The sequence below is a fragment of the Lactobacillus huangpiensis genome, from assembly GCF_019972815.1.
GTDB classification, from domain to species: domain Bacteria; phylum Bacillota; class Bacilli; order Lactobacillales; family Lactobacillaceae; genus Lactobacillus; species Lactobacillus huangpiensis.
This window is the reverse complement of record NZ_BPPA01000014.1, coordinates 1-57,671: the sequence shown is the minus strand read 5'-3', so window position 1 is coordinate 57,671 and position 57,671 is coordinate 1. Positions and strand designations below refer to the sequence as shown.

Genomic DNA, 57,671 nt, shown 5'->3' with positions numbered 1-57,671 from the left:
CCTTAGTAAAGCGCGATGATCAATTTGTCAGTATTCCTGTCACTGAAGTTGTGAAGGGTGACTACATACAAGTAATGCCTGGGCAAAAAGTACCAGTTGATGGCAAAATTGTTTCTGACAATTCAAGCATTGATGAATCTATGGTAACTGGTGAAAGTATGCCGGTTAAAAAAATGGCAGGCGATCAGGTAATAGGAGCAACAATCAATCAAACGGGATCATTTGTGATGCAAGCCCAAAAAGTTGGTAATGAAACGATGCTGGCGCAAATTATTGAGATCGTTAAAAAGGCACAGAACAGTCATGCACCGATTCAAAAATTAACTGATAAGGTTGCAAATATTTTTGTTCCCACAGTTTTGATTATTGCAATTGTGACATTTTTAGTTTGGTATATTTTCCTAGGTAAAAGCATAGCAACTGCATTAGTTTTTGCTGTTGCGGTTATGGTTATTGCCTGTCCATGTGCTTTAGGGCTGGCAACACCAACTGCATTAATGGTTGGAACTGGTCGTGGGGCCAAAATGGGGATCCTAATTAAAAACGGAGAAATTTTAGAGGCTGCAAATAGCATTGATACTATAGTTTTTGATAAAACGGGAACGATTACCAAAGGTCAACCACAAGTAACAGATATTGTGGGAGATAAAGAAAAAGTTCTACAATACGCTGCCAGTTTAGAGAAATTGTCTGAACATCCTCTCGCTCCAGCCATATTAGCTGCAGCTAAAAAGGAAAAGCTGCAGCTAAAAACGGTAGAAAATTTTACTGTAATTGAAGGATGGGGTGTCACTGGTAAAATTTCTGATGCAAATGTTGCAGTCGGCAGCCCCAAAAAGCAAAAAGAAATTAAAATTGCTCCAGATTTAGAAGAGCAAATAGTGGCATTGCAAAATGAGGCAAAAACAGTAGTGTCTGTTGTTCAAGATAATCAAGTGCTGGGTCTAATTGCAATTCAGGATGCTCCTAAAGTGAATGCCAAAAATGCAATAAACGACTTACATCGTTTAGGCTTGAAAACTGTCATGTTAACTGGAGATAATCAACAAGTAGCCCACGCTATTGCAGAACAGGTGGATATCGATCAGGTAATTGCTGAGGTTTTGCCGGTTGATAAAGCAGCAGTTATTAAAAAATTGCAAGAGAAGCACCATGTCGCCTTTGTTGGTGATGGGATCAACGATGCGCCAGCTCTAACCCAAGCAGATGTTGGAATTGCCATGGGTTCGGGTACGGATGTTGCCATCGATGCAGGCGGTATCGTGCTTATCAAAAATGACCTGGAAGATGTTGTTCGCGCTTTGAAACTTAGTCGCAAGACTTTTAATAGGATAAAGCTAAATCTGTTTTGGGCTTTCATTTATAATGTACTGGGTATTCCAGTTGCCGCTGGCGTTTTTGCGGGTGTGGGTCTCACACTTAGTCCGGAAATAGCAGGATTAGCAATGGCCTTTAGTTCATTATCGGTTGTAATCAGTTCAGTTTTATTAGGAAAAACAAAAATATAGATATAAAAAATAGCAGTCGCAAATCTTGCGACTGCTATTTTACTGTGTAAGCTTTAATAATGGTGTTTACCTTTAGCCAGAACTGGCTTGATTTGGCTAATATAAGCTAAAATTCCAATAATGAACCAAATAAATGTAATTAATGCACTGAACATTAAGTTGGCGCTACCAGTTTTGATGTAAGTAACAGGTTCTGCAAAAGGGAATAATAAAGAAATTGCTTTTAACCATTCAGGATAAGCTGAAATTACAACTAGTACTCCTGATACTAATTGGGCTAAACTGCTAAAAATATTTTCCAAAAAGTAGGGATCATTCATTTGCCATGAGATGGCCCAAGATACAAAACCTAAAACGCAGCCATAAATACATAAAAGCGGTAGCATGAGTAAAGTTCGTTCAATAATGACTATGGGAGCACCGACTAAGTACAATAGAAATAGGTTAATTAATGCTAAAATGCAACCTATAATAATGGCAACAATGCATTTAGAAAGCCAATACATGATACTGAAAGGTCTTTTGGCAATTAATTCAAAGTCAATTTTTAAATCTGCATCGTTAATCACAGCAGAACAAAATGTTTCAAGAGCAAGTACCGCAGCATCTATTGCAATTGAACTGATCGCAACATCCCAGTTAAATTGATTAGAATACTGCATATTGATTAATACTAACAGGGCCAGATTTATCATTGGTGTGATAAAGAAATAAGTTAGTTTTGTACGCCAATTATTGAGAAAAGAAAGGCCAGAGAATTGTGTAGCAAACATTAGATAATTTTCAGAGCTCCTTTCTTTCTGACAAGGTCGTTAATTTTTCTCACAATAATCACAATTAACAAAAGCCAAAGAAGTAAACTGCAAAAATAAGCAGTCCAGTTGAGACTTTTATTATGGGACAAAGAAGCAATTGGTCCAGTTATAGGAATAAACCACTGAGAAAACTTGGTTAAGGGATTCAAAATGGTCTCATTGCCAAATAATCCTGCTAATAACAAAATAGGAGTGCCAATTAAGCCCTCATAAACCATTGCATTAGGTGAAAGAGTAAGAAATGAAGAAATTAAAATTCCCATTACTGAGCATCCGATCCACAGTAGAAAAATTAGCAAAATCTGGTACAGAAAAATTTTACCAGTAGCTACTCCTAAAATTTTTGCAAGAATATAAGCAATAGGAAATGAAAATAAACCATAGCTCGAAGCAGGTAAAAGTAAAGTAATTAAAGAAGCTCGCTCGTCATATTGACTGTTTAGCAAATATGGCAGCGTTCCTTTGTAACGTTCAAAACCGATACAACCGGCAACGGTTGTACACGAAGTCCACATGCCAAAAATACCACTTTGTAGCCACAATTGTGGATTATTCAAATCGTGAGAAGCATAGGCCATAATATATTGCATCAAAAAAATGGAAACAGTACTAGTGATTGTTAACCAGACAAAGTACTGATCGGAAAGATAATCTTTTACATGAAAGAGGAAAAGACGAATAAAACGCATATCTAATTCCTCCTTAGTTTAGGAGCTATTGCCAAATAAGCTTCTTCCAAATTTTTAGGGTTTTGGTTGATTTCTTTTTCAGCCAAACCCAAAACAGCAGAAACGGTGCCAGTGAAAAAAACTTTTCCTGCACCTAGAATAACTACATTTTTAGCTAGCTTTTCAACTTCTGACATGGTGTGACTTGTTAATAAAATACTAATGCCGGAATCTGCTAATTTTTTAATAGTCTTCTGAACGCTTTGCGCTATTTCAACATCTAAACCACTAGTAGGTTCATCTAAAAGTAATAAACTTGGACTATTTAACAAGGAACGAGCGATATGCAGTCTCTGCGTCATTCCTTTAGAAAATTTCCCTACCTTTTTATTTGCGACATTATCCAGCTCAACAATAGACAGAACACGCTGTATTTCTTTTTTTTGCTTACGAAAGGGTACTTTGGCCAGATCCGCAAAAAATTGTAAATTTTGCTTTGCTGTGGCGTTACGGTAAAACCCTAGATCTCCACCAAAAGAAACGCCTATATTGGGTCTTTTACGAGCAGTAGTATATCCTGTCCGTTTAAAATTACCTGACCAGAAGTAGGGAGCAAATAGCCACCTATAATTGAGACAGTGGTAGTTTTCCCCGCACCATTAAGTCCTAATAGAGCTAATATTTCTCCTTGATCAATTGTAAAAGAAACATCGTCTAAAGCTTGAAACTTTTGGTTTTTATCTTTATATGTTTCTATTAAATGTTTAACTTGTAAAATATTATTCAATTTTATCTCCAAAATTAATTTGTTGGAACTTCATCAATTAAAAAGGAAGGATGATCAAGTTCTTTATACACGTTAATTTGAAGATCTTGTTGTGAGCATTAAATCTAATGAGTAAAGTATAACATATTTTTATTTAGTTTTTAATTTTTGCAGAAATAAATAGAACTGTTCTTATTAGAGCAGTTCTATTTTATTTAATCAACTGATTTTAAAGCTTCAAGCATATCAAGGTCTTTTAATTTTTTGTTAACAATAAATCCTAGAACTATTGTAATGCTACCGATAACTCCTAACGGCCACAAAAAACTTGAGACAGATAATGCCGGATTAAACATGACATTGTCAGGTGGCACCACATAAAGAATATAGCGGTAAAGCAAATCTCCTGTGAGGTAACCGACTAAAATGCCAATACCTGTTAAAAGAATAGTTTCGCGATAAATATACATCGTTACTTCATTATCGTAGAAACCTAAAACTTTGATGGTTGAGAGTTCGCGAATTCTTTCGGCAATATTGATGTTGGTCAAATTATATTGAATTACAATTGCTAAAAGTCCAGCAACTACAATCAAAACAACCATGATCAAGTTAAGAGATTTTACCACCACGTCCAGCTCTTGGCTAACTGCAGTGTTTTGCACCACTCCTGCCACACCATTAAGAGCCATAAATTCTGCAGCAATTTTTCTCGTGTTTTTGCGAGTGGAATTTTTTAAGTTAACAAGGTATGCATTTGACGTGAAGCGTTTGTTAAAAATTTTCTGATATTGCGTTTTGTTCATGAAAATGAAATGTCCCATGTACATTTCAGTGATGCCAGCTACCTTCATTTTCCTAGATTGATTATTTTTATCCGTTAGAGATATATAGTCACCTTTGTTCACTTTGAGCAATGTGGACAATCTTTCTGAAATAATAACCCCGTTGTTTGATAAGTGCAATGTCTGCTTGGTTTTACGATTATTTAAATGAACATAGTTCTTCAGTACCTTGCTAGAAGAAGGAGCAATTAAGGTAATATCTTGTGTATCACCAGTTTTACCAGCAGTTTTAGACATTGACTCATAATAAATTGGTGTTTCTGACTTAATACTGTCTTCTTTTAATTTGCTATTTAAAGCTTTGTGCTGATGCATTGAAATATCAGGCTTCTGGGCAACGATCATGTTGTAGTGAATAAGATCATTAAATTGCCTGTTATTCATATTAGTAATCGAATTTTTTACAGCAAAACCGGCAAAGAGCATAGTAGCAGCACCACAAACACCAAAAATAGTCATTAGCATGCGCTTTTTATAACGAAAAATATTACGGGCAGTAACTTTATGAGTAAAGCTGAGATGGTTCCAAATAAAAGGAATTCTTTCCAGTAAGATTTTAGAGCCTGCTGCAGGAGGCTTAGGCAATAGTAATGCGGCCGGTTTTTCTCTAAATTCATTTTTAGCAGTTAAGTATGCAGGCAAAACGGAGCTGATCCAAGACAATAATAAAGCGATCAGACTGATTTGCCAATGAAAATGTAATTCAATGGGCGGGATGGTCAGAGACTTGTAATAAGCATGATAAACAATTTGTGGCATCAAAGTGTGTCCCAAATAAACGCCCAAAATAGTGCCGATTGTACCTGAAATAAAGCCATAAGCGATGAATTTATTAATTATGACCTGATCATTATAGCCTAAGGCTTTCATTGTACCAGAATTGATTCTTTCTTCATCAATGAAGCGGTTCATTGTAGTAAAGGTAACTAAAGCGGCAACAAAATAAAGAAAAATAGGAAATACTTTAGCTAAATCTTCGACTACTTGCGCAACTGTTGTGTAAACTAAATTGCCTTCACCGCCTGGTACCTCGCGCCTATTGTATACGTTATAGCTTGGCAGAGCCAATTTCCGCAATTGCTTTTTAGCTTTTCTGATTTCTTCTTTGCCACTTTTAATTTTATTATTGGCTCTCGCAGATTTACGAGCAAAGATCTTTTTTTCTTCTTTTAATTTTTGCTCGCCTGCAGCAATTTCTTGCTGAGCCTGCTCTAATTGCAATCTTGCTGCTTGAGGTAAATTAGCTCCTGCAGCTTCAGTCTGTGATATTTGCGCATTTAATTTACTTTTTTGGAGGGTTAGTTGTTTTTCTGCGGAACTAATTTGCTCGCTTGCAGCCTGTAATTTCTGCTCTGCTTGTTGAATTTTCTTTTCTTGAGGTGCAATTTTTTTGTTAGCGGCAGTTATTATTCTTTTTTGCCTTTGATGCGCGGTGTTTTTTAAGTTATCTTGTAAAACTTTTTTATGCTGCTTAACTTTACTAGTGTAGACTTTGCCATAAGAGTCAAGGCCACGCAAGTCTTTGTATCTTAGGTTAGCCACTGTATAAACCGTATGATTAAAAGCATCAGGGCTGACTACTGCATAACCTTTAAGTTCTCCAGTACCACTGTTGCTTTGCCCTAAGTTTACATTTGATAAAATTTGACTGGAACGAACGAAACCTGTGATTTTGAAGCTTTTTCGTTTTAGCAGAGTGCTTCCTAAAATATTCTTCTTCTCTGTAAAACTGATATTTTGGCCAATTTTATATTTATGTGAATAATGGTCTGCCAAAGCAATTTCATTTGTTTTTACCGGCAAACGACCTTTACGCAATTCATATTTTCCTACTGATTTTGGTTTTGAAAAAATACGAAAACTTTCTTGGCTATTTTTGACAACTGTATCTGTCATGTAGCCAAATTCAACGGTTTGCAAACCTTTAGTTTGTTTGATTTTTTGGCTATCTTTTTGGTCTAGACCATAATTACAGATAACAGTAAGGTCAGCTGTTTTTAGTTTTTGCGCATAGTGATTGCCGGTATCACGCATGTCAGGTCCTGTCACCATTAATCCAACTAAAGCAAATGCACCAATCATCATTAACCCCATGATAGAAACAAATTGTCCCTTAGTATGTTTAATTGATCGCCAAAAATCTTTCAGAATAACTTTATTCATGATTAGCCTTTTCTACCATTTAACACTGGCAATATCTGCTGGATGTTTATTTTCTTCAATTTGCGTAACTTTGCCGTCATGAAAGTGAATCACACGGTTTGCAAGGGGAGCTAAAGCACTGTTATGAGTAACTATGACTACTGTAGTACCATTCTCACGACTCATATTGATAATGGTTTGCAAAACACTTTTACCAGTTTGATAATCAAGTGCGCCAGTTGGTTCGTCACAAAGTAAAATTTTAGGGTTTTTAGCTATTGCTCGAGCAATTGCCACTCTTTGTTGCTCACCCCCTGAAAGTTCTGCAGGAAAGTTATTAATGCGATTTTTAAGACCAACATCTATCAAAGCTTTGACCGGATCAAGTGCATCTGGAACTATTTCAGATGCCAATTCTACATTTTCTCTTGCAGTTAGATTTTGAATTAAATTATAAAATTGGAAAACAAAACCAATGTCAGTGCGGCGATAGTTGGTTAGTTGTCTTTTATTATATTTAGCAATATTTTTGCCATCGATAATAACATCCCCGGAACTATTAGTATCCATTCCGCCCAGAATGTTCAAAATCGTGGATTTACCTGCTCCTGATGCACCTAAAATAATAGCCAATTCACCTTTTTCCACGGTAAAACTGACATCATTATTGGCTAATATTTCAGTATCTCCAGTTTGATAGCGCTTATAGTTGTGTCTTACGTCAATATAACTCATGAAAATCTGTCCTTATTGATTTTAAAATAACTGATATAAACTTATTTTAATCTAGAAAACTTTCTAATACTTGTAAAACGCCCATTTCATTATTTGATGGTGCTTCATATTTTGCAATCTTTTTAAGTTTTTCATGACCGTTTTTCATCGCATAACTGTACCCAGCCAATTCAATCATTTCACGGTCATTCATGCCATCTCCAAACGCTATGAGTTCTTCTGGTTTAACATTGAAATATCTCAAAAAATATTTAATACCTTGCCCTTTATTAACATTGTTGGGCATAACATCAATATTATCGAAGCCACTGGTAGTACAGTGAATATGTTCAGGGTTTGTTTGATTGAACTTTTTTTCTAGTTCGCCAGCGAGCTTGGAGGAACAGTTTAGAGTTAGCTTTGTTAAACTATCGCTTGTAGGTATATCAACTAATTTCGCAATCTCTACTACATTGGGGTAAAAGAAATGCATCATATTTTTAAATTGAGTCGGGGCTTTTTTGTTAATATAAGAATGATCTAACCCACTAGCGGCAATATGTACTTGTGGATAATTATTTTCAATAAAACTGATCAGTTTAATACCCGTTTTATAGGTAAAAACGTGACGAACAATTATTTTATTGTCTTGAGTGAGAATTGAACCATTATCAGCTACAATATCTATCCTGTCCAAGAAATCATAGAAATCTTGACGCAAACGTGATAATGGTCTGCCACTGGAAACAATAAAATGAACGTGGTGTTGTCTCAATTTAGTTAAAACTTTTTCAAAGCGTTGATGATCATATTGTTTGTCATCATTTTCAAAAGTACCGTCCATATCTACTGCTACAGCTTTAAAGGGAATATGTGTCATTTTAATCTCCTTAATATAAGTTCTCAGGTATATTATATAGTAATTATTGTCAGGTTTAACTCCAGATATTCATTAATTTAAAAGCAAAATAAAAGCAAAAGCAGAAATGTTATTAGCAACATTCCTGCTTTTATCTATATTTCTTTAGTTGTAATGGGTTTTCTTTTGCCAACTAGCCAGCAGATTAAAATTGCGAATACTGTTTCGATAAGAATCAAAAAGATATTTATACCAATTTTTACCTGACCAAAATTAATGACCGCATTATTAAATAAAGCATTTTTTTCGCCTAAATAAAGGTCAAAGATAATTGAACCAATGATTAAGATGAACATAGTGATCCATTGTTTACGGTTAAATGCAATGCCATACTCTTCTTCACGACGTCTGATGCTTGGTAATATGACTCCTAAGCCAATTAAGACAATAATTGCAATTATGTTGATAATTAGTTCATACCACCAATAACCGCTGAATTTTTTAATATCTTGTGGTGCAATGCCTAAAATTGTAGCCGCAGCAGTAACTATTAGTAAAAATAGTCCCGCAAGATATCCTAATTTATCGTTTTTAATAAAGACATAGTCTGAAGTAAACTTTTTAGAGTTTTTCCTAATTTGCATAAACGAGAAAAATATCCAGCAAGTTACTCCCGGTGAGATGATGCCATTTAAGTTCAATAGCCAATTAAAAATGTCGTTCATGTCTGGTAAAAAGATACCTAAGAGCATGATAAATGCTGATAAAGAAACGGTTAATACGTAACCATTGATAGGAAGGCCGTTTTTATCTTTTTTCTGTAAAAATTTAGGCATGTACTTGTCGCCAGTATCAGAAATGAGCATTCTGGTCATTGCGTCAAGCAGTACTGCTAATAAAGCAGCGTTATAAAAGACAGAAGTCCAAGCCCATACATAAAGCAAAGTTTTGCCCAAACCATATTGATGCCCTACCATATCGAAGACATAGTAGGCACCATTCATTTTTAAATCGTTTGGAATATGGTAACTGTTAAAATATATTCCCAAAGCAAATGAACCGAACACTGTTAAAAAAATAGTCATTAAAGCAAGTGCAATCATTGCTTTTGGAAAGTCAGACTTAGGCTTTTTCATTTTGGTCACATAAGGAGCAACAAGTTCACAGCCATTTAAAGCATAAATGAGCATTGCGATAGTCGTCCAATAATGCATGTCAAACTTGGGAATTAATGTCCGCCAGGTAAATGGTTGTGTAGCCATATGACCACCTGATTTTGCCAGTCCTAGAAATGCCAGGAAAACAAACATCAAGGTCATAATAAGCATGAGTCCACCACCAATAGTAGATAAGACTTCCATTGAGTGAGAAAAGTAATGTTCAACAATAATGAAAATAATAAACATGGCGAATGTCATTAAAGCAAATTTTGTGTTAGAAATTTGGCTTTGAAACTTTTCAGAACCTGTCAGTGCCCAACCAATGTCAACTATAATTTCATTAGCAGAATCAACAGCATAGGGAATAGATGCAGCCCAGTATGTCCAGGCAGTAAAATATCCCAGAAATTCGCCATTAGTCCCACGAACCCAAGAAGATAAGCCTCCACCTTCATTATTGAAAACAGATCCCAGTTGCCCAACCATTAAAGAATAAGGAATAACATAAAATAAACACATGATAATCCACGAAGTAACAACCGGCATTCCTTGATTCTGGAAGTTGTACATTATATCGTCTAACCCAATAACAGTACAAAAAGCCATCAATGTTAAAACGGGCCAAGAAATATACTTTTTGTTTGAATTTATTTCCTCCACTAAAGTTCTCTCCTTTGAAAAACAACTAATGTTTTTATTTTACTAATTAAATAAAAAGATGACCAGAGGCTAGACAAACTTATTTTAATGAAAGCACATTCAAATTTGATTAAAAAAGCGGGAGAAATAGTTGCTTGTATTGAAATTTATAGTCCTCTGCGGTAAGATAATATCGTTAATGATAAGAAAAGAAAGAAGGATTCTTAAATGTCAGGACACTCAAAATGGCACAATATCCAAGGCCGCAAGAATGCACAAGACGCAAAGAGGGGTAAGATTTTCCAAAAATTATCTCGTGAAATATACATGGCTGCAAAGAATGGTGGTCCTGACCCTTCCGGAAATCCTAACTTGCGTATGGTTATGGACAAGGCACATGCTAACAATATGCCTAAGTCAAATATTGACCGGGCTATTAAAAAGGCAGAGGGCAATTCAGAAGAGCATTATGATGAAATCACTTATGAGGGATACGCACCGGGTGGTGTGGCTATCTTTGTTGAAGCACTGACTGATAATAAGAATCGGACTGCTTCTGCTGTCAGAGTAGCGTTTACTCGTAATGGTGGTTCTTTAGGAGCAACTGGTTCAGTTGCTTATATGTTCAATCGTAAAGGTTATATTGTCATTGATCGCACAACTACTGATGCTGATGAGGATCAGATGTTGCTTGACGTAATGGATGCTGGTGGAGATGACTTGCAAACCAGCGATGATGCTTATGAAATTTATACAGATCCAAAACAATTTGCGCAAGTTCGTGATGCACTTGAAAAAGATGGCTATAAGTTAGCCAACGCAGAATTGACAATGATACCTGAAAACACAACACCTGTTCCAGATGATAAAAAAGAGCAATTTGACCATTTGGTTGATGCTCTAGAAGATGATGATGATGTTCAGAATGTTTATACGGCTGCAGCTGACGAAGAATAAGAAAAATCTTATTTAATTGTTTCTCCAGAATTGACTGGTCAATTCTGGGGAATTTTTTTTCTTAATTTTCGGGAGTTTTAGTTTTTTCTGCGCGATCTTCTTCCATAATAAAGCGGAGCATGTTGACATATTTTTCGGGTACATGTTGACCTTCATATAATAACTGAGCATTTTTATTAGCTATATCTAGGCAGTCTTTTTTATTACTACCTTTTTCTTGACCTAATAAATAATCAGTAGAAACGTGCAATTCTCGAGCTACTTTAGTCAAAGATTGCGTGGAAGGTTTAATAGTTTTCCACCTATAAATACTATTTTCACCAATTTGGGCTTTTCTAGCAAGTTCTTTAATAGACATGCCATGTTTTTTAGCGGTATCAAAAATACGCGAATATACATTCATTCAAATTCTTCCTTAAAAAAGTATCACAAATGATTGTATTTGTGCTTGACCGCTATCATAAATGGTAATATAATAAAAGCATCCACATAGTGGTCGGCATGATTTTTATCATCGTGTTAACTAATTTAGTAGTCTGCGTTCAACATCGACTACTTTTTTATATACTTATATAGTATCACTTGTGGTAGTAGAAAAAGCAATATCAAATGTTGCAATTTTAAAAAAACGGGAGGTTAGTAGTAGCCTAAATAAAATATGTTCAATTAAAATGTTCATATTTAATAATATCTGGGCTAAAGAAAACATTTTTAGTAGTTTTTACTTCTTTGTTAATGATATATACAAAGAGACAAAATAGCAATAAAAAATGTTTTGTTGCAATGTATTGATTAGCAATCACAACTAATGGATTTTTACATATTCATTTTACCTAGCATATAATTTTTGAATTGTAACAATTCTAATAGTTGGCTTAGGCTGTAATCAGGTTTATTTGATTACAACTTAGATTGCTAATCAATATTTTATCAAAAAATATTATATATGTATTTATTATAGCTAAAATTTATCGGTCTCTTTTTTATAACACCTATAACGGTAGATGATAAGGTAAAAATTTGGGAATAAAGAGACATTAAGATGCTATCTTCATTAAAAATGAATGCTATGAAAAAGTGGATTAACTTTTTTTGGCGTAATAACCGGTGATGGGTTTAATTTTTAAGTGAAGTTTATAGATACATATAGGAAAAATGTAAAATTAAGTTAATGATAAAATTGTCTTTTGTTTTTGGTTAAAATTAATAATAAAATAATATATTTTTAAATATTAATAAATAGTTTGCCATAATGAAAAATTGAAAATTGGGGATAACCCTATTTAACTTTTGATAATGCTTAAATAATGGTTTTAATAAAAAACTTATATGCAAGCTGCACTAACTTATATTATTATGAGAAATTGGTAATTGAGACTACAAAAAAGACTTGATTCTGACAGAGTTTTTTCTTTAACTCAGTTAAAAACCAATAGTAATTTTAATTTAAGAACAAAAATTTATTGCTTTTTGACTTAATTATGCTTACCTCTGAAATTATTAAATAGAAAGGGGAGTGATGCCAATAAGTTTCAACCTTAAATATCAACTCATTATCTGTGAAGATCTAATTTTATTATTCCTAGTGTTTATTCATATAATAAAAAATTTTTCTATCTAAATAAGTATGTTTTTAAAATCGCAGTAAGAATAGGTATTTAATGGATTAAAGCAACACGAAAGTGTTGCTTTTTTTGTTTGAAACAAACACTCAAAACCAAATCCAAACATTTTTCTCTGTGTCATTATATAATAATCGCAAAAAAGGGGAGGCAAATATGGCTATAATTGGACTTGATCATTTAGTGCTTACAGTTAAAGATATTAAAACAACTACTGATTTTTACCATAAATATTTTGGTATAGAAACAATTAATTTTCAAAATGGCCGGACTGCTTTAAAACTTGGACATCAAAAAATTAATTTACATGAATTGGGACATGAAATTGATCCTAAAGCTGAATTTCCAACGCCAGGGTCTGGAGATATTTGTCTGATCAGTGATAAGCCAATTGATGATTTACTGAAGACTTTTCAAAAAAATAACTTACATATCGTTTTAGGGCCAGTTTTGCGAACTGGTGCTGAGGGAAAAATAAAATCAATTTACGTTAGAGATCCAGATCAGAATCTAATTGAAATTTCCAATTATATATAAACGTTTTTAAAAAATAAAATAAAGAACATACAGACTATTGTATGTTTTTTTATTTGTGAAATTTTCTGATTTATTGCGACAAAAGCATGATTAAGCATGCTTTTTAAGTATTAGACAATTATTAACCGTGACTTTAAACTTTTATTGTAAAAGGTGGTGAACGGCAATAAAGCCAGGCAAACTATAAATTTTATGTAAATGAGAAATAATAAATATAAAAAACTAACTTATATTTATTAGCTTTTATAATTTGATAAACGAATCAATCATTAATTTTATAAGCAGACTTTGGGAGAATATCAATGAAAAAATTTTCAAAGCAGAAAACTACAGTTATTGTGGTCTTACTTTTAATACTAGTGTTTCTGGGTTTAGGCATGTACTGGTTTATAAATAGAAATCAGGCTCAGGAAAAAGCTGATGACAAAAGAAATGAACAGGTTTCAACTAAAAAAGTAAAAAGTTTAAACAGAAGTCACGTTTTAATCGTTTATTTTTCAAGATCTGGTCAAAATTATCCTGGAGTTAATTTAAAGCGAGGAAATACTGCGCGTATCGCTGATGAAATTAAAAAAGTTACTGGTGCTCAAATTTTTGAGATTAAACCCAGGGTAGCTTATCCAAAGTCTTATGATAAAACAGTAAGTCAAGCAGAAAGGGAGCAAAAAAATAAGGCTAGACCAAAAATAGAAGGGGAGCTGCCTATAGTTTCTAAATATGACACCATCTTTTTGGGTTACCCAATTTGGTGGGATGATATTCCAATGATTGTCAGGACTTTTATGGATCAGGTCGACCTTAATAATAAAACAATAATACCCTTTTCTACAAATGCGAGTTCAGGTTGGGGCAAGTCATTAAATACTATTCATAATGTTTTTCCAAAAGCAAAATTGAAAAAAGGCTTTGAAATTAAAGGAGAAAATGCTGCTTCTGCCAAAGCCAAAGTAGATTCTTGGCTTCATGATTTAGGATATTAAACATAAAAAGAAAGGAAACCATATTGAAAACTTTAGTTTTAATTTTTCATCCTCATATAAATAATTCACGAGTAAATAAAGCTTTGAAACAAGAAGTTCTGAAAAATTCTTCAAAGGAGGTGATAGTAAGGGATGAATACGAAAAGTATCCAAATGAAAAAATAGATGTAGAATTAGAGCAAAGTCTGTTAGAAAAAGCCGGTAGAATAGTTTTACAATTTCCAATGTACTGGTATAGTTCCCCCAGCTTATTAAAAAAATGGGAAGACAAAGTTCTTCTACATGGCTGGGCTTATGGAAGTAGCGGAAATGCTCTTAAAGGCAAAGAGATGATTATTGCTGTTTCTACTGGTGCTCCAGCTAAAAATTATCATATTTACGGTGATTTTTATTATACCATTGATGAAATGCTTATTCCTTTTAAAGCTACAAGTAACTTGATTGGGACAAAATTTCTGAAACCTTTTATCCTCCAAGGAGTAATGCAAAATCTAACAGATGAACAGTTAAAAAAAGAATCTGAGAGATATGTTGACTATATTTTAAGCAACAAATAGCTTTCTTTCTCATTAGTTATTTTAGTTAAGCTCACACAATTGTGTGAGCTTTTTTGTTATATGAGAAAAATTCTTTTTTTTGCGTAATTAATAATGGTAGCAAGATAAGGAGGTTTTTATGAAAATCAAAGAAGCTGTTAATTCTTTAATTGAAGATGCAATAAATAAGCATTCAAGTGACATTTTCTTTTTAATGCGGGGAGTTAATCTAGTTGTGAGATTTCGCACAATTATGGGTATAGAAAATCAGGCTGAATATTCAATAAGAGAAGGCAAAGAAATGATCAATTTTCTAAAATTTGCTGCTCAAATGGATATAGCCGAACATCGTAGACCACAAGTAGGAGCATTCGAATATGATTTTAAGGGACAAATATATTACTTGCGGTTATCAAGTATTGGAGATTTCAATGATCATGAATCTTTGGTAATTAGAATTATTTATCAGATAAGTACAGGTAAATATTTTTTTGATGAACAAATTGAGAATCTGAAAACTTTGGCTCAAAGAAGAGGCTTAATAGTTACAAGTGGTCCTACAGGATCGGGTAAAACTACAACTATGTATAACTTGGCAAAAATGATAGGTCAAAATCAGATGGTTATGACGATTGAAGATCCTGTTGAAATACATGAAATAAATTTTTTACAAACGCAGGTTAACATGACAGCGGAAATCACATATTCCAGGTTGCTTGAAGCAGCTTTACGTCATAGACCAGATATTCTAATAATCGGTGAAATTAGAAATGCAATAACTGCAAGGCTGGCAGTAGATGCTGCTCTAAGTGGCCATCTTGTTTTTGCAACTGTTCATGCCAAAAGTACTTTGCAGACTATTTCGAGATTGGAAAGTCTAAATATTAATGCGGCTGATCTTTATAATTGTTTGACCGCTGTTAGCTATCAACGCTTACTGCCAACTAATACGGGTTTTGCCTGCTTAATGGATATTGATAGTGGACATCAATTACAGGCAGACATAAGCAAGCATAAACGAGGTGATTATGTTAGTTGGCACCAAAATTTGGTCAAGCTAAAGGAAAGGAAAAGAATTAGTGAACAGGTCTTTGAACAATTTCAGGCAGGATAAGCTAACAAATAAAGAACGGATTGAATTTCTAGAATATTTACAAAATAGTTTATCAAATGGCTTTTCGTTAAATACCAGTTTAGAAATGATGCCAATAATATGGCCTAAAAGAAAGAACTTATTTAATAGGTTAAGTAACAGCATTCAGTCAGGAAAAAAACTAAGTTTCGAAATGCTTAATTTGGGCTTTTCTAAGACTATTGCTACTCAGATTGAGCTGTCAATGGTACAGGGAAACCTAATTGAATGTCTTACCCAAATTGCGACTCTAACTCGTTTGAAACATGAACAAATAAAAAAGTTAAAATCTGAAATGACATACCCTTTTATTTTAGTGTTAATGATGATTTTTCTTTTATTGTTTATGCAGACTTTTGTATCCAATCAGTTTGCTGAATCTGGTGAACATACTGGAGACTACCTGTTATTGCTTTTATTAATTTTGAGTTTAAGTTTAGTTTATTTCATGTGTAGAATGATTTTCTTATTGAGAAAACAAGATTATCGCTCTTTGAAGAGACTTAGTAGCTTTCCAATTGTTGGGCCATTAATTCAAATTTATGTGAAATATATCTTGATCTATGACACCGGACTACTACTGGCTAGTGGCTTTTCCTTGCAAAAGATTTGTGACTATTCAGCTATGCAAGTTAAGGGATCTTTACAGCAATATGTAGGAAAAAAGGTTGGAAAACAGCTGGCTAAGGGGATGAATCCTGAAGAAATCATAGAAAAAGAGCAATTTTTGCCTAATGAAATTTTATTGCTATTAAAAGCCGGATCAACAAGAGATGACTTGAGTAAGAAGTTTTTATTATTAGGACGTTCTTTTTTTAACGATCTAACACAAAAAATAGAAAAACTAATAGTAAATGTTCAACCCATTTGTTTTATTTTAATTGGTTTATGCATTATTGGATTATATTTGAAACTTTTATTGCCAATGTATGCAATGATGCAGGAAATATAGGAGGAAAAAGTGAAAAACATCATAACAAAATCTACAACTGATAAACGTAAGGTAAAAGGTTTTACTTTGATTGAAATGGTAGTAGTGGTTGCAATCATAGTGATGCTGCTTATAATCATCGCACCAAATTTAACTAAGCAGAAAAATAATGCTAGTGACAGGACTAATGATGCTTTTAAATCGACTTTGCAAACTCAAGCCACACTTTATGAGGATGATAAAGACCGTAATGGTAAAGAAATTAACTTTCAAAATATGTTTGATGATGGCTACTTAACGAAGAAGCAATTCTCAAAGTCTAAAAACTATACTGTAAATGATGGTGTAGTTGAAAAAAATGCTAAATAAGTTCAAGTTGCAAGGATTTACTCTGGCTGAAATGGTTGTTACCCTCACTATTATGCTTGGATTAGTGGGTCTAGGCACTATAAAAATAAATGAATATAGGGAAAAGCTGATATTGGAAAACACGGTCAAAGAGATTAAAAGCTCTATTGAACATGCAGCAAGAAGATCAGCTATACAAAACCGCACAAGTATAGTCAGATATTATCCTCCGTCAAAAAAATTGATAATTATTGGTGGAAAAAAGCCGCAGACAATAAAAATAAAACCACAAATAAGTATAAGTAACTTAAGTCTATTAAAAATTTCAATTAGTGGTTCGTTACCACCTCACACAATTACTGTTACTAACCATCACTATACACGAAAAGTGAAGTTGCAAATGACTTGGGGACGAGCAATTGATGATAAATAGGAAAAAGAGTGGGTTCCTAATGGCAGAAAGCATGATTGGTTTGATGATCGCAACAATCAGTGTCATAACGTTAGCTTTAACAGTCAGAGAAAGTAGAATAATTGAGCGTAAAGTAGAACAAAAGACTGATCGCACATATGCTTGGAGTGTTTTGAAAAAGCATGGATTAAAAAGAATATTAATCCACGATCATATTTATGAGCTTAATGGTAGTAATAGCATTTATGATATGGCAGAAAAAAAGACATACAAAATTAAAAACTAAAGGCTTCATTTTGGCGGAAGCAGTATTTGCGGTGTTTGTGACATTGGTGGTAGTTCTAATTTTACAGAATTTAGTAAAAAGCCTTACTTTAGTAAATAAAGTTCAACATCGGACTGATGACATTGTATTTTCATATGTGCAACTAAATCGATTTATTAAAGAGAAACAGAATGAAAAAGTATTTACCTTACCAGAGAGATCTAATTCTGAAAAGGCTGTTTTTAAGAAAATTGATGCGCAAGGGAAAGATACAATATATCGTTTGACTCAGTATAAAAATATGTTGCGCGTAACCACTCCTGAAGGCGGACATATGCCCCTATTGTTAGATGTAAAAAGGTCTAGCTTTACAACCAATGATAGAATGGTGAAAATAGAAGTTACAGAAACAGACGGCAGAAAATCAGAATTATATTTTAAATTTAGCTCTAGACCGACAAAAAAAGAGAAAGAGAAGGTATTAAATGATCAAAAACAAAAGACTAAGACTAAAAGCTAATGCTTTTCTTAGCAGTATTTTGGTATTAATCACCTGCTTAATTTTTATTCAATTTTATCTAGATGTTTATCAAGAGAGCATGGAAAATGATTTTTTATTAATTGAGTATTTAATTAATAATTGATTCTCTTGCTCTAATTACCTTTCTTCTATTAAAATATTTAAGAGATAAGGGGAATAAGCAATGGATAATATTGAAAAACTGTTTAATAATTTCTTGGACTGTATTAAATGCTTGCAAGAGGCATTGAATGTCTCATTTGGTGAAGCTCTGACAGAAACTTTTGATAATCTTGAAAATAGTCAAATTAAGGTTGAACTGGGAGCTCCCGACAAAAAAACGGTTCAAGAATTGAGTCAAAAATATGAAAAATTAGATTATAGCAGACTTTCTAATAAGCTAAAGCTGCAAATTTTTACTTATTTAACTTTAAAAGCAATTAATGAAGACGGGTTGGATGTTAATCAGATGCCGACGCCTCCTGCGATTTCAACAGTAATTGCAATGTTTATGTTAAAACTTTTACCAAAGGAAAGGTTGATAATTGCCGATCCTGCTATTGGAACTGGAAATTTATTGTTTTCTGTAGTCAATCAGTTGAAAAGTGCTAATCATTCAAAGTCTGATTTTGAACTTTATGGTATTGATAATGATGAAGAAATGTTGAGCTTTGCTGATATTGAAGCTCATTTGAGTGATATTGATATTGAAATGTTTTGTCAGGATGCTCTAACTCCCTGGATGTTTAAAAGCCCTGATGTTGTTGTAAGTGACTTACCAGTTGGTTATTATCCAATTGATAAAAACGCTAAAAATTTTGCTACCAAATCTGAGAATGGACATTCGCTTGCTCATCTTTTATTTATTGAACAGACCATTAAAAATCTTAAAGCCGGTGGCTATGCTTTCCTGATTGTGCCACAGAATATTTTGTCTGGCAAAGGTGGTGGTGACTTTATGCCATGGCTAACTGATAAGGTTTTTCTGCGTGCAATAATTGAGTTACCAGACAGTGCTTTTCAGAATAAATTTAATCAAAAATCAATTTTGGCCTTTCAAAATCATGGAAAAAATATCAGAAATAGTGAAGTTTTTCTCACAAAGTTAGATTCATTTAAAAGTGAACAAGACCTAATAAAGCTTAATGTTAAACTAAATGAGTGGTATACTAAAAACATTGATTGATTTGTGAAAATTTCAAAGTCAAGTTTATGGAGGAATTACATTTATGAAAAAAGTTTTAGCAATCAACTCAGGCAGTTCTTCATTTAAATATAAGTTGTTTGCTTTACCTGAAGAAAAGGTTTTAGCAAATGGAATTGCTGACAGAGTTGGTATTGACGGTTCTTCTTTTGAAATTGAACTGGAGAATGGTGAAAAACATTCAGAGAATGTTGCCATTCCAGATCAGGAAACTGCAGTTAATTTACTACTTGAAGCATTAAAGAAATACCATGTGATTAACGATTTGAGTGAAATTGTAGGTGTTGGCCATAGAATAGTTGCAGGTGGAGAAGACTTTACTGATTCTGCTCTAATTGACAAGGAAAAACTTCAAAAGATTTATGATTTGAAGGAATATGCTCCACTTCATAATCCGGCAGAAGGGAAGGGCATTGAGGCCTTTATGAAATTGCTACCTGGTGTTCCTGAAGTAGGCGTTTTCGATACCTCATTCCATCAAACTTTAGATCCTGTGCATTATATGTATTCGATTCCCTATCATTATTATGAGAAATATGGCGTTCGTAAGTATGGTGCTCATGGTACTTCTGTTCGTTATATTGTAGGACGCGCTGCTCAGATGTTGGGTAAAGATGTTAAAGATTTAAGGTTAATTGTTTGTCACCTTGGTTCAGGTGCATCCATCACTGCAGTTAAAGGTGGTAAGTCCTTTGATACATCAATGGGCTTTACTCCATTGGCTGGTATAACTATGGGTACACGCTCAGGTGATGTTGACCCATCTGTTTTGCAATATATCATGAATAAAGACCATATTGATATCAATGAAATGATTGAGATTTTGAATGATAAGTCTGGTCTGCTGGGAATTTCTGAAATTTCTTCTGATATGCGTGATCTAGAGAATAATTCTGATAAAAAAGCTGATCTCGCTAGAGCTATTTTTGTAAATCGTGTTATCCAATATATTGGCTCCTATATGGTGGAAATGAAGGGCGCAGATGCAATTATTTTCACAGCAGGCGTAGGTGAGCATGATTCCGGCATTCGTGAAAATGTAATGAAATCTTTTGAATTTATAGGCTTAAAGCCTGACTTGGAAGCAAATAAATCCAATGGCGAGAAGTTTATTACTAAACCAGATTCAAAGATTAAAGCTCTAATTATTCCAACTGATGAGGAATTAATGATTGAGCGTGATGTCGTTCGATTAGCACATTTGAATTAATAAAAACAAAAAATTATGAACCGTTAAGAAAGTTTCTTAACGGTTTTCTTTTATTTTGAAAATGAGCTAATATGAGGTGGATTTGCTGATCTTAGAAGTGACTTAGTTATAGAATTTACATATTTTGAGTTAACAGTTAACATAAATAAATGTTTAAAACCCTATAGATATACAATTTTTTATTTTGAAAATTTCTGTATAATGAAAAGTAAGCTTGGAAGCCAGGCTATACAATAACTAACTATTGGAAAGAACCATAGAAAGAAACATAAATGATTAAATTAGTAGCTGTTGATGTTGATGATACTTTATTAAATAGTCAAGGTAAGATTCTAGAATCCTCTCGAGAAGCAATTACAAAAGCAATTAGCAAAAATGTTAAAGTGGTCTTATGTTCAGGAAGGCCCTATGCTGGAGTTAAAAAATTCATTGATGAATTAGCGTTGAAAAACAATAATCAATATGTAATAACTTTTAATGGTGCCGTAATTGAAACAGGGTTGCACGTAAAATTACTTGAGAAATGTTTGTCTGCAAAAACTTATGAAGCAATTGACAAATTTAGTCAGAAAAACAAAGTTTTTTATAATATTGTGAATGCTGACAGTCAAATTATTACCAGCAATTTGAATGTGGGTAGAATAACAGTAACGCAGGCATGGGAAAATAATGCCGGAATATTGATTAGGAAACCACAAGATTTATCAAGTAAAGAAACTGTTATCAAAGCCGTTTTTGGCGATGAAAAAGAAAAACTAGATGAAATTGAAGCTGAAGTTAAGCATGTTTTTGGTCAAGATAATTATGTTGTCAGAGCAGCCGTTAATTTTTTAGAAGTAATGCATGCCAATGTTAATAAAGGTATTGCATTACAGTACTTAGCACAAAAGTTAAATTACAAAACGGAAGAAATAATGGCAATTGGGGATGAACGAAATGACATACCAATGTTTCAAGTAGCTGGAACTTCAGTAGTCATGAATAATGGTTCTGCAGAAGCAAAAAAACAAGCTGACTTTGAAACTGCATCAAATGATCAAGATGGTATAGCCTTAGCTTTTAGCAAATTTGTTTTTGATAAATAAAAAGTGATTTTATAATATTAGGCAAGATTGCTATATTATGCTATAATTATTTCTACCCAAAGCGGGGGTGTTTTGGGATTCGACAGGCGTAGATTCGCATTGACTGCGGTTCGTAGGTCACGTCTACGTAAAAACGTCACAGTTTTATAACTGCAAATAAAGAAAATTCTTACGCATTAGCTGCCTAATTTAGGCGCATGTGTTGCTTGTTTTCGGATTACTCACGTCTGAATTCAAGTATCAACTTAGTGAGTTACGTTTAACTACCTCATCTGAATAGTTAAAAAGAGTCATTCCAGGTTAGCTAGCCCATACTAGCCCTGTTATATGGCGTTTTGGACTAGTGAAGTTCAAATAATATAACTATGATCGTAGATGTCAGTGACGGAATGCGTTTGGACAGGGGTTCAATTCCCCTCACCTCCATAGATATTTAAATAAAGCCCTATGAATAAAGCAATCATAGGGCTTTATTTTGCTTTCGCACGGCATAAATGAATAAATAATCTAAATATTTTATTTTTTGAATATGGAAACCAAAGTGAAGTGTTTGTTAATAGATAACAATTCATTTTTTGATAAACATTTTCTGTGAAAGATCATTCAGTAAAAATAATATGAAGCAATTAATCGTGTAGCAAAAATGCTTATTAACTATATAGACAATGGAATCAATAGAGTATTATGATAAAGGGGAAGCAATAAAAAATAAGTAAGTGTTATAAAATTAAAAAGTGGAAATAAATGTTACTTGATATTAACTGAGTATTTAAAAATGATGATTTACAAGCTTATCTATTGCCGTATCAAAATTATATAAAAATTGTTTGATGACTATGAAGTTGATGAAATGGATCCACATAAAATGACATTGCAAGAGTTAGGAAAACATTTTTATGGTAGAACTGTTCAATTTAAGTTAAAAAATGGCAAAACGAAAACAATATTTGTCCAAGATATTATGAATGAAGAAGATGATGAACCAGAATTAACTTTTATTGGAGGTTCTGAAGAAAATGAAGTTCGCATCTCAGAAATTGTGAGTGCGTGTGAAATCAAGAAATAAAATTTTAACAAAAAAATAGCCTCCAAATATTTTATGAATTTTGAGGTCACATTTTGAGATAATTGTTTTTTGGAATAGTTTAATTTTAGTTAGTTGTATTAAAGTTTACCATTCTACTTGTAATTATAAATTCGTTTATTTGAAATCCCATCAGATTAGGTAAAGACCTTTTTGTCTTAATACCTGTTCAGAGGTTTATCAGCAGGAGAATAACCATTATTTAGTAGTTCTGATATATACCAAGAATTATATTTGACACAGGTTACAATTCTTATAATTAATCCTATAATTCCAAAAGAAAAAAATTCAAGTAATTGAATAATTCCAAAAAGAATGGCAAACTTCCAGTCTCCTCTGAAGATTGGTACCCACGCACCAAAGAAAAGGGCTGTCCAACTTGCCCTAGCTTTCACCCGTTTAATTACTCCTGTTTTATCACTTTTTAAATTTGCTTTCATTTTTACACTCCTTAATTTTTACCTTAGGTTTTAGGTCGCTGGCAATATGGACAAATCTTAAGAAAATTTGTTATTCTATTTATATATATTTATTATACTAAAAATAAATCAAAAAACGATCTGATTTAAAAACTATCTTACTAACAATAAAACTACTTAAATTAATTTAAACTTAAAAACGGCGAATTATGTGCGTTGTAATAGTTAAGTACATAGTCTGTCGTAAATTTAAAAAGAAGTCACAATGAAAAATTTAACACAAAAAAATAAACTACTTTTAGGCTATGCCATTTCAGGACTGGGTGATCAATTTTACACTTTTGCAATTCCACTGCTGATGCTGTCTAGAACTCATTCATCAGTCATAATGGGACTTTTAACCGCAGTTGAATATCTGCCGACAGCATTGTTTGGACTAACAATTGGACCCATTTTTGATATATATTCTCGTAAGACAATCATGCTCTTTTCTTTGATAATGCAAATGGTGCTAATTATAATTGCACCATTTTTGGTTATTAAAAATATTTCATTATATTGGCTTTTATTAGTAGTCTTTATACTTGGTTCATTTGATTTAATTACTTGGACCGGATATCAAATTTTCATAGCCGAATCGGTTAAAAAAGAAGAACTATCTTCCGTTTCAGGACAAATGGGATTAATTTCATCGATTCAAAAAACTTTTGGTCCAGGTATTGCAGCTGTCATTATTAATTTAATTGATTACGTAGGTGGTTTTTTGCTAGATGCCTTAAGTTTTGGCTACTTAACCTATGTCATTAAAGATTATGAACCGTTGTATAAAGAAATTAAGTCAGTGAAAGAAGAAAAGTCTTTTAATAAAAGCGCAAAAGATGGAATCACTTTTTTATTTGCACATCATGATATTAAATGGCTGATCGCAAGTTTTTTCGTGGCAAACATTGGCTTTCAAGCAGTTGTTCCCATGCTTACTTTTTTGTTAAAACAAGAAATGAAAGTTTCTGTCAATATGGTCAGTATTTTTTACACAGTAGCAGCGATTGCAAGCATTTTAGGCAATTTTATTTATTTGCGCGTTAATAAAAGCATGAGACTTGGTACTCAAATGATTATGATTGCCCTGTTAATAATGGGAGGTTTCCTAATTATGCTTGATGTCCAGTCATTTATTTGGGTCACTTTTGGTTACGCATTGGTTTCGTTTGGTAGCGTCTGGTCGCAAGCCAACTTCTTTACTGTTATTCAAGCAGAAACCCCATCTAAATTTAAAGGAACAATAACTTCTATTTCAACTTCGCTAACAAGAATAATTGGTCCTGTTATGTCTTTAATTAGTGGCTTTCTAATTAAAGCAGAAATCCATTCAATATTCGTCGTTGCTGCCGTTTGCATGTTTCTCTCAGTGCTTATAACTATAGTTACTGGTTTAGGCAAATTGGGAAAACTGGACTAATTATAGAAAGTAACTTAATACTTATTTTTTAGACAGGGAATGTTCTAATATATTATAAATAGCTGGATTTTTATATATCGCAACAACATCGTATTTTAGTTTAGGCAAGTTTGGTAAAAAAGTAACATATTCATCATATATTTTCGGCAGTGGCAACTCTTCCGGATATATAGCCATTCCATAATTTAAAACAACATTTGATAAAGCAGCGTCAAAGCTATCTAAATAATTAATTTGTTCATAACTAATATTCATTTTTTCCAGAATATTTTTAATTTTTGTTTGTACATCATTATTATCAGTAGCAGTCCATTTTTGTAAGAAAAGGGGCTGCTTTTTTATAACTTCCTTTTTGAGTCTTCCTTTTTGATCAATAGCCTTTTGATTCAACAAAATGCCAAAATTGGCTGTTCCGATTTTTCTAACATGGATATTTTTAATTTTACTAACGGCAGTGGAAAACCCAATCAATACGTCATAATCTCCTGCATCGAGTTTAGGTATACTGGCGGCAAAGTTTTCAGTGTCAAGTTGTAATTGTAAACCTGGATTGTTTTTAGCAAGAGACTGTGCCAATTGAACTGCCCAATAATTGAAGGCGTGCAAATAATGAATTCTTATTGTTTGAAAGGAATTGTTTAATTGGCTGATTTTTTCGCTAAACTCATAATATTTGTTTAGTACAGGCACTGCACAATGGTACAAATTAATTCCGGCTAAAGTGACCTTAAAATGAGAAGTTGACCTATCAATAAGTTGAACGCCCAGGTCTTTCTCTAAATTTTTTATTGCATTGCTAATTGCTGTTTGGGAGACAAAATTTCTTTTGGCAGCAGGGGTAAATCCTTGTGTTTCAACGACGTCAATAAAGTACTTATATGTTAATAAACTATATTTCATCACACTTTGTCCTTTTACTTATAACTTTAACTAATAAGTTATTATCATTATATGTTAGCGCTTCCCGAAAAGCGAGGGTAAAATTGAATTGTAACGACAGTTACCTTTACAAAATTAGTTTTAATACTAAAAAGGAGAAAGTATAATGGCTGAAAAATATATTTTAGCGATTGATGAAGGTACTACTAGTACAAGGGCAATTATTTTGGACCATTCTGGTAAAAAAGTAATTGACTCACGGAAAGAGTTTAACCAATATTTTCCTAAGCCTGGCTGGGTAGAACATGATGCCAATGAAATTTGGAATTCAGTTTTATCTACAATTGCCAATTCATTTATTAACTCAGGGATTAAACCCAACCAAATTGCAGCTATTGGTATCACAAATCAGCGTGAAACGACTGTTATTTGGGATAAGAAGACTGGCTTGCCAATTTACCATGCGATTGTATGGCAGTCTCGTCAGACATCAGATATTGCAGATAAAATTATTGCTGATGGCTATTCAAACATGATTCATGAAAAAACTGGCTTAATTCCTGATGCCTACTTTTCAGCAACCAAAATTCGTTGGATTCTTGATCATGTTCCTGGTGCGCAGGAACGCGCAGAAAACGGTGAATTATTATTTGGTACTATTGATTCATGGTTAGTTTGGAAGTTAACTGGCGGCAAGGTTCATGTGACAGATTATACAAATGCAAGTCGAACAATGCTGTTTAACATTACCAAACTTGATTGGGATGATGAGATTCTTAAGTTATTAAACATTCCAAGAAAAATGTTGCCTGAAATTCGTTCTAACTCCGAAATTTATGGCACTACAGCTGAATATCACTTTTATGGCAGTCAAGTACCAATTGCTGGCATGGCAGGTGACCAGCAGTCAGCCTTGTTTGGGCAGTTGGCATTTGAGCCGGGAATGGTTAAAAACACATATGGAACTGGTGCGTTCACCGTTATGAATACGGGTGAAAAGCCTAAGTTTTCAGCTAATAATTTGTTAACTACTGTGGCATATGGCATAAACGGCAAAGTAAATTATGCTTTGGAAGGTAGTATTTACGTTGCTGGTTCAGCTATTCAGTGGTTGCGTGATCAGCTGGGAATTATTGATGATGCTCCTCAATCAGAAGAAGCCGCCAAGCGCTCAAAAGATAACAATGAAGTTTTCGTCGTCCCTGCATTTACCGGTTTAGGAGCGCCATACTGGGATTCTAATGTCCGTGGAGCTGTTTTCGGTCTGACTCGTGGAACAACCAGTGACGACTTTACAAAAGCCACATTACAGTCTCTAGCTTATGAAAGTCTTGACGTTATTGATACGATGCACGAAGATACCAAGATTCAAATTCCAAAATTAAAGGTTGATGGTGGTGCTGCTAATAATGACTATTTAATGCAGTTCCAAGCTGATATTTTAGGCATCGAAATTGAACGTGCGGCTAACCTTGAAACAACAGCATTAGGTGCAGCGTTTCTTGCAGGTTTAGCCATTGGTTTTTGGAAAGACTTTGATGAAATCAAGAAAATTCAAAAAGTAGGTAAAACCTTTAAACCACAAATGAGCAGTGCAGAAAGAGATCACCTTTATGAAGGCTGGAAATCAGCTGTTAAAGCTGCTCAGAGCTTTTCATATAAGCCATATCAAAAGAATAATTAGAAATTTTTATAAAAAAGAAAGAGGCTAAATCATGGCGTTTTCAATTGAAACCAGAAAAGAAGAAATTGAACGTTTAAAAAATGAAAAATTAGATTTGCTGGTTATCGGAGGCGGCATTACTGGAGCAGGTGTTGCTCTTCAGGCCAGTGCAGCTAAAATGAAGACAGGCTTGATTGATATGCAAGACTTTGGTGGAGGTACCTCATCACGGTCTACCAGACTTGTACATGGTGGTATTCGTTATCTGAAGACCTTTGATGTTCAAGTCGTTTCTGATACAGTCAAGGAGCGTGCTGTTATCCAGCATATTGCTCCGCATATGACCCAACCTGATCCTATGATTTTGCCAATTTATGACGAACCAGGGACAACGTTTACTATGTTCTCGGTAAAAGTAGCAATGGATCTTTATGATCATTTGGCTGGTATCGAAGGAGATTCACCTTTAATTAAATATGCCAACTACATGATGAATAAGGAAGAAACATTAAAACGAGAGCCACAATTAAATAGTGAGAACTTGCAGGGTGCAGGTGTTTACTTAGATTATCAAAATAACGATTCCCGCTTGGTAGTAGAAAATGTTAAAAAAGCTCATGAATTAGGATGTCTGGCCGTTAGTCGACTGAAGTGTATAGCAATTTTACATAATGATCAGAAACAAGTTAATGGCGTTCGCGTTCATGACAATTTAACTGGTGAAGAATTTGAAATTCATGCTGATGTTGTTATTAACACTTCTGGACCTTGGTCTGATTTGGTAAGACAAGAAGATAAAGAAGTTTATAAAAAACCGCGTTTGCGTCCTACAAAAGGTGTCCACTTGGTAGTTGACCAGTCCCGCTTGACTGTGCCACAGCCAACATATTTTGGTTCAGGTACTGCTGATGGCCGAATGATTTTCACTATTCCTCGGGAAGGTAAAACCTATTTCGGCACAACGGATACTGACTTTACAGGTGATTATGCTCATCCTACTGTTGAAAAAAGCGATGTAGACTACTTGTTAAATATCATCAATAAAAAGTATCCTGCAGCCCATTTAACAATTAACGATGTTGAAGCCAGTTGGGCCGGTGTTCGTCCTCTAATCGAAGTTGAAGTGGAAGGTAACGAAGCTGCAGATGCAGCAACTGGTGCCAGCGTTTCTGACAGTACTTCAGCACCATCTGCAGTATCACGTGGTAGTTCGTTAACTGAAGCAGAAGATGGATTGATCACTTTAGCCGGAGGTAAGCTGACAGATTACCGCATCATGGCCAATGGTGCAATGAAGAAAATTCAGCAAAAATTTCATGACGAGTTTTCTAAAAACTTTACGTTGCAAGATTCAGCAGAAATTAAAGTTGCTGGTGGTGATTTCGATTCTGACAACGCAGAAGCTGAACTTGCTCGCATTGCTAAAGATGGTGTGGCTGCCGGCCTTGCAGCTGATGATGCAAAAGAGATTGCAAACTTATTTGGCTCTCAGGCGGAGCAAATTTACGACTATGCCCAAACAATCAAACCAGAAGAAGGATTGAGTATTGGTGAAACTGCAGCTCTTGATTACTCGCTTGCAGAGGAAATGACATTAACACCAGTTGACTATCTATTAAGACGTACTTATCATATTTTATTCAAGAGCGATACATTAGACCAGGTAAAGAATGGCGTGATTAAACACATGTCTGATTATTATGGCTGGGATAAAGCCCAAAGAGAACAATGTGAAAACGAGTTGGAACATGAGATTGCGGAATCAAGACTGGAGGGATTAAAAAGCAAAAGACAGTAGAAGAAAACAATAAAAATAGTAGTAAATTATTCCCCATTTAAAAACCTGTCAAAACAATATGACAGGTTTTTTCTTTGGTATTTTTGAAACGTTATATTAAAATAAACTAAATTATTTATTATAAATATTTTATTATGGAATCAGCTTTTAAAATAATAACATTTGTTTTCATATTTGAAAAAATAGTTTTAAATTTATAGTTTAAAAGATTAAACTAATAGTGAGGTGATCATAATGGAGCCATTTTTTCTTACCCCATATTTTAGACCCAAAATTTGGGGTGGACGAAAATTAAAAACTATTTTTAATTACGATATACCTGACGGTAAAGTTGGTGAAGCTTGGGTTATTTCCGGATATAAGGATGACGCTTCAACTATTACAAACGGTGACTTTAAAGGACAGAGTTTACGTAAAGTATATTATGAAAATCCGGAACTATTTGGTAACCCCAAGAGTAAGGAATTTCCGCTCCTCGTTAAGTTTTTGGATGCCAATGATAATTTATCTGTGCAAGTTCATCCAAATGATGAATATGCTCGCAAAGTAGAAAATGACAGTGGAAAAACAGAAAGCTGGTATGTTTTACAAGCAGATCCAGGATCATATCTAATATATGGTCATACTGCTAAAACACATTCAGAACTTGCTGAAATGATTCACAAGGACGAGTGGGACAAATTATTGCGCAAGGTTCCTGTTAAAGCTGGTGACTTTTTCTATGTTCCTTCAGGAACGATTCACGCACTGACTAAAGGAATCCTAGTCATTGAAACGCAGCAGTCAAGTGATGTTACATACCGTTTATATGATTATGATCGTGTAGATCAGAAAACTGGTAAAAAAAGGCAGCTGCATACCCAGAAGTCTATTGACGTAACTCAGGTACCTCATGTTGACCCAAAACTTAAAATAACAACTAGTAAAAAACAAGATGCCACGATTAAGACATTGGTTGAGCCACCATTGTCTCCCCATTTTTATCTATGGCAAATAGATCTAAATGGTCAATGGAATACTGGTTTAAATAAACATCCATTTTTATTAGTAACCATTATCAATGGTTCAGGTACAATTGAGTGCGAAAACAAGACTTTCAATTTATCTATTGGCACGAATATGATAATTCCAAATAATATTAAGGAATTTAAATTTTCAGGTAATATGAAAATGGTTATTTCTGCTCCTGGTAATCAGGATTAATTCTTAAGGTGGAAAGGAAAAAAGAATGATTTATATAGCATGCGGTTCGATTATGATAGTGGTTGGACTGTTATGGCTGATATCGCCTCCTAAAAGACCACGTCCATTTTATAGTTATTATTCGTACTTGGCCCAAGTTAATAAAGCTAGTTTCAAATTTGCTCAGCACAAGGCAAGTTACTATTTTATTATATTTGGTTTAATCCAATTAGTATTAGGGATTGGAATCCATTTGCTTAAATGGGATCGATATTTTTTACTTTGGCTGCTGACATTTTATCTTTTCATTATCTTTCCAATCATGGCTACGGAAAAAAGTTTAAAAAGCTTTTTGCAAAAACGCCATGAATTGCCAGCAGATTACGTAGACCCTGACAAAGTAAAAAAGGAGAGAACAAAAGGATTTAGGGACCGAAAATGAAATTGAAAATTTTAATGGTCGAGGATGATCAGTCGGTTGCAGAAATGATGGAAATGTTCTTTGAAAAAGAAGGATGGACCACTGAAATTGCGACTGATGGAGAACAAGCCGTTAAAATGTTTGCAAAAAATCCAGATCAATATGATTTAATAACATTAGATCTTAACTTGCCGAAAAAAGATGGCATAGAAGTTGCTAAAGAAGTTTGTGCAATTTCACCATCCATACCAATTATCATGCTGACTGCTCGTAGTAGTGAAGAAGAACAGATTCAAGGATTTAATGCTGGTGCTGACGACTATGTATCCAAACCGTTTAGTCCCCTGGCTTTAATAGCTCGCATCAAGGCTTTACAAAGAAGAATTAGAATTGAGGATAAACAAGAACAAACAAAATCAGCAGAGAATACTGAAAAATTTGATGTCGAAACGGATCACATAAAAATTTCTAAAAGTCGGCGTGAAGTGCTTTATGATGGTCAATATGTTGAAAATATTACACCTAAAGAGTTTGATTTGCTTTATACTATGGCACAGAAGCCTAAACAAGTATTTTCTCGTGAACAATTATTAGAGTCCGTCTGGGGCTATGATTATTATGGTGAAGATCGCACCGTGGATGCACATATAAAAAAACTACGCCAAAAATTGGAAAAAGTAGGTGCAAATGTCATCCAAACCGTTTGGGGCGTTGGCTATAAATTTGATGATTCGTAGGTTTTAACATGAAGTTAATTTATCAGCATATGCTTAGCTTTTTACTTATCATTCTTACTACGGTATCAATAATCGGTTTTTCTGAAATAAATAATGCAACTAAACAATCATATGAATATAATTATCGCAGAATGGAAGACTTTGCCTCAGCTTTAGGTACTTTAGCTGAAAGTGATAAAAAAGATGGCTCGGCTATGTTGAATCCCAAATTTTTGCATAAACTGGAATTTGTTCTCCATAGTGACAGGGTATATCTCAGTGTTTTTGATGATCAAGGTGCTCAGATTTATCCTAAGAAAAATGAAGACATCCGACTAACCTCACAGCGGGTTGCGCAATTAAAGAAAGGGAAAAAGCTTCATATAAAAAATAATAATGAGGCACTTTCCAGCTTAGGACATAAAAAAGATGCTTGTACCGGTGTTCTCTTACCATGGAAAAACAAAGGTAAATTCATTGGAGCGATTTGGCTAGGCGTGCGAGTTGCCATAGTTGAAAGGCCAGTGACCATAGCCAAGCAAAATTTGTTTAATGCTCTTATTTCGGCAATAATCGTTGGGCTGGTGCTTAGTTTCATTCTTTCCTTCTATGCAACGGACAGAATAAAAAAACTGTCACTTGCTACAAAGAAAGTTGCAGCTGGTGATTTTGATGTACAAACAAATTACAGTGGACATGACGAAATAACCCAGCTGGCTGACAACTTCAATCAAATGGTTCGCGTTTTAAAGAAATCAAACCAAGAAGTTAAGGAGCAGGAAAAAAGACGTGATCAATTTATGGCTGATGCAGCACATGAAATGCGTACCCCTCTGACTACCATTAATGGTATTTTAGAGGGCTTGCAATATGATGCTATTCCTGATAAAGCAAAGCCTAAATCTATTGACCTGATGAATAGGGAAACTAAGCGACTGATTCGATTAGTTAACGAAAATTTGGATTATGAGAAAATTCGTAATAATCAAATAAACTTAGTTAAGACCACCTTTAATGCTAGAAAAACGCTCGATGATGTGACAATGCAGCTTAAACAAAATGCTGCTAAGGCTAATGACACAATAATTGTCAATGCACCAAGAGATCTGCCAATTTATGCTGATAAAGATCGTTTTACGCAAATAATGGTCAATTTAGTCCAGAATGCAATTCAATTTACTGCTGATGGCAAAATTCAAATAAGCGGCTATAGAGTTGCACATGCAACAACTATTATTGTTGAAGATAACGGTATTGGGATGAATCAGCAACAAATTAAATATGTTTTTGAAAGATACTTTAAAGCTGATCCATCCCGCAGTCGCTCTGGAAGAGGAGAATATGGATTAGGATTGTCGATAGTTTCCTCTTTGGTTAAACAGCATGGTGGCAAAATAAGCGTGCAGTCAGAAATGAATCATGGGGCAGAATTTACTATTATTTTATTCGATCGTGGATATGAACAATATCTCGAAAACTAAAAAAATCATTTCCAAATTTGGAAATGATTTTTTGTTTTTCAGAGTTTATTCTTTATCTTTAGTTGTCTCATGCCAAATCTTTGCAGTTGCTGGGATGCTTCCCAGATTTGTGAGGTCATCTTTATTAACTACAATTAAGTTGTCAGGTCCCTTGGCTAAATTATTGAAACTGTCCAGACTCTGATTTTTAAAGTATCCGTCACTAGCCTTAGCCAGACTCGCTTGCAATTGATCTATACGATATGCTTCAGCATCTGCTCCTGTTTTAACAGCTTCTGCCTTAGCCTTAGCTGTTGCAATTAAAGCATCATTTTTAGCTTTTGTAGTCAATTCAATATTTTTAGCTTCACCTTCAGCCTTTTCAATAGCAGCTATTTTCTCACGATCAGCAGTTAACTGTTTGTCCATGGCTTTTTGAATTTCAGTGCTAGGCAAAAGTTCGTCAATGTTGACTCTGACTACACGAATTCCATAAACGTCCGTTAAATCACCGATAGCTTCCGAAAGCTGACTATTTATACTACTTGTTGAGCCTAAAGCATCGTTTAGATCCATCCGTCCAATAATGTCCCTTAAATGGCCACGGATAAGTTCAACCATTGATTTAACTGAATCTGTATTATTGTAAAAATACTTATATGAATCAGTTACTAAGTAATTTAAGGTTAAGCTGGTAGTAATTTCTGCATTGTCTTTAGTAATAATTGAATATTTCGAAATTTCTGCCGGAAACATCGCCAGGGAAACTTTGCGCAATCTCTGTATTACCGGAATGATTAGTACTAAACCAGCTTTTACGGTTCTGGAATATTTGCCTAATGTTTCTATTAAACCTTCATTGTTTTGCGGGACAACACGGCACATAGAGCATAATAAAAGCAAAATCAGCACGACAATTATGATAAATTTCATTTTAACCTCCCAAATTAAAAAATTATGATTATTTCTTAATTATATGACTTTTTACGATTTTTTCCAGGTTTATTCTGCTTTTCAGTTAAATGATTGCCCGAAACAGATTCTGGAATTGTTGTGATTTCATCTTCACGACCCTCAAGCTCAGTAGCGTCCGTTTTGTATAATCTGGTAGTAGATTTGCGTTGTTTGTTTATAAGAGCTGTGGATTTATTTTTCAATTTCTGCCGGAGCTCTTCCATCTGTCTATAATTGGTTAAATAGTCGAACTGTGTAGGGTCAACAGGTTTAAAGCCGCTGGGAGTATAGAAACGCAACAAATTATGATTATTTAGTAAGTCAGAGTATTTCAGTGACATTTTGCCTTCTTTTGCTAATTTTGTAATTTCATATTTTTCTTGTTCAGTAAAATTAATGATCTGCTTGCCACTTTTACGGTCGTAAACAATGCCCTTTAACCCCTTACCTCCAATAATAACGTATTTCTGACTAACAATAGTGCCGTTCCTAAAAGTAAGCCACGGGCGATATTTTGGAGCTAGCAGATCACTGCCAAACTGTATATAATTGCGATTTGAAATTCCCAGAAGATGGAGCAAAGTCGGCAATACATCTATTTCACCTGCAACTTCCTGTTTGATTTTTCCCTTTAAATTCGTAGCATGTATCATAAAAGGTACACGTTGCATTTGAACATTATTATAGGTATTCCAAGTGTCAGAACTTTCACCTACGATTGGTGCCAAAGTTTCATTTTCAGAATTAGTTAGTCCATAATGATCTCCATAAATTACAACCATAGTATTTTTAATCAAACCTGATTTCTTCAGGTAATTGAAAAATTCTCGGATAGATTGATCCAAATAATGAGCTGTTTCAAAGTAGTTATTAATTGAATTGTCTGAAGTATCACTGGTTTTAAAGCTCGGATCCAGATCCTCTTCGTCCATGTCAAAGGGAGTATGATTTGTAACGGTAATAAATTTAGTATAAAAAGGCTGCTGCATTCTTTCTAAATATTTGATACTTTCAGCAAACATAATTTTATCTTTGATGCCATAGCCAATATGGTCATTTTTATCATGACTAAAGTAATTTTGGTCAAAGAAATAGTTATAACCCATATTTTTATAAACATCATCACGGTTCCAAAAAGTGCCAACATTTCCATGAAATACAGCAGAAGTATAGTTGCCTTGTTGACGCAAAATTTGAGGAGCAGCCTGAAAAGTATTTGAGCTGCCCATGGCAGTGAATAATGATCCGTCAGAAATACCATAGGTACTGGTTTCCAACATGTTTTCGGCGTCACTGGTTCGGCCAATTCCAACTTGGTGGTAAAAATTGGCAAAACTTAATGTATGTTTGTTGTGATAAAGTGAATTGAGATAGGGAGTAACTTCCTTACCATTAATTTTTAAATCAATTAAAAACTGTTGAAAGCTTTCCAAATGAATTACTATTACATTTTTGCCTTTTTCTTTACCAAAATATTCTGTATTTACTGGTAATTTATTTTTTTTGGTATAAGCTAAAATTTTATTTAAATCAGCAGTATTGGCATTTTTATTTACCTGTTCGGTTTGTTCATTTTTAACAGCATCATAAACCGTGTAGGTATCAATACCAAGATATTTAACAATGTATGAACGATCGAATGTGGTACCTAACAAGCGTGGTCTGGAAGATTCAGCCAAAAAAACATTTAGCACTAAAATTAAAGCACCAACTGAAGTAACAGCAAAAGGTGTAAGGAGGCCAAAAGATTTTTGATCAATTCTGATTTTGTGCGAAATTAGTAATATGATAATTATGATAAGGTCAAGCCACAACAACAGGTCAGAAGGTTGAAGCAGTGCGACTGCACTTTTTCCTAAGCCAGGTGCAACTTTACCAGCATTAGTAATGGTCTTCACCGTAATAAAATCAGAAAATTGACGGTAGTAAAGAACATTAGCAAATAACAGTCCCGAATTTGCTACATCAAGCAGGACCATTGCACAATATGAAACAAGAGGCTTGGAAAAATATAATCCAATGCTCATTAGTAAAATTGCACTACCAACAGGACTTAACCACATGATAATATGTTGATAAGGATCTGAAATACCCAAATTGAAATCATGGTAGGCTGCAAAAATGTACTTGAGCGCAAACAAAACAATCAGAAGGCAGAAAAAGCCTATACGAGTCTGAATGAAGTTAGTCAGATTTTTTTTATTCAAAATGAACTCTCCCTTATCAGACTATTTTAAAAGTTTCTGTCCTTTTAGACAATCTTTTCTGTTTTGTTAGACCTTTTTTAATAATTAATAGCAGAAACTTGAGTATAATTTAAATGAACTATATTTTAGGAATTGAATCAGAATGATATTTTTAGGACCACTATATAACCTGCTTTCGCAACTTTACGCTACTAAAATAAATCATTTTGCTTTGATTAAGTTGATTGTACTGGCACTTGATAAAACTATCTTTTATTTCCTGTTTTTTATGGTAATACGCTTAATCTGGCTAATGACTATTAGGAGTCGGCGTACAATTAAATCTGAAGCGTCAGTATGGTTATTTGCTTTTTATTTAATTTTAGTGCTGATGTTAACTACTTTTCGTAACACTTATTTTCCCTGGAACCTGACCCTTAATCTGCACAGACCTTTAAACGAAATAAATTTTGTCTTTTTGAGGGAAACCTGGAAAATGTATCATGCACCCAGCAGGCTAGACTTTGTATACAATTCATTGGGTAACATCCTGTGCTTTATTCCATTTGGATTTTTATCACCATTTGTTTTTTCCAAAAAACAAACCTTTTGGCGTGTTGTTCTCGCTGGTATCATTTTTTCAGTTTTTATTGAAGGGATGCAGTTTTTACTGGAAACTGGAGTTACAGATATTGATGATGTGTTCTTTAACAGTTGCGGAACGGTAATTGGATATTTCTGCTATTGGCTTGTAATGATAATCAGGAGAAGGACCCATAAAACTAACTAAAAGCACTGGTATTTGTAAAATAAGATTGCTAAAATGTTCTTGTGAAATACATATTTAATTCAGTAAGGAGAGCGTGTTTATGAGTTTAATTAAATTTGATGGTACAAAACTGACACCATTTGTTCACGATAATGAACTAGGTGAGATGCAAGCTTTAGTTAACGTTGCCGATAAAGAACTTAGAGATGGTTCAGGTGCAGGCAATGATTTTCTAGGTTGGGTCGATTTGCCGGTTAATTATGACAAAGAGGAATTTGCCAGAATCAAAAAAGCAGCCCAAAAGATTCAAGGTGACTCTGAAGTTTTAGTTTGTATCGGTATTGGTGGTTCATATTTAGGCGCTCAAGCAGCTATTGAGTTTTTAAATGGTGCATTTTATGGCAAGGGTAAAGAAAAATATCCTACTGTTGTATTCTGCGGCAACTCCTTATCAGGTTCATATTTGCATGATTTGATTGAATGGCTCGGTGACAAGGACTTTAGTGTTAATGTAATTTCTAAATCTGGTACTACTACTGAACCAGCTGTTGCTTTTCGAATTTTTAAAGATAAATTGATTGAGAAGTATGGCGCAGATGAGGCTAAGAATAGAATTTTTGCTACAACAGATCGTGCTAAAGGAGCTTTAAAAACTGAAGCAGATGCTGAAGGTTATGAAGAATTTGTTGTGCCGGATGACATTGGTGGACGCTACAGCGTACTATCAGCTGTTGGTTTGTTGCCGATTTCAGTTTCGGGAGCTGATATTGACCAATTAATGAAAGGCGCTGCTGATGCCAGAGCAGAGTATACTAATACGGATTTAAGCAACGCGACTCCTTATCAATATGCTGCTTTGCGTAATATTCTTTATCGCAAAGGCTACACCACTGAAATTGTTGAAAACTATGAACCAACTTTAAGAATGTTCAGTGAATGGTGCAAACAATTAATGGGAGAATCAGAAGGAAAGGATAATAAGGGCATTTGGCCGGCCAGTGCCAACTTTACGACTGATTTGCACTCATTGGGTCAATATATTCAAGAAGGCAGAAGAAATCTTTTCGAAACAGTTATTAGAGTCGAAAATCCGGCAAATGATGTGAAAATCCCTTCTGATGATCGTAATTTAGACCAGTTAAATTTCTTATCTGGCAAAAGTTTAAACTTTGTAAATGAACGTGCCTATGAAGGAGTTGTTCTTGCTCACACTGATGGTGGTGTTCCTGTTATGACAGTTAATATTCCTGATCAAACAGAACACACTTTAGGTTACCTAATTTACTTCTTTGAACTGGCAATTGCTGTTTCTGGCTACGTTAATGGCATTAATCCATTCAACCAACCTGGTGTTGAAGAATATAAACGGAACATGTTTGGATTGCTTAATAAACCAGGTTATGAAGAATTACACGATGATTTGACAGCTAGATTCAAGGAAGAAAAATAATTTTTTATTATTGAAACTTTTTTAAAATAAGCTTATTATAATTATATGCTTACTTTATACAAGCTATATTGATATAAATTAAATATAAAATATATATCATCCTGTACATTGTATCTATTCATGTTAACCATTATGGAAAGGGTAAAAGTTTTTGACTTTTAACCTTTTTTATTAGGGAGATTTAATTATATGGAAGAAAAGAAAGAAACACCCAAGAGGGTTCTGGCAATTATCAGTTGTGCTTTAATGGCTTTTGTTTCCATTTTGACAGAAACAAGTTTAAATGTTACTTTTCCCACATTGATGAAACAATTTCATATTGGGTTGGGATTAGTTCAGTGGACTACAACGGGATATTTATTGATGATCTCTGTAATAATGGTTGCAAGTTCATATCTAAACGACCGCTTTTCAGCAAGACAATTGTTTTTAACTGCCGCAATTGCATTCATCGCTGGTTCAATTGTGGCTGGTTTTGCAACAAATTTCTGGGTTTTACTCGCAGGTCGCTTGATTTCTTCGGTTGGAGCAGGATTGTCAATACCGTTAATGTTTAATATGGTAGTGGAATTAATGCCGCAAGAAAAATGGGGCTTCTATATGGGTTTGACTGGTTTAGTCATTATTCTTGCACCGTCTCTAGGCCCCACATTTGGTGGCACAGTTGTTTACTATTTTGGTTGGCCACTAATTTTTGAGATTGTAGCTGTAATTGCTGTATTTATTATGATTTTGGGTTTATTCGTAATTGAACAATACCATGAGAAAAAACATCCGACTTTTGACTGGCTAAGTTATATTGTTATTGCTAGTGCAATGGTAATTTTTAACTTAGGTTTCAATAGAATTAGTAATGGTTTTAGAGATATTGGTTTTTGGCTTAGCATGATTGTTGTGGCAATTTTGGTATACGCGTTTATAAAATTGTCACGCTCCAGCAAAAAGAAACTGATAAACTTGAATATTTTTAAAAATAAACCCTTTATTTTTGCCATGATATCTTATCTATTATTGCAGTTTATCAATATTGGTACCAGTTTCGCTGTGCCTAATTATGTGCAAATTGTTAATCATGCCAGTTCTTTAATCGGAGGTTTGGTTTTGCTTCCCGGTTGTATTATCAGTGGTATTTTAAACCCCTGGTTTGGTCATATTTATGATAAAAAGGGTGCGCCATTGCCACTACTTACGGGAACAGTATTCTGCTTAACGGCCTGTTTGCTTTTTTCTTTGTTTAGTTTGAAAATCAGTACATTCATGGTCGGTGTTTTTTATGGCATTATGATTATTGGTCGCCAGATGGCGTTTAACAACACTATGGCTGAAGCATCGAAATTACAACCAGAAGAATTGCATACTGATGCGACCGCAGTCTTTCAAACTGGCCAACAATATGCTGGATCAATGGGAACAACAGTAATGGCAGCTATTATTTCATCTTGGCAAAAAAGACCTGGTAATTATGCAGCACTTACGGCCCAAGGCACTCAGGAAGCATTTTTATTTTTGACATTTGTCAGTGTGATAATTTTGCTCAGTTATTTAAACTTATTTAGACTTGAGAAGAAATTGAATTAAAATCAAAAATAAATATCAAAATTGAAAATGAACTATTAAGGGAATATTTGCTAAAATATTCCCTTTTTCTATTTTTGGCGATCTTGCACTTAAAATAAAGCTTTGCTAAAATACAGGAGATATAGATATCTATATATTGTCGTAATACGGACGACAGTTTCTACTCGGAACCGTAAATTCCGAACTATGGATAAATCAGCATTTAAAACATTGATTTCTGTTTTTAAAACGGCTTTTTTACCATGGCTTTGGTAGAAAAGTCGTTTTATGTTTTGAGGAGAAAAAGTGAAAAAACCATATACATAAAACAAACTAAAAGTATGTTAAAAAAATAGTCAAGAAATATCACCAAAAAATACTTGAAAGGAAAAAACAATGACAAAAAATGTTCTATTAATTTGTGGTTCCGGAGCATCTTCTGGCTTTATGGCAGCAAATATGCGTAAAGCTGCAAAAAAAGCAGGTTTGGATTTTAAAATTCAAGCAAGAAGCGAAGCAGAGCTTTCAGATTATGCTAAGGATATTGATGCACTAATGGTTGGACCTCACTTGAAAGCTGAATTTAATGCAATAAAAGAAAGAGTACCTTCACAGGTAAAAGTAATCTTAATGAAGCCAGAATATTATGCAATCCTTGATGGTAAGGGTGCAATAGATCATTTGAAAAAAGAATTAGAACAATAAAGAAAGAAGGAAAATTTAAGAATGAATGGCTTCATGACCTTTTTAAATACAAAATTTGCTCCTAAGGCACAAAAAGTTGCTAATAATCAATGGATTATCACTATCAAAAATTCTATTTTGGAAGTTTTACCATTTATCTTCGTCGGTTCACTAATTACTTTATTAAATATACCGACAAACTTTTGGAAATGGTGGCCAAATCTTTCGCCAATTAATAGTTTCACTTTTGGCTTGACCTCAATTTTTGTTGCCTTTTTAGTCACATTTAATTTCATGGAATTTAAAAAGATCAATAAGCAAAGAATTATAGCAGGCCTATCCTCAGTTGCGCTTTTTCTGATGCTTGCTAACCCTTCATGGGATAAAACAGGTAATGTAATCTCTTACCAATTTTCAGAACTCGGTGCAGGAGGGATGTTTGTTGCCTTAGTTGTTGGTGTTTTTGTTGCTTTGATTATGGAACTATTTGCTAAGTTTAGTTTCTTTAGTGATGATACTTCAATGCCGGATTTTGTGACTGCTTGGTTTGATTCAATGTTGCCTATTGCTGTTGTAATAGCAACAGGTTGGTTGCTTACGGATATCTTACACTTTAATCTTTATCACTTAATTGTAGCTATTTTTTCACCTATAGCGACATCTTTAGATACTTGGTGGGGTTTTACATTTTATTTATTTTTACAGTGTTTTATTTATTCAATGGGAATTTCCAGCTGGGTATTATCTGGAATTGATAAGCCAGTAATGCTGGCTGGTATAGCTGCCAATGCAAGTGCATACTCTTTGGGACATGCAGCTAAACATATATTCACTAGTGAGCTTATTTTTAGTTTTCCTTGGATTGGTGGTATTGGATGTACAATGCCGCTTGTCTTAATGATGCTATTTTGGGCAAAATCGAATCGACTTAAAGCACTTGGAAAAGCCAGTGTTTTACCAACAATTTTTAATATTAATGAACCTGTTGTATTTGGCACAATAGTTTGGAATCCTTACTTAATGATTCCATTATGGATCAATGGCATTGTTTTGCCTTTGATTACTGCGTTTTGGTTTAAATCAGGTCTTTCTCCTATACCACACTCATTAATGCAAATGTGGTATATTCCATTTCCTTTTGTTACTTGGATTGTCAGTCCAGCATTCAGCTCTATGATTTTATTAGTAATCCTTTTTATCGTTGGTGGTTTAATTTATTATCCATTTTTCAAAGTTTATGACAGAAATTTGGTTAAACAAGAAACTGAAAGTGAGGCATAGACGTGGAAGATAATAATCAATTCAGTGAAGAAAATGTTAAAAATACAATGAACATTATTTTAAACGCCGGTGATGCCCGTGATTTTATCAGTAAAGCCCTGGATGATGTGGCAAATTCGAATTACGATAACGCAAAAGAGAACATGAAGAAAGCAAATGAAAAATTAGTAAAAGCTCATCGTCTGCAAACCAAAAAAATTCAAGAAGAAGCTGAAGGTAAGCCAATACAATACTCAGTATTATTTACACATGCTCAAGATACTTTGATGACAATCAACACTGAGTATAATTTGGCAAATCATTTAATAAAGATATTTGAAAAGCGTGATTGTCAGTGTAAAGGTGATCTGAATGAGAAAAAATAATTTTCCATACTTTCCCAAAAACTTTTTATGGGGTGGTGCTCAAGCTGCAAGTCAAGCGGACGGTGCTTTTCAGGCAGATGGAAAAGGATTAAATTCCTCAGATGTGCAACCCTATCTTCAAGGATTATCAAATAAAGAGTTGCAAGCCGCGGAGTCACAAGGGATGACGCTAAACGAAGTTAAGAAAAACAGTCAAGATACTGAAAATTATTATCCCAAACGTTTTGGTATTGACTTTTACCATACTTATAAAGAAGATTTACAGCTTTTAGCTAATGCAGGTTTTACTACCTTTAGAACTTCTCTAGATTGGTCGAGAATTTTTCCTAATGGAGACGATGAAAAGCCTAATGAAAAGGCACTAAGGCATTACTCAGACATGATTGATTGTATGGTGCAATTAGGAATTGAACCAATTATCACAATGAATCATTATGAAACTCCTATTAATATTACACTTAAATATGGGGGTTGGCCTAATAAGAAAGTAATTCCTCTTTTTGTGAAATTTGGCAAAGTATTGTTGGATTGGTTCGGTGATCGCGTAAAATATTGGATTGTAGTTAATCAAATTAATATGGTTCAAATAGAACCTTGGCTTTCAGTTGGTGTAGCTAGTGATCAATATCCAAATCAAGAACAAGCTCTTTATCAAGCAATGCATAATCAAATTGTGGCAGGAGCCGAAATAAAAAATTATGCACGTTCCTTGAATAATCCTAATATACACATTGGAACAATGGTTGCTGATGGTACTGTTTATCCTGCAAGTAGTAAGCCGGACGATGTTATACTTGCAATGCAGCAAAATCGTATGCAATATTTTGTGACAGATGTTCAATTTAGAGGTAAATATCCCAAATTTGCTTTAAATTATTTTAATGATAAGAATATTGAACTTGATATTACGCAAAATGAATTGAAATTAATTAACGAAAATCGTATGGATTTTTTAGCTATTTCTTATTACTATTCTCGTATGGTTGACTCAACGAAGAATAAGATGCAGCCAGCAGATAATTTACAAAATCCGAATTTGAAACAAAGTAGTTGGGGCTGGGCTATTGATCCTCAAGGACTATACAATACTTTATCTCAATATTATGATCGCTATCAAAAACCAATTATTATTGCTGAAAATGGCTTAGGTGCTTATGACAAATTGGAAAGTGACAAAAAAATATATGATCCCTATCGTTCAGAATATCTGAGTATGCATATTGAACAAGTAGGAAGGGCAATACATGATGGGGCAGAAGTAATTGCTTATTGCGCTTGGGGACCGATTGATATCGTTTCGTGTTCTTCTCAACAAATGTCAAAACGTTATGGCTTTGTTTATGTAGATATTGATGATAACGGACAGGGAAGCAGAAAACGTCACTTAAAAGACAGCTACTTCTGGTATAAACAAGTAATTAGCTCGAATGGTAAATATATATAAATGAATCAGGAATAAGAAAAAAATTTTAAAAGCAACAAATGCACTTTTTGAGATGATTTAATTAATAGCGAAAATTCCTCGAGAGGATTTAGTACATTATAAAAAGTTTTTTGCTTAAGAATAGTGAGAACCAGTTTCGTTAACTTTTAAACAGGTAACAATTTTGTTATCTTAAGTTTTTCGTTAAAAAGACTGATTTTGAAATTTTAATGATATTATCATTGATATTATAAAAATAAAATACATTTTTGCAGTATAACTAGACACCAAGAGTATCTAGTTATACTTTTTTATTACCTAGTATAAAATTAAATATTTTTAATATTTTTATGTACATTTTTAAATAAAATGATAAAATACTTAATAATTAAATTTAAGGAGGAAAAAGCAATGAGGCGAATTAGCAATCAGCATATTTCGATTTTGTCACAAATTATTTTGCTGACAATGTATACCTAATCACTATTATATTAAAGGAGTACAAATATGGCTGACACAACCAATACTAACAAACTAACAGTAAAAACTTTTCTAAACAACATTTTAGCAGGAACTGCAACTGGAATAATCGTAGGCTTGATTCCAAATGCAGTTGTCAGTGCAATTTTAAAATTATTTGGTCAAAATCCGGTGACGGCATCTATTAACCAGGCATTACTGATTTTTCAATGTGCTACACCTTTGCTAATTGGGGCGTTAATTGCCATCCAATTTAAAATGGTTCCACTGGATGTTGCCATTGTAGGAGCCGCTGCTTATGTTGGCTCCGGAGTTACAAAATTCGTACCACAAATTGTGAATCCTGCTACTAAAGCTCAAGGCGTCTTTGTTTCGGCAGGAACAGGCGATCTTATTAATACCATGATTACAGCTGGCTTGGCTGTGGGGCTTTTGTTATTAGTGGGTCAACGTTTTGGCTCTGTCAAAATTGTTGCAGCCCCGATTGTTGTTGGTGGTGGAGCAGGTTGGATCGGCATGATGATTTTGCCATATGTAAGCAAAATCACCACCTGGCTTGGGTCAGTAATTAATTCCTTTACTAATTTACAGCCAATATTAATGTGTATTTTAATTTCCTGTATGTTTGCAATTTTGATAATTTCACCAATATCAACTGTGGCAATTGGAATGGCTATCCAATTAAATGGTCTTTCGGCAGGTGCAGCAGCAATGGGAGTCGCGGCAACGACACTGGTATTGGTCGTTCATTCTTGGCGAACTAATAAATCAGGAGTTACTATTGCAATTGCATTAGGAGCAATGAAAATGATGATGCCCAATCTTTTCAGGCATCCAGTTATTGTTTTACCAACATTAATTACAGCAGCGCTTTCCGCTATTCCAGTGGCTCTATTTCACGTTAGTGGAACTCCAGCTTCTGCTGGTTTCGGTCTCGTTGGCCTGGTAGGGCCCCTGGCATCCTTAGATGCTGGCAAAGCAAGTATTAATATTGTAATGGCCTTGATTGTCTGGATAGTATTTCCAGTTCTAGTAGCAATGGTATGCCGTTTCCTCTTTGAAAAGGTCTTTCATGTTTATGATGAAAAGGTAGCCTTTGCCTATCTAGGTGAATAAATGTAATTACTTAAATCTGTCATAAAAAACCAATACTTATTTACACCAATTTATTTTAAGCATCAAAAAACTCGTGAAAAACAAATTTTGTTTTATTCACGAGTTTTTATTTGTAAACAGGTTACTAATTTAAATTAATTTTTTTCCATGCAGTTTCGATTTGATCATAATTTAATGCTGCTGTCTTAGGAAAAAGTAATTTAGCATCTTTTAGATCCGTTATAGAGCCAACGCCAACTGATAAAGCACCTGACTTGTTGATAGCAGTGATACCTGCAATTGAATCTTCAATACCTACGCAATCTTGTGTTTTAAGATTAATTGCTTCAGCTGCAGCAATAAAAATGTCTGGTGCTGGCTTACCAGCAGCAACTTTACTTGGGTCTGCAATAGCATCAAATGCATCTGTCAATTGTAATTTTTCTAGTATGAATGGACCATTTAAACTAGCAGAAGCCAAAGATAGTTTAACGTTGTTTTTTTTAAGGGATAAAATTAATTCACTAATTCCAGGTAAGATATTTGCGGGAGTTAAACTAGCTAACAAATTACGAAAAATGTTGTTCTTTTCAGTGGTCATTTCATTAAATTGTTCTTGTGACACGGAGATATTTAAAAATTTTAAAATTGCCTTTAAAGAATCTGTTCGGCTTACACCTTTTGTTTGTTTTTCAAGTTCATCCGGTAATTCGAGATTAAAATGTTTTTTGATTAATTTTCTCCAAGCTTGGAAATGGTATACGGATGTATCTGCAATGACCCCATCTAAATCAAAGAGAACGCCTTTCATTTAAAAACTTCCTTTCACTTGTTACTGGCGTAGTATCAAGTATTTTACTAATTTGGTTAAAATCTTCGTCTGAAATATTAATAAATGGCAACAGACTATTCAATTCTACCATAGAATTTTCACCAAATTTTTTGAGATTATCGGGATCTTGCAAAAAGTCAAAAACAGTATTGATTGGTCTTAGCTGTTTAACAAGTTCCGCATCGCTCATTAATTCTTTTACGGGCATATTGATATTGTAGTATTCAATATAACTGTTTTCTGGCACATAAGAAATTGTAAAATCACCGTTAGTTAATTCCAATGGCAAAGATAATCGCTTGCCGTTAATTTCTACTTTATCCTTCACTCTAGGTAATTTTACGGTTACTCTTTGACCAAAAGGAATACTAAGGTTGACCTTGAGCCTTCAGGCAAGACTGAATTCCAGCGTTTCCAAATAGTAGTGGCATCCAAATTAACGTCATAGAGCCAGCTTGGAAAATTTTGTGTTACTTCACTTCTAAAAGTGGAAAGCATAAAAATACAAGATGGCAAGATTAACTTTGAACTAATACCACAATCATGCGCATTGATTACCGTTTCTAATTATTTTGCATAACAATAAAAGGACTTTAAAATGATGAAATTAAAGTCTTTTTTTATAGTTTGAAAAGCAATTAAATTACATAACGAATAAAAAGCATTAAAATGATTTCATCAAAAAAATTATTTTCAAAAAAGTTTATTAACGCTTACGAATGTAAACATTTTTATATAATAACAATAATTGTAAATAATTTTAGCAATTCGACTTTTCAGGGATTAAATAACTAAAAAAAGCCCCAATTTTTGCCTAAAAAAAGGTATAATTTGAAATGAATTGAAGGGAGTTTTTTTACAAATGATGTGTGATAATTTGTTTTTCAAAATTTTGTGGGTAGTCGTTTACGCTATTACTGCTTATTATACCTTTACCGGCAATATGATGATGGGGATGTACTGGATGGCAGGCGGTATGCTGGCTCAAGCAGTAGTTGACCTTGTCTATCATTTTTGGCCAAATCGTAAAAAGTGCTAGAAAAGCAGCTTCTATTATATGAAGCTGTTTTTTACTCGTCATTTTCTTTTAAAAAACTCTGGATAATTCTTTCTCTCATAGTTAGAAAGACCTGATTATGACCAGTAGGGTGAATACGATTGGTCAAAAGAATTAGACCCGACTTTTTTACACGGTCAAGAAGCATAAGAACACCGGTGAAGCCGGTATGCAAAATCAGGGGGTAATGCAACTGAGGGTCAAAGCGCAAATCCCAGCCCCATGAGCGTGGCTTGACACCCACCGGATTTTTATTATCGAATAACATTGCGACAAGTTCTTGACTGAAGGGCAGAATGTGGGTATCCAAACCCAAGTAACCTTTACTTAATTTAACCAAGTCATTCATTGTGGAGAAAAGTCCTGCTGAACCGCAATCACTGCCAAGCTGGCGTGCTTTAGGATCGTGCGGTTCGCCTTGCAAAACTTTTCCTTGATAAACAGCAGTGGGGACGCATAAGTCCTTAGGGGGATTGAATGTCGTGTTTTTTAAACCTGAAGGCTCAATTATTAATTTTTGACCAACTTCTTGAACTGGTTGACCAAATATTTTTTTAACAACTAACCCCAACAAGATAAAATTCGTATCGGCATAGCGCATTTTATGTTCAAACTCGTCTGTAACAGGTAAATGAATGATGGCATTGATTAATTCGTCATGGGATAATTGATCGCGCTTTTCAATCCAGCCACGGATTCCGCTGGTGTGGGTAAGCAGATGAAAAAGGCGGACACGTTCATCTTTAAATTCAGGAATAAAATCGTGCAGTGGTTCAGTAAAATTGAGCTGTCCATCTTGATATAATTTAAGCAAAATATTTTCAGTAATAATTACTTTGGTCAGACTGGCTAAATCATAAATAGCAAACGGGCTAAGTTGCGTAACTGTCGGATAGGTACTTGCAAAGCCGACGGTTGAAGTGAAAACTTGTTCATTTTTAAAAAAAGCATAGTTTACGCCCGGTACAATGCGTTCCGTAACCATTGATTCAATTAAATTTTGGGTGTTTGAGTAGTCAATCATAAAATCTGTCTTTCAGTTAATATTTCTAATTATATTATATACAATTCGTTGGTTTATTTTTCCAAATAAGTGCGAATGAAATTTTAAATGTTAAAAAATAGATTTAATGGTAAATTTGATGTAATCGCTTGCATAAATTGATTTCTAATGTTAAATTTAAGTTTGTAAAATAAAAGAACTTTTATTTGACGTGTTACTGGTAATGCAGGCAAGATCAAATGTATGTAATTAATAACCGAGATGGACGGTTTTATTTACGTATGTTTGGTCTTTTTTATTTAAATAAAAGAAGGAAAATTATGGATAATCATAAGATCGCACTACAAATCATAGATGGAGTGGGCGGAAAAGAAAATGTCTCTGGTTTAACGCATTGTTTTACCAGATTGAGATTTGTTTTAAAGGACGAAAGTAAAGCAAGCAAAGACAAAGTTTCCAGTATAGAGGGAGTGATTCAGGTTGTAGAGGCCAGTGGTCAGTTTCAAGTAGTTTTAGGTAATAAAGTAGAGGCAATTTATGATGAAATCATGCCATTGCTTGAAAGTACCGCTACGGAAGATGATGAGCAAGACAAAAAAGTTGGTATTGGTACAAAGATTTTAAATGTTGTAACTGCTATTTTTACGCCAACTATTCCGGCCATTGCCGCTTCGGGAATGTTAAAGGGTATTTTGGCGGTTGCAGCATTAATTGGCTTAAATGTCTACCATGTTGATATAAAGACATTTAATACTTATATTATTTTGAATGCTGCGTCAGATGCTCTATTCTATTTTATGCCAGTGATTTTGGCTAGATCGGCTGCTAAAGTTTTTAAAACAAATGAATACATAGCTATGACTCTGGGAGCAACGCTATGTTATCCCACTTTGGTAGAGTTGATGACGGGAAACAAAGCAGTAACGTTGTTTGGGATTGGAATTACCAAGGCAAATTATGTTTCCTCGGTTGTTCCCATCATCATAGCGGTTTTTGTACTGGCATACGTTGAAAAATTTGTTAAAAAAATAATGCCGGATGTGCTCAAAATAATTATGGTACCAACTCTGTCTTTACTTATTATGGTACCAGCCACTTTAATGATTTTTGGTCCAATTGGTATTTATATTGGTAACGCTGTTAACTGGGCATATCACTATATCATGAATTTAAGTCCGATTTTATTAGGTGCCTTTATTGGTGGTATTTGGTGTGTACTTGTTATTTTTGGTGCTCACAGAGCAATCATTCCAATTGGTATAAACGATGTTGCTAAAACGGGACGGCAAAACCTGCTTGCCTTTGCTGGTGCAGCAAACTTTTCACAAGCTGGTGCGGCTTTGGGAGTTTTCTTCAGAACTAAAAACAAAAATCTGAAAACCGTGGCAGCTTCAGCTACAGTGACAGCATTGTTTGGTATTACCGAGCCGGCTATTTATGGTGCTAACTTGCGTCTGAAAAAGCCTATGGTTTATGCAGTAATTAGTGGTGCTTTAGGCGGTGCCTTAATGGGCTGGGGAGGCTCTTATGGGAATGCTTTTGCAAATCAAGGTGTCTTGACCATTCCCGTATATGCTTCTGCCGGAACTAAGGCATTTATTTGTTACATTTTGGGTTGCTTAATTGCCTTTGGTGGAGCTTGCATTTTAACAGTTATATTAGGTTTTAATGATTTACCTAGTGATGATCTTGTAGAAAAAAATAGTTCAAAAACGGATCAAATTGAGGATAATCAGGAAGAAAATCCTGCTAAAACCATTGATGAAGATTTAGTTGCAGATGACTGCGACTTATCTGTAAATTCTCCTCTTGAAGGTAAAACGATACCTCTAGCTCAGGTTTCAGATGAAGTTTTTGCATCCGGAGTTTTGGGTAAAGGTATTGCAGTTCAACCTGCTTCAGGAAAAATTTTAGCTCCTGCAGATGCCACAGTCAGCATGATATATCCGACTTTACATGCAATTGGTTTAATATTAGACAGTGGAATTGAAATGATGATCCATATTGGCATTGACACTGTTAAACTAAATGGAAAGTATTTTGAAAAGCACGTTCAAGATGGAGATCATGTCAAGAAGGGGCAGCTGCTAGTTTCATTTGACATGCAAAAGATTGAGCAGGCAGGTTATGACTTAACCACGACCGTTGTAGTGACTAATTCGAAAAACTATGCAGCCATTGGTTCGACGAACAAGGATAACGTCACTAATAACGACCAGTTGTTATACCTGTTATGGAAATCATAATATCGAAATCTAAGATATGATTATTAGAGGAGTAATTATGGAAAAATTTAACCCAGACTTTTTATGGGGTGCATCTTCATCAGCCTTTCAAATTGAAGGCGGATGGAACGAAGATGGCAAGGGAGAATCAGTAGCAGATTATAATTCTTTTGTTCATGCTGGTCCTCAGCAAGCTGATACGAAAGTAGCCAGTGATTTTTATCATCATTATCGAGAAGATATTTCTTTAATGAAAGAATTAGGTCTTAAAGTATACCGTTTCTCCATTGCCTGGTCGAGAATTATTCCTGACGGTGATGGTCAGGTTAACCAAAAGGGGATAGACTTTTACAGTAAAGTGATTGATTGCCTGATTGCAAATGGGATTGAGCCGTTTGTAACTCTATATCATTTTGATTTGCCCCTAGCCTTGGTAGAAAAATACAACGGCTGGGAAAACAGGTCTTGCATTTCAGCTTTTAGAAGATACGCCCAAATATGTTTTAAAAAATTTGGTGACAGAGTCAAGAACTGGCAGGTGATCAATGAACAAAACCTAATGGTTCGTGTGGACGAGCGCTTAAACATGTATCATGTTGAAGCTAAGAATAAAGAACGTGTCAGAGCTCAAATGGATTACAATATGTTTGTAGCAAGTGCCTGTGTTATGGAAGATTGTCATAAGATGGTGCCAAACGGTAAAATAGGACCTGCAATATCATCCACCATGACTTATCCAGCATCTACCAAGCCACTAGATGTTTGGGCTGCTAAAATGAATGACAATTTTAAAACTAATTATGCCCTGGAAATGTATTGTTACGGACAATATCCAGGGTACTATAGCAATTACCTTAAAAGAGTGGGCATTTTTCCATCAATGCAAGATCAAGATGAGCAAGTATTGCGCGATGCTCGGCCTGACTTCATAGCAGTCAATTATTATCGTACGCTCGTTGCCAGTTACTTACCGAGTGATGCCAAGCACCAATTTGGTACAAGGAAAAATGATGTGGATTTTGATCTGTATGGCTATTTTAAGATCGAAAAAAATACTAACTTGTCTGCAACGGAATATGGTGCTCAAATCGATCCTATGGGGTTGAGAATTGTACTGAATGAATATTATCGTCAGTTTCGTTTGCCAATGATTATTACTGAAAATGGTTTAGGTACGCCAGACATTATGGCAAAGGATGGCAAGATTCATGATCAATACCGCATAAAATATCTTGCAGATCATATCCAGGCTTGTTATGATGCAATTCAGGATGGGGTAAAGCTAATCGGTTATTGTCCTTGGTCAGTTATGGATCTGTTAAGTTCACATCAGGGATTTAAAAAGCGTTATGGCTTTATTTACGTCAATAGAACTGACAATGATCTAAAAGATCTACGTCGGATTCCCAAGGACAGTTTTTACTGGTACCAAAAAGTTATTGCAAATAACGGATTGGTCAACTAAACAATTGTATGCAATTAGGCGGTGAGCTGATGAAAGTGCTAAAAGTTTTGAATAATTCGCTTATTTTGGCATTAGATGAATCAGGTGCAGAGTGTATCCTAATGGGCAAGGGTCTAGGCTACCATAAAGCAATTGGTTATCCTGTTAAAAAAGATGAAATTCAAAAGATTTTTGTCTTAACCGATAATAAAATGCTAAAAAACTTTATTCAGCTAGCCAGTACGATAGACGAAACTTATCTAAATATGGTTAGGGAAATAATAGATTTTGCCGCCAGAAAATATCAAATCAAAGTAAAAGATTACCTTTATTTATCCTTGGCTGATCATACTTCGTTTGTGGTAAAGCGAGTTAAAGAGGGAAATATTGGCGAAAATTTCAACTATCCTGACGTTTTACTTCACCATAGAAACGAATATCAGGTAGGGTTATTTGCAGTTAATTTGATTAATAAAAAAATGCATGTTTCGTTACCAAATAGCGAAGCAACGGGCATTGGCCTACATTTTGTGGATGCGGAAGTTGATGTTGAAGATCAACAGAAAAACAGGGAAATAGCTGATTTGGTGAGTAGTCTTGAGAAAATAGCTCAAAGGATTATCGGGGGGAAAATCGACCAAAATACTTTCACTTATTCGCGCTTTTTGACTCATCTAAATTATTTTTGTGAAAGAGTTTATGAAAACAAACTGTTTTCAGATGAAGATCAAGAGGGACTTTACCAAGACCTGGCTGCAAAAATGCCCAAGGAAGTTGAAATTATTAATGCTTTCGATGAGTTTATTAGGAAAAAAATTAACTTGAGGATTACTAAACAGGAAAAAATATACCTAATTGTTCATTTGCACAAAGTAGTTGAAGAAAACTGCAAAAAAGTGTAGTTGGTAAAAAATGGGGCAATAATAAAAAAACTTCCGGATTGAAGAGCTTTTCGGAAGTTTTTCTTTGTGTTAAAAATACTCATTAGTTAAATTTAGTTTTTGAACTGAAAGTACTTGACAATAACTGTCTCTTCAAGCATAATAATTACTGTTGATTTTGCCCGCTGGTCAAATGGTTAAGACGCCACCCTCTCAAGGTGGAGTTACGAGTTCAATTCTCGTGCGGGTGATTTAACACTGGGATATAGCCAAATGGTAAGGCACAGGTTTCTGGTTCCTGCATGTTTCGGTTCGAGCCCGGATATCCCAATAAAAATAGCTCAACAGCAAGGTTTATGAGAGCCGAAAATCAGATTTGCCCATCATTTGCCCATCAGAGCTATCAAAAAATAAAAGCTAGATGAATAAATCGTCTAGCTTTTTTTCTATTTCTTTATCGCTTTTCCGCTTATCCTCATCAATGTAATAAGCATAAACACTTAATGTCATAGACAAATTTTTGTGGCCAAGTCTTTTTGATATAGCCATCCAATCTACATTTTTATGATGTAGAATAGCAACGTGCACATGTCTAAGGCTATGGATGGTAAAATCCTTTTTATCTAACTTAGCATGTCGCATAATAACTTGCAGTTTACTGTTAATAGTTCGATTGGCAGGGGGTAATTTGGTTGTTGCTTCTTGGAAAATATATCCGTCTTTATCGTCTGTTTTAATTTCTTTCAATAAATCGATAAGTTTTTTGTTTATTCTAATTGTGCGATATGAAGAAGTGTTTTTTGTTGGTCCTAATTCTTTTGTATCACTGTTATACGAATGATGGATAGAAATTGTATGCTTTCTAATATTTAAATTATGCCATTTAAGAGCACTTATTTCTCCAACCCTTGCTCCAGTAAGAATTATTGTGATAATTATATATGTAGATGGAACTTTAGGATCTCTTTCTTCAATAGCAGTTTTTAATAATTTTTGAGCATCTGAGTATGAAAGAAAAATTGGCCTACGCGTATTGGAATCATTTCCATTAATATTTACGTTTTGAGTGAAGTCTAATGTAATTATGCCATCCGCTATTGCATTCTTAACACAAGCCCTAAATTGACGATTTAAAAGCCTAACAGTAGTAGTAGAACGAGTTTTACAAACCTCATTGATAAATTCCTGCCAATGAAGTCGCTTGATTTTTTTTATTTTAATATTTCCAAAATATTGGTGAACAATATGATCATTAGTTTCATATCTTTTTTGAGTTTCATGTCTAATATGTGGTTTTTTAAATGTAGTCCACCATTTATGAAAATAATCAGCAAAAACTGGATTATTATCTATATCTACACCTTTATTATGTAGATACTGTTGCTCAGTGACAAACTGTTCAGCTTCTACTTTAGTTTTAAAACCACCTTTTTCGATTTGTCGAAGCTTACCATCTTTATCACGCCAGTTAATTCTAGCGGACCATAATTTACCACGTTTCCTAACCGGCATTCTTATTTTTCCTCTCATGTGCTATAATAGGCATGCAAAAGGGCATTGCTCTATTGTGATATCAAGCTTTTAAGAATTAGTTTTCCAGACAGGTTTTTAAAAGCTTTTTTGTTTATTATTTTTTATCTACTAACATTTCTTTAAGAACATATTTTAAAAGTTGGGTAGAAAAATCCATAGAAAATTTAATAACAGAACCAATTATATTAGCATATTGTAAATCTATATCATTATGATTTTCTCTAATTTCCTTTTCAATATCATCTAATAATATATCTTCGTTTTTATTTAGATATTTTTTTGAAAAATTTTTTATTGTTTTATTGTATTTTTCTTCAAATTCTTTTTCATTCATACTTAATTGCCATTCTTTATATAATCTCCAAATTTATTCTGCTCATCTTTCATATGTTGGTCAAGGCTAGGTCCGCCCTGTTCAATCCATGATTTTGCTTCATCCATTGAATCTGTATACTTATTTAAGCTTTGTTCGAATGATTTTTGATTTTCTGAAGTAACTGAATCAGGTGACATGCCTAGTTTAACTGCGATTTCTTTGTCAGCTTCAAGTCGATCGTCACCAGACAAGGTCAGAGCCTTTTTGATTTGGTCAGTTAAACTTGGCAGTGTGTCTACTACATGCTTAGATTCCCAAACTGGAGTTTGAGGCTTTTTAGAATTCTCCGCATTGGGAATAACTACAGTTTTATAATTAGTCTTTTTCTTCTTAAAGTTTTTAACTAAGACATATTTATTTTTGCCAATGCGGTAATACTTTTTGCCCTTGATTTTTTTAGTACCTAAAACTTTGATTTTTCTGCCTTTGCGATATGAAGATTTAGTTTTTTTACCTTTAGCATTATAGACGTATGATTTTCTAATTAATTGTAGCTTTGCTGCACTGACCGTGGTCACTGCTGTTCCTAATAAAGCTACTGAAGCTATACCTGTAATAATTATTTTGTTTAATTTCATGATTATTCCTCCTTAAATAAACATATAACTACATATAGTTTAGAATTATTTAACATCATATTCAACATGAATTACTTTACCTAAAATTTTTCCTGGTTTTTTATCGTTTAGAACTATAGGATCATATGAACTATTTTCAGGCATTAAAATGATTTCATCTCCTGCAAACTTTACACGTTTAATCGTAGCCTCATCATCTATTAAAACAGCTGCCAAATCACCATTTTCAACAGTTGGTTGTCTTACAAGAGTTACTAATGAACCGTCAGGTATTAGAGGTTGCATGGAATTGCCTTTGCAATATAGCATAAACAGCTTATTAGATGGCTTATGGTCAAATGTTAAATCACGGTAATCTACAACATTTTGTTCAGCAAATATAGGCTCTCCGCAAGCAATATTGCCTAAAATAGGAACTCTAACCTGATAATTTTGTGGCTTAGTATGAGTATGTTTTTTAAACTCTTTGTCACTAGCAGGCTGAAGGGGACTTTCACCTATTGGATAAGAATGCAAAATTTTAGATAAAGTGTCTTTTGCATTTTCATGAACTGTATATTGTGCTTCATGAAAATTATTTATTGTTTTATTAACTTTGTCAGTTGGATCATTAATTAGGTCATCAACAGAGCAATGCAATACGTTTGCTACTTTTTCTAAATTTTCAGCGCTAGGTCGCTGATTTTTCCATTTATAAATAGCATTTTTACCCAAATGGGCTTTATCATTTAATTGTAATAAGCTTAAACCATGCTGTTTAGCCAAAACTTTAATATTATCTATAAGTGACATGTTTTTTTCTCCAAAGTTTAGATAATTGGCTTGACTTATTTAGATAATTGGCTTATTATTAAATCGTCAAGTAATTAAGCAAGAAAAAACAAGCCTATCAATTTACATTTTTGGACTTTAATTGATAAAGCAAACTTTTTCTTTTATTTGTCATACGTTAATTATAGCCAATTGTCTAAATTAATGCAAGAACTTGATGAATAAATCACAGAAAGGAAGTGAAAAATATGATTAATCAATCACTTGAAAAACAAGCAAAAGAATGTGAGGTGAAATTTAAAATTGCTTTACTAAAACAGCAAATTACTCAACGTGAAATGGCAAACATGTTAGGAACTGGACCACAACAAATTAATAGAGCAATTAAAGGTGATACTTCTCCTTTGTCAAATAAACTTCGAGAAAAAATGGAAAAAAAACTAGGAATTAATGATTAATTGCTAAAAACAGAAAGAAGAAATTATGAATAAAGATTGGTTAGAAACTCATATCAAAGAACAGGCAGAAAGCTGTTTTGAAGCAAATTTTGAAAACTTCAAAGGAAGTGAAAATTGCAGACAAGCTTTTCAAAAAGTAGAAAATACGGATGAATGGAAAGCATTTAAAAAAATCAAGATTGAAGATTATCAAACAGAAATTGAACAGAGCATATTAGCGAAACTAGAAGGGTTAGAGGAATTTTTTAACAAAGAAAAATAAAAACCATCCTGAAAGGATGGCTGGTAAATTAAATTACCTTGAACTGCTGCCTTTAAACTATTGTTTGAAGAAGTTGCCGCTATATGACTAATTGAATTATTAAATCCATTCTTCATATCATGCAACCCCTCTCTTGTAAATGCATTTACTGGATCAATTACAAATTTAATACCTGAGTGTAAATTATTGGTCGTGTCTAATGCTTTTGCTGCAGTTGCTGCAGATACTGCAGGCACTGCAACTTTAGTTGATAAATTGTTTGTACATGAAATAAGTTTATCGATTGCAGATTTCAATTTTGTTATCGTTAAGGCTTTTTATCCTTAGCTTCTACTAGTTTTCTAGCAGTTCAGCATATATCTTCAACTCAAACGAGTTGCCGAGCGCTCGTGGGATATAGTCCTATGCGTTGCACCTTCAATTAAGCTTGGCTCAGGGTTGCCATATCAGAATGACTTAGGTTTTCCCTGAATTCACTCGGTTCACATGATATATCACTATATCAAGGGGCAATTCACTATAAGTATATAGCTGTTTTAATAAATAGGGAATACAAAATGTGGAATAAAATTCAAGAAATTATGAAAGCTAAAAAGATTAGCATTTACAGATTGTCTAAATTAACAGGACTGCCTTGGAGCACCATTGCAAATTATAAGAACGGTTCTGAAATGTCATTTAAAAATGCTTGCAAAATTGCTGATGCTTTGGAGATTAGCTTAGATCAACTGAGAAAGGAGGTGAAGAGATAATGACTAATGAAATAAAACTATCAATACCAATAGAAAATTTAACAGAAACGGTTGACAAAATTATGCAAAGCCGTGGCTATGTTCCTGAAGATAGTATTATCGGAAAAACTATTGGTATTAAGGAATTCGCCAAAAAATATTGTTACCCACATGGACCAGCTTGGGTTAAGGAAAATATTCTTTATAAATTCAAACCAGATTGGTGTCAGAACATTCATCCTGGAACGGGTCGGGGTTTCACAATTTTTGAAAAGCCTGCAGCTGAATGGATGGAAAAGCATCGAAATGACATTGACTGGAATGCAAAGCTACCGCAATA

General features: G+C 34.1%; 60 protein-coding genes, 2 tRNA genes, 1 other RNA gene and 1 riboswitch (1 of these 64 running past the window's edge). Of the genes, 42 read left to right on the top strand and 21 right to left on the bottom strand.

Translation table 11 applies throughout. From position 1 onward, the window contains the following. Positions 1-1,508, top strand: partial view of a copper-translocating P-type ATPase gene (locus LDM90_RS09120; protein WP_223897010.1) — the 3' portion only. It extends 400 nt beyond the left edge of the window; the window shows 1,508 of its 1,908 coding nt (coding positions 401-1,908); its start codon lies beyond the left edge, outside the window; it ends in the stop codon at positions 1,506-1,508. Positions 1,509-1,561: 53 nt separating this feature from the next. Here the strand turns inward: LDM90_RS09120 and LDM90_RS09115 are convergent, their stop codons facing one another. The 8 genes from LDM90_RS09115 to LDM90_RS09085 all read right to left on the bottom strand — a co-directional run bounded on the left by LDM90_RS09115 (position 1,562) and on the right by LDM90_RS09085 (position 10,083). Continuing rightward, entirely contained in the window at positions 1,562-2,281 is a 720-nt protein-coding gene (locus LDM90_RS09115) for an antibiotic transporter permease (protein WP_223897009.1), read from the bottom strand. After that, a complete protein-coding gene (locus LDM90_RS09110; protein ID WP_223897008.1) occupies positions 2,281-3,012 on the bottom strand; it encodes a multidrug ABC transporter permease in 732 nt (243 codons plus the stop codon). The genes LDM90_RS09115 and LDM90_RS09110 overlap by 1 nt, the downstream gene beginning before the upstream one ends. A 2-nt stretch (positions 3,013-3,014) precedes the next feature. After that, positions 3,015-3,539 carry an ATP-binding cassette domain-containing protein gene (locus tag LDM90_RS09455; RefSeq protein WP_373307188.1) on the bottom strand — a complete coding sequence of 175 codons (525 nt, stop codon included), beginning with the start codon at positions 3,537-3,539 and terminating at the stop codon, positions 3,015-3,017. Further along, positions 3,536-3,778, bottom strand: a complete 243-nt coding sequence (locus tag LDM90_RS09450; RefSeq protein WP_308443174.1) for an ATP-binding cassette domain-containing protein — start codon at positions 3,776-3,778, stop codon at positions 3,536-3,538. The genes LDM90_RS09455 and LDM90_RS09450 overlap by 4 nt, the downstream gene beginning before the upstream one ends. Before the next feature lie 194 nt (positions 3,779-3,972). Then, positions 3,973-6,765, bottom strand: coding sequence for an FtsX-like permease family protein (locus tag LDM90_RS09100; RefSeq protein WP_223897007.1), 2,793 nt, complete (start codon positions 6,763-6,765; stop codon positions 3,973-3,975). Between the two features lie 12 nt (positions 6,766-6,777). After that, entirely contained in the window at positions 6,778-7,479 is a 702-nt protein-coding gene (locus LDM90_RS09095; RefSeq protein WP_223897006.1) for an ABC transporter ATP-binding protein, read from the bottom strand. 46 nt (positions 7,480-7,525) lie between these two features. Next, the gene (locus LDM90_RS09090) at positions 7,526-8,338 is read right to left on the bottom strand and encodes a Cof-type HAD-IIB family hydrolase (protein ID WP_223897005.1); all 813 of its coding nucleotides are present in this window, start codon (positions 8,336-8,338) and stop codon (positions 7,526-7,528) included. 134 nt (positions 8,339-8,472) lie between these two features. Then, positions 8,473-10,083: an APC family permease gene (locus LDM90_RS09085; protein WP_373307187.1), complete on the bottom strand. Its 1,611-nt coding sequence runs from the start codon at positions 10,081-10,083 to the stop codon at positions 8,473-8,475. Between the two features lie 261 nt (positions 10,084-10,344). Between LDM90_RS09085 and LDM90_RS09080 the strand changes: the two genes are divergently transcribed. Then, positions 10,345-11,073: a YebC/PmpR family DNA-binding transcriptional regulator gene (locus LDM90_RS09080; protein ID WP_034977621.1), complete on the top strand. Its 729-nt coding sequence runs from the start codon at positions 10,345-10,347 to the stop codon at positions 11,071-11,073. A 61-nt stretch (positions 11,074-11,134) separates the two neighbouring features. Here the strand turns inward: LDM90_RS09080 and LDM90_RS09075 are convergent, their stop codons facing one another. Further along, positions 11,135-11,476 carry a helix-turn-helix domain-containing protein gene (locus LDM90_RS09075; RefSeq protein WP_034977626.1) on the bottom strand — a complete coding sequence of 114 codons (342 nt, stop codon included), beginning with the start codon at positions 11,474-11,476 and terminating at the stop codon, positions 11,135-11,137. Positions 11,477-12,851: 1,375 nt separating this feature from the next. Here LDM90_RS09075 and LDM90_RS09070 point away from each other — a divergent pair. The 14 genes from LDM90_RS09070 (at position 12,852) to LDM90_RS09005 (ending at position 22,921) form a co-directional block, all read left to right on the top strand. Continuing rightward, complete coding sequence (locus tag LDM90_RS09070; protein WP_034977629.1) at positions 12,852-13,232, top strand: VOC family protein; 381 nt, start codon at positions 12,852-12,854, stop codon at positions 13,230-13,232. A 302-nt stretch (positions 13,233-13,534) separates the two neighbouring features. Beyond that, positions 13,535-14,212, top strand: a complete 678-nt coding sequence (locus tag LDM90_RS09065) for a flavodoxin (protein ID WP_223897003.1) — start codon at positions 13,535-13,537, stop codon at positions 14,210-14,212. Between the two features lie 23 nt (positions 14,213-14,235). Next, positions 14,236-14,769 carry an NAD(P)H-dependent oxidoreductase gene (locus tag LDM90_RS09060; RefSeq protein WP_223897002.1) on the top strand — a complete coding sequence of 178 codons (534 nt, stop codon included), beginning with the start codon at positions 14,236-14,238 and terminating at the stop codon, positions 14,767-14,769. 118 nt (positions 14,770-14,887) lie between these two features. Next, entirely contained in the window at positions 14,888-15,862 is a 975-nt protein-coding gene (comGA, locus tag LDM90_RS09055) for a competence type IV pilus ATPase ComGA (RefSeq protein ID WP_198213769.1), read from the top strand. Further along, entirely contained in the window at positions 15,828-16,832 is a 1,005-nt protein-coding gene (locus tag LDM90_RS09050) for a type II secretion system F family protein (RefSeq protein WP_223897001.1), read from the top strand. Before comGA ends, LDM90_RS09050 begins: the two co-directional genes overlap by 35 nt. A gap of 9 nt (positions 16,833-16,841) precedes the next feature. Next, positions 16,842-17,180 carry a competence type IV pilus major pilin ComGC gene (comGC, locus tag LDM90_RS09045; protein ID WP_223897000.1) on the top strand — a complete coding sequence of 113 codons (339 nt, stop codon included), beginning with the start codon at positions 16,842-16,844 and terminating at the stop codon, positions 17,178-17,180. Further along, on the top strand, positions 17,170-17,592 hold the full coding sequence (locus LDM90_RS09040) for a pilus assembly FimT family protein (RefSeq protein WP_223896999.1): 423 nt from the start codon (positions 17,170-17,172) through the stop codon (positions 17,590-17,592). The genes comGC and LDM90_RS09040 overlap by 11 nt, the downstream gene beginning before the upstream one ends. Positions 17,593-17,611: 19 nt before the next feature. Then, positions 17,612-17,857, top strand: a complete 246-nt coding sequence (locus LDM90_RS09035; RefSeq protein ID WP_223896998.1) for a hypothetical protein — start codon at positions 17,612-17,614, stop codon at positions 17,855-17,857. Further along, positions 17,799-18,356, top strand: a complete 558-nt coding sequence (locus tag LDM90_RS09030; protein ID WP_223898872.1) for a ComGF family competence protein — start codon at positions 17,799-17,801, stop codon at positions 18,354-18,356. Before LDM90_RS09035 ends, LDM90_RS09030 begins: the two co-directional genes overlap by 59 nt. A 184-nt stretch (positions 18,357-18,540) precedes the next feature. Further along, positions 18,541-19,542 carry a class I SAM-dependent methyltransferase gene (locus LDM90_RS09025; protein WP_223896996.1) on the top strand — a complete coding sequence of 334 codons (1,002 nt, stop codon included), beginning with the start codon at positions 18,541-18,543 and terminating at the stop codon, positions 19,540-19,542. Between the two features lie 43 nt (positions 19,543-19,585). Further along, entirely contained in the window at positions 19,586-20,770 is a 1,185-nt protein-coding gene (locus LDM90_RS09020) for an acetate/propionate family kinase (RefSeq protein WP_198213779.1), read from the top strand. Between the two features lie 272 nt (positions 20,771-21,042). After that, entirely contained in the window at positions 21,043-21,855 is an 813-nt protein-coding gene (locus tag LDM90_RS09015) for a Cof-type HAD-IIB family hydrolase (protein ID WP_198213781.1), read from the top strand. 63 nt (positions 21,856-21,918) lie between these two features. Next, positions 21,919-22,284: a transfer-messenger RNA gene (gene ssrA, locus LDM90_RS09010) on the top strand. A gap of 421 nt (positions 22,285-22,705) precedes the next feature. Continuing rightward, the gene (locus LDM90_RS09005; protein ID WP_034977671.1) at positions 22,706-22,921 is read left to right on the top strand and encodes a hypothetical protein; all 216 of its coding nucleotides are present in this window, start codon (positions 22,706-22,708) and stop codon (positions 22,919-22,921) included. A gap of 176 nt (positions 22,922-23,097) precedes the next feature. Here the strand turns inward: LDM90_RS09005 and LDM90_RS09000 are convergent, their stop codons facing one another. Next, entirely contained in the window at positions 23,098-23,379 is a 282-nt protein-coding gene (locus tag LDM90_RS09000) for a DUF2628 domain-containing protein (protein ID WP_223896995.1), read from the bottom strand. A gap of 244 nt (positions 23,380-23,623) precedes the next feature. Between LDM90_RS09000 and LDM90_RS08995 the strand changes: the two genes are divergently transcribed. Then, complete coding sequence (locus LDM90_RS08995; RefSeq protein WP_198213785.1) at positions 23,624-24,817, top strand: MFS transporter; 1,194 nt, start codon at positions 23,624-23,626, stop codon at positions 24,815-24,817. 21 nt (positions 24,818-24,838) lie between these two features. Here LDM90_RS08995 and LDM90_RS08990 read toward each other — a convergent pair whose 3' ends face one another. Then, positions 24,839-25,717 carry a LysR family transcriptional regulator gene (locus tag LDM90_RS08990; RefSeq protein WP_045927919.1) on the bottom strand — a complete coding sequence of 293 codons (879 nt, stop codon included), beginning with the start codon at positions 25,715-25,717 and terminating at the stop codon, positions 24,839-24,841. Positions 25,718-25,862: 145 nt separating this feature from the next. Here LDM90_RS08990 and glpK point away from each other — a divergent pair, with 145 nt between their 5' ends. The 6 genes from glpK to LDM90_RS08960 all read left to right on the top strand — a co-directional run bounded on the left by glpK (position 25,863) and on the right by LDM90_RS08960 (position 32,957). Further along, complete coding sequence (glpK, locus tag LDM90_RS08985; protein WP_223896994.1) at positions 25,863-27,380, top strand: glycerol kinase GlpK; 1,518 nt, start codon at positions 25,863-25,865, stop codon at positions 27,378-27,380. 31 nt (positions 27,381-27,411) lie between these two features. Beyond that, on the top strand, positions 27,412-29,157 hold the full coding sequence (locus LDM90_RS08980; RefSeq protein ID WP_223896993.1) for an FAD-dependent oxidoreductase: 1,746 nt from the start codon (positions 27,412-27,414) through the stop codon (positions 29,155-29,157). 234 nt (positions 29,158-29,391) lie between these two features. After that, positions 29,392-30,360: a mannose-6-phosphate isomerase, class I gene (gene manA, locus LDM90_RS08975; RefSeq protein ID WP_223896992.1), complete on the top strand. Its 969-nt coding sequence runs from the start codon at positions 29,392-29,394 to the stop codon at positions 30,358-30,360. A gap of 25 nt (positions 30,361-30,385) precedes the next feature. Further along, a complete protein-coding gene (locus LDM90_RS08970) occupies positions 30,386-30,781 on the top strand; it encodes an SdpI family protein (RefSeq protein ID WP_198213793.1) in 396 nt (131 codons plus the stop codon). Then, entirely contained in the window at positions 30,778-31,497 is a 720-nt protein-coding gene (locus LDM90_RS08965) for a response regulator transcription factor (RefSeq protein WP_034977691.1), read from the top strand. The genes LDM90_RS08970 and LDM90_RS08965 overlap by 4 nt, the downstream gene beginning before the upstream one ends. Positions 31,498-31,505: 8 nt before the next feature. After that, positions 31,506-32,957: a sensor histidine kinase gene (locus LDM90_RS08960; protein ID WP_198213795.1), complete on the top strand. Its 1,452-nt coding sequence runs from the start codon at positions 31,506-31,508 to the stop codon at positions 32,955-32,957. 45 nt (positions 32,958-33,002) lie between these two features. Here the strand turns inward: LDM90_RS08960 and LDM90_RS08955 are convergent, their stop codons facing one another. Together LDM90_RS08955 and LDM90_RS08950 are read right to left on the bottom strand one after the other, a co-directional pair. Then, the gene (locus tag LDM90_RS08955; protein ID WP_223896991.1) at positions 33,003-33,869 is read right to left on the bottom strand and encodes an SPFH domain-containing protein; all 867 of its coding nucleotides are present in this window, start codon (positions 33,867-33,869) and stop codon (positions 33,003-33,005) included. Between the two features lie 35 nt (positions 33,870-33,904). Further along, positions 33,905-36,097, bottom strand: coding sequence for an LTA synthase family protein (locus LDM90_RS08950; RefSeq protein WP_223896990.1), 2,193 nt, complete (start codon positions 36,095-36,097; stop codon positions 33,905-33,907). A 142-nt stretch (positions 36,098-36,239) separates the two neighbouring features. On the opposite strand from LDM90_RS08950, the gene LDM90_RS08945 reads away from it, so the two are divergent. The 8 genes from LDM90_RS08945 (at position 36,240) to LDM90_RS08910 (ending at position 45,201) form a co-directional block, all read left to right on the top strand. Further along, positions 36,240-36,866 (top strand): VanZ family protein, encoded by a 627-nt coding sequence (locus LDM90_RS08945; protein ID WP_198213801.1) that lies wholly within the window; start codon positions 36,240-36,242, stop codon positions 36,864-36,866. A 79-nt stretch (positions 36,867-36,945) separates the two neighbouring features. Beyond that, complete coding sequence (locus LDM90_RS08940; protein WP_223896989.1) at positions 36,946-38,295, top strand: glucose-6-phosphate isomerase; 1,350 nt, start codon at positions 36,946-36,948, stop codon at positions 38,293-38,295. A 189-nt stretch (positions 38,296-38,484) separates the two neighbouring features. Continuing rightward, positions 38,485-39,873 carry an MFS transporter gene (locus LDM90_RS08935; protein ID WP_223896988.1) on the top strand — a complete coding sequence of 463 codons (1,389 nt, stop codon included), beginning with the start codon at positions 38,485-38,487 and terminating at the stop codon, positions 39,871-39,873. A gap of 109 nt (positions 39,874-39,982) precedes the next feature. Continuing rightward, a riboswitch (purine riboswitch) is annotated at positions 39,983-40,080 on the top strand. A gap of 168 nt (positions 40,081-40,248) precedes the next feature. After that, positions 40,249-40,557: a PTS sugar transporter subunit IIB gene (locus LDM90_RS08930; RefSeq protein WP_223896987.1), complete on the top strand. Its 309-nt coding sequence runs from the start codon at positions 40,249-40,251 to the stop codon at positions 40,555-40,557. A gap of 33 nt (positions 40,558-40,590) precedes the next feature. Then, positions 40,591-41,817: a PTS sugar transporter subunit IIC gene (locus LDM90_RS08925; protein WP_223898870.1), complete on the top strand. Its 1,227-nt coding sequence runs from the start codon at positions 40,591-40,593 to the stop codon at positions 41,815-41,817. 2 nt (positions 41,818-41,819) lie between these two features. Continuing rightward, positions 41,820-42,182: a PTS sugar transporter subunit IIA gene (locus LDM90_RS08920; RefSeq protein ID WP_034977712.1), complete on the top strand. Its 363-nt coding sequence runs from the start codon at positions 41,820-41,822 to the stop codon at positions 42,180-42,182. Further along, the gene (locus LDM90_RS08915) at positions 42,169-43,626 is read left to right on the top strand and encodes a glycoside hydrolase family 1 protein (RefSeq protein WP_223896985.1); all 1,458 of its coding nucleotides are present in this window, start codon (positions 42,169-42,171) and stop codon (positions 43,624-43,626) included. Before LDM90_RS08920 ends, LDM90_RS08915 begins: the two co-directional genes overlap by 14 nt. A gap of 486 nt (positions 43,627-44,112) precedes the next feature. Next, positions 44,113-45,201 carry a PTS sugar transporter subunit IIC gene (locus LDM90_RS08910; RefSeq protein WP_045927940.1) on the top strand — a complete coding sequence of 363 codons (1,089 nt, stop codon included), beginning with the start codon at positions 44,113-44,115 and terminating at the stop codon, positions 45,199-45,201. 124 nt (positions 45,202-45,325) lie between these two features. Here the strand turns inward: LDM90_RS08910 and pgmB are convergent, their stop codons facing one another. The 3 genes from pgmB to LDM90_RS09520 are packed head-to-tail and all read right to left on the bottom strand — an operon-like array spanning position 45,326 to position 46,510. Continuing rightward, positions 45,326-45,991 carry a beta-phosphoglucomutase gene (gene pgmB / locus LDM90_RS08905; protein ID WP_198213807.1) on the bottom strand — a complete coding sequence of 222 codons (666 nt, stop codon included), beginning with the start codon at positions 45,989-45,991 and terminating at the stop codon, positions 45,326-45,328. After that, the gene (locus LDM90_RS08900; protein ID WP_223896984.1) at positions 45,972-46,340 is read right to left on the bottom strand and encodes a hypothetical protein; all 369 of its coding nucleotides are present in this window, start codon (positions 46,338-46,340) and stop codon (positions 45,972-45,974) included. The genes pgmB and LDM90_RS08900 overlap by 20 nt, the downstream gene beginning before the upstream one ends. 17 nt (positions 46,341-46,357) lie before the next feature. Beyond that, complete coding sequence (locus LDM90_RS09520; RefSeq protein WP_223897038.1) at positions 46,358-46,510, bottom strand: alpha-L-rhamnosidase-related protein; 153 nt, start codon at positions 46,508-46,510, stop codon at positions 46,358-46,360. Positions 46,511-46,874: 364 nt separating this feature from the next. Here LDM90_RS09520 and LDM90_RS08890 point away from each other — a divergent pair, with 364 nt between their 5' ends. Then, on the top strand, positions 46,875-47,051 hold the full coding sequence (locus LDM90_RS08890; RefSeq protein WP_162833769.1) for a hypothetical protein: 177 nt from the start codon (positions 46,875-46,877) through the stop codon (positions 47,049-47,051). 31 nt (positions 47,052-47,082) lie between these two features. On the opposite strand, the gene LDM90_RS08885 is transcribed toward LDM90_RS08890, so the two are convergent. Continuing rightward, positions 47,083-48,093 (bottom strand): serine hydrolase domain-containing protein, encoded by a 1,011-nt coding sequence (locus tag LDM90_RS08885; protein WP_223896983.1) that lies wholly within the window; start codon positions 48,091-48,093, stop codon positions 47,083-47,085. 299 nt (positions 48,094-48,392) lie between these two features. On the opposite strand from LDM90_RS08885, the gene LDM90_RS08880 reads away from it, so the two are divergent. From LDM90_RS08880 to LDM90_RS08860, 5 genes are all read left to right on the top strand, one after another. After that, positions 48,393-50,318, top strand: coding sequence for a beta-glucoside-specific PTS transporter subunit IIABC (locus LDM90_RS08880; RefSeq protein ID WP_223896982.1), 1,926 nt, complete (start codon positions 48,393-48,395; stop codon positions 50,316-50,318). Positions 50,319-50,355: 37 nt separating this feature from the next. Continuing rightward, positions 50,356-51,762 carry a glycoside hydrolase family 1 protein gene (locus LDM90_RS08875; RefSeq protein WP_373307185.1) on the top strand — a complete coding sequence of 469 codons (1,407 nt, stop codon included), beginning with the start codon at positions 50,356-50,358 and terminating at the stop codon, positions 51,760-51,762. Positions 51,763-51,791: 29 nt separating this feature from the next. After that, positions 51,792-52,643: a PRD domain-containing protein gene (locus tag LDM90_RS08870; RefSeq protein WP_223896981.1), complete on the top strand. Its 852-nt coding sequence runs from the start codon at positions 51,792-51,794 to the stop codon at positions 52,641-52,643. Positions 52,644-52,801: 158 nt separating this feature from the next. Then, positions 52,802-52,873: transfer RNA gene (locus LDM90_RS08865), tRNA-Glu, on the top strand. A gap of 8 nt (positions 52,874-52,881) precedes the next feature. Then, a tRNA-Gln gene (locus LDM90_RS08860) sits at positions 52,882-52,953 on the top strand. Between the two features lie 86 nt (positions 52,954-53,039). Here the strand turns inward: LDM90_RS08860 and LDM90_RS08855 are convergent. From LDM90_RS08855 to LDM90_RS08840, 4 genes are all read right to left on the bottom strand, one after another. Further along, positions 53,040-54,152 carry a tyrosine-type recombinase/integrase gene (locus LDM90_RS08855; protein WP_223898867.1) on the bottom strand — a complete coding sequence of 371 codons (1,113 nt, stop codon included), beginning with the start codon at positions 54,150-54,152 and terminating at the stop codon, positions 53,040-53,042. A gap of 97 nt (positions 54,153-54,249) precedes the next feature. After that, on the bottom strand, positions 54,250-54,489 hold the full coding sequence (locus tag LDM90_RS08850) for a hypothetical protein (RefSeq protein WP_223896979.1): 240 nt from the start codon (positions 54,487-54,489) through the stop codon (positions 54,250-54,252). Between the two features lie 2 nt (positions 54,490-54,491). Further along, on the bottom strand, positions 54,492-55,109 hold the full coding sequence (locus LDM90_RS08845) for an SLAP domain-containing protein (RefSeq protein ID WP_223896978.1): 618 nt from the start codon (positions 55,107-55,109) through the stop codon (positions 54,492-54,494). Between the two features lie 45 nt (positions 55,110-55,154). Further along, on the bottom strand, positions 55,155-55,901 hold the full coding sequence (locus LDM90_RS08840) for a helix-turn-helix domain-containing protein (protein WP_223896977.1): 747 nt from the start codon (positions 55,899-55,901) through the stop codon (positions 55,155-55,157). Between the two features lie 227 nt (positions 55,902-56,128). On the opposite strand from LDM90_RS08840, the gene LDM90_RS08835 reads away from it, so the two are divergent. The 5 genes from LDM90_RS08835 to LDM90_RS08815 form a co-directional block, all read left to right on the top strand. After that, positions 56,129-56,338: a helix-turn-helix domain-containing protein gene (locus LDM90_RS08835; protein ID WP_223896976.1), complete on the top strand. Its 210-nt coding sequence runs from the start codon at positions 56,129-56,131 to the stop codon at positions 56,336-56,338. 25 nt (positions 56,339-56,363) lie between these two features. After that, on the top strand, positions 56,364-56,600 hold the full coding sequence (locus LDM90_RS08830; RefSeq protein ID WP_223898865.1) for a hypothetical protein: 237 nt from the start codon (positions 56,364-56,366) through the stop codon (positions 56,598-56,600). Positions 56,601-56,786: 186 nt separating this feature from the next. Beyond that, positions 56,787-56,927 carry a hypothetical protein gene (locus tag LDM90_RS08825; RefSeq protein WP_223898863.1) on the top strand — a complete coding sequence of 47 codons (141 nt, stop codon included), beginning with the start codon at positions 56,787-56,789 and terminating at the stop codon, positions 56,925-56,927. Between the two features lie 230 nt (positions 56,928-57,157). Further along, entirely contained in the window at positions 57,158-57,352 is a 195-nt protein-coding gene (locus LDM90_RS08820; protein ID WP_223898862.1) for a helix-turn-helix domain-containing protein, read from the top strand. Beyond that, positions 57,352-57,671: hypothetical protein (locus LDM90_RS08815; protein ID WP_223898860.1), on the top strand; the 320-nt coding region annotated here is incomplete at its 3' end. The genes LDM90_RS08820 and LDM90_RS08815, both read left to right, overlap by 1 nt.

Excerpts from the sequence above, each read along its gene's own strand:
- LDM90_RS08880 (WP_223896982.1), top strand. The coding sequence starts at position 48,393 with ATGGATAATCATAAGATCGCACTACAAATCATAGATGGAGTGGGCGGA.
- LDM90_RS09005 (WP_034977671.1), top strand. The coding sequence starts at position 22,706 with ATGGATCCACATAAAATGACATTGCAAGAGTTAGGAAAACATTTTTAT.
- LDM90_RS08995 (WP_198213785.1), top strand. The coding sequence starts at position 23,624 with ATGAAAAATTTAACACAAAAAAATAAACTACTTTTAGGCTATGCCATT.
- LDM90_RS08945 (WP_198213801.1), top strand. The coding sequence starts at position 36,240 with ATGATATTTTTAGGACCACTATATAACCTGCTTTCGCAACTTTACGCT.
- LDM90_RS09115 (WP_223897009.1), bottom strand. The coding sequence starts at position 2,281 with ATGTTTGCTACACAATTCTCTGGCCTTTCTTTTCTCAATAATTGGCGT.
- LDM90_RS09040 (WP_223896999.1), top strand. The coding sequence starts at position 17,170 with ATGCTAAATAAGTTCAAGTTGCAAGGATTTACTCTGGCTGAAATGGTT.
- LDM90_RS09080 (WP_034977621.1), top strand. The coding sequence starts at position 10,345 with ATGTCAGGACACTCAAAATGGCACAATATCCAAGGCCGCAAGAATGCA.
- LDM90_RS08915 (WP_223896985.1), top strand. The coding sequence starts at position 42,169 with ATGAGAAAAAATAATTTTCCATACTTTCCCAAAAACTTTTTATGGGGT.
- LDM90_RS08830 (WP_223898865.1), top strand. The coding sequence starts at position 56,364 with ATGAATAAAGATTGGTTAGAAACTCATATCAAAGAACAGGCAGAAAGC.
- glpK (WP_223896994.1), top strand. The coding sequence starts at position 25,863 with ATGGCTGAAAAATATATTTTAGCGATTGATGAAGGTACTACTAGTACA.
- LDM90_RS09065 (WP_223897003.1), top strand. The coding sequence starts at position 13,535 with ATGAAAAAATTTTCAAAGCAGAAAACTACAGTTATTGTGGTCTTACTT.
- LDM90_RS09070 (WP_034977629.1), top strand. The coding sequence starts at position 12,852 with ATGGCTATAATTGGACTTGATCATTTAGTGCTTACAGTTAAAGATATT.
- LDM90_RS08940 (WP_223896989.1), top strand. The coding sequence starts at position 36,946 with ATGAGTTTAATTAAATTTGATGGTACAAAACTGACACCATTTGTTCAC.
- LDM90_RS08845 (WP_223896978.1), bottom strand. The coding sequence starts at position 55,109 with ATGAAATTAAACAAAATAATTATTACAGGTATAGCTTCAGTAGCTTTA.
- LDM90_RS09110 (WP_223897008.1), bottom strand. The coding sequence starts at position 3,012 with ATGCGTTTTATTCGTCTTTTCCTCTTTCATGTAAAAGATTATCTTTCC.
- LDM90_RS09030 (WP_223898872.1), top strand. The coding sequence starts at position 17,799 with ATGGTAGTAATAGCATTTATGATATGGCAGAAAAAAAGACATACAAAA.
- LDM90_RS08955 (WP_223896991.1), bottom strand. The coding sequence starts at position 33,869 with ATGAAATTTATCATAATTGTCGTGCTGATTTTGCTTTTATTATGCTCT.
- LDM90_RS08965 (WP_034977691.1), top strand. The coding sequence starts at position 30,778 with ATGAAATTGAAAATTTTAATGGTCGAGGATGATCAGTCGGTTGCAGAA.
- LDM90_RS08885 (WP_223896983.1), bottom strand. The coding sequence starts at position 48,093 with ATGATTGACTACTCAAACACCCAAAATTTAATTGAATCAATGGTTACG.
- LDM90_RS08910 (WP_045927940.1), top strand. The coding sequence starts at position 44,113 with ATGGCTGACACAACCAATACTAACAAACTAACAGTAAAAACTTTTCTA.
- LDM90_RS08850 (WP_223896979.1), bottom strand. The coding sequence starts at position 54,489 with ATGAATGAAAAAGAATTTGAAGAAAAATACAATAAAACAATAAAAAAT.
- LDM90_RS09075 (WP_034977626.1), bottom strand. The coding sequence starts at position 11,476 with ATGAATGTATATTCGCGTATTTTTGATACCGCTAAAAAACATGGCATG.
- manA (WP_223896992.1), top strand. The coding sequence starts at position 29,392 with ATGGAGCCATTTTTTCTTACCCCATATTTTAGACCCAAAATTTGGGGT.
- LDM90_RS09020 (WP_198213779.1), top strand. The coding sequence starts at position 19,586 with ATGAAAAAAGTTTTAGCAATCAACTCAGGCAGTTCTTCATTTAAATAT.
- LDM90_RS09025 (WP_223896996.1), top strand. The coding sequence starts at position 18,541 with ATGGATAATATTGAAAAACTGTTTAATAATTTCTTGGACTGTATTAAA.
- LDM90_RS09100 (WP_223897007.1), bottom strand. The coding sequence starts at position 6,765 with ATGAATAAAGTTATTCTGAAAGATTTTTGGCGATCAATTAAACATACT.
- LDM90_RS08870 (WP_223896981.1), top strand. The coding sequence starts at position 51,792 with ATGAAAGTGCTAAAAGTTTTGAATAATTCGCTTATTTTGGCATTAGAT.
- LDM90_RS08840 (WP_223896977.1), bottom strand. The coding sequence starts at position 55,901 with ATGTCACTTATAGATAATATTAAAGTTTTGGCTAAACAGCATGGTTTA.
- LDM90_RS08875 (WP_373307185.1), top strand. The coding sequence starts at position 50,356 with ATGGAAAAATTTAACCCAGACTTTTTATGGGGTGCATCTTCATCAGCC.
- LDM90_RS08820 (WP_223898862.1), top strand. The coding sequence starts at position 57,158 with ATGTGGAATAAAATTCAAGAAATTATGAAAGCTAAAAAGATTAGCATT.
- LDM90_RS08935 (WP_223896988.1), top strand. The coding sequence starts at position 38,485 with ATGGAAGAAAAGAAAGAAACACCCAAGAGGGTTCTGGCAATTATCAGT.
- LDM90_RS09085 (WP_373307187.1), bottom strand. The coding sequence starts at position 10,083 with ATGGCTTTTTGTACTGTTATTGGGTTAGACGATATAATGTACAACTTC.
- LDM90_RS08960 (WP_198213795.1), top strand. The coding sequence starts at position 31,506 with ATGAAGTTAATTTATCAGCATATGCTTAGCTTTTTACTTATCATTCTT.
- LDM90_RS09035 (WP_223896998.1), top strand. The coding sequence starts at position 17,612 with ATGGCAGAAAGCATGATTGGTTTGATGATCGCAACAATCAGTGTCATA.
- pgmB (WP_198213807.1), bottom strand. The coding sequence starts at position 45,991 with ATGAAAGGCGTTCTCTTTGATTTAGATGGGGTCATTGCAGATACATCC.
- LDM90_RS09520 (WP_223897038.1), bottom strand. The coding sequence starts at position 46,510 with ATGCTTTCCACTTTTAGAAGTGAAGTAACACAAAATTTTCCAAGCTGG.
- LDM90_RS09015 (WP_198213781.1), top strand. The coding sequence starts at position 21,043 with ATGATTAAATTAGTAGCTGTTGATGTTGATGATACTTTATTAAATAGT.
- LDM90_RS08890 (WP_162833769.1), top strand. The coding sequence starts at position 46,875 with ATGATGTGTGATAATTTGTTTTTCAAAATTTTGTGGGTAGTCGTTTAC.
- LDM90_RS08925 (WP_223898870.1), top strand. The coding sequence starts at position 40,591 with ATGACCTTTTTAAATACAAAATTTGCTCCTAAGGCACAAAAAGTTGCT.
- LDM90_RS08990 (WP_045927919.1), bottom strand. The coding sequence starts at position 25,717 with ATGAAATATAGTTTATTAACATATAAGTACTTTATTGACGTCGTTGAA.
- LDM90_RS09000 (WP_223896995.1), bottom strand. The coding sequence starts at position 23,379 with ATGAAAGCAAATTTAAAAAGTGATAAAACAGGAGTAATTAAACGGGTG.
- LDM90_RS09090 (WP_223897005.1), bottom strand. The coding sequence starts at position 8,338 with ATGACACATATTCCCTTTAAAGCTGTAGCAGTAGATATGGACGGTACT.
- LDM90_RS08835 (WP_223896976.1), top strand. The coding sequence starts at position 56,129 with ATGATTAATCAATCACTTGAAAAACAAGCAAAAGAATGTGAGGTGAAA.
- LDM90_RS08930 (WP_223896987.1), top strand. The coding sequence starts at position 40,249 with ATGACAAAAAATGTTCTATTAATTTGTGGTTCCGGAGCATCTTCTGGC.
- LDM90_RS08980 (WP_223896993.1), top strand. The coding sequence starts at position 27,412 with ATGGCGTTTTCAATTGAAACCAGAAAAGAAGAAATTGAACGTTTAAAA.
- LDM90_RS08855 (WP_223898867.1), bottom strand. The coding sequence starts at position 54,152 with ATGAGAGGAAAAATAAGAATGCCGGTTAGGAAACGTGGTAAATTATGG.
- LDM90_RS09095 (WP_223897006.1), bottom strand. The coding sequence starts at position 7,479 with ATGAGTTATATTGACGTAAGACACAACTATAAGCGCTATCAAACTGGA.
- LDM90_RS08970 (WP_198213793.1), top strand. The coding sequence starts at position 30,386 with ATGATTTATATAGCATGCGGTTCGATTATGATAGTGGTTGGACTGTTA.
- comGA (WP_198213769.1), top strand. The coding sequence starts at position 14,888 with ATGAAAATCAAAGAAGCTGTTAATTCTTTAATTGAAGATGCAATAAAT.